This is a genomic window from Agrobacterium sp. CCNWLW155 (genome assembly GCF_036888815.1).
In the GTDB taxonomy this organism is placed as follows: Bacteria; Pseudomonadota; Alphaproteobacteria; order Rhizobiales; family Rhizobiaceae; genus Agrobacterium; species Agrobacterium radiobacter.
Map to the genome: position 1 here is coordinate 402208 of NZ_JBAKFW010000003.1, position 46543 is coordinate 448750.

Here is a 46543-nt window from a genome sequence, read left to right on the forward strand (position 1 = left end):
CTTCCGGCTGGAGACCGCATCATGACCAAATCCGACAATCTGCCCGCAACCCAAGGCAAGCTTCGTTCGCGCGCGTGGTTCGACAACCCCGCCAATGCGGATATGACGGCGCTTTATCTCGAGCGTTACATGAATTTCGGCCTGAGCCAGGCTGAACTTCAGTCTGACCGCCCGATCATCGGCATTGCGCAGACCGGTTCGGACCTTTCGCCCTGCAACCGCCACCATCTTGAACTCGCTAACCGTCTGCGCGAAGGCATTCGTGAAGCGGGTGGCATCGCCATCGAGTTTCCGGTGCATCCGATCCAGGAAACCGGCAAGCGTCCGACCGCCGGTCTCGACCGTAACCTCGCATATCTCGGCCTCGTGGAAGTGCTTTATGGCTATCCGCTCGACGGCGTCGTTCTGACCATCGGCTGCGACAAGACCACGCCTGCCTGTCTTATGGCGGCGGCCACCGTCAACATTCCCGCCATTGCCCTTTCCGTTGGCCCCATGCTGAACGGCTGGTTCCGTGGCGAACGCACCGGTTCCGGCACCATCGTCTGGAAGGCGCGCGAACTTCTGGCCAAGGGCGAGATCGACTATCAGGGCTTCGTCAAGCTCGTCGCCTCGTCGGCTCCGTCCACCGGTTATTGCAACACCATGGGCACGGCAACGACCATGAACTCGCTTGCCGAAGCGCTCGGCATGCAGCTTCCGGGTTCGGCCGCCATTCCGGCGCCTTACCGCGACCGTCAGGAAGTCTCCTACCTGACCGGCCTGCGTATCGTCGAAATGGTCAAGGAAGACCTGAAACCATCAGACATCATGACCAAGGATGCCTTCATCAACGCCATCCGCGTCAACTCGGCCATTGGCGGCTCCACCAACGCACCGATCCATCTGAACGGCCTTGCACGCCATGTCGGTGTCGAACTGACCGTCGATGACTGGCAGACCTATGGCGAAGACGTGCCGTTGCTTGTCAACCTGCAGCCAGCAGGTGAATATCTCGGTGAGGACTATTACCATGCCGGCGGCGTTCCGGCAGTCGTCAACCAGCTGATGACCCAGGGGCTCATCAAGGAAGACGCGATGACCGTCAACGGCAAGACCATTGGCGACAACTGCCGTGGCGCCATCATCGAAGACGAAAAGGTCATCCGTCCTTACGACCAGCCGCTCAAGGAGCGTGCAGGCTTCCGCGTTCTGCGCGGCAACCTGTTCTCCTCCGCCATCATGAAGACGAGCGTGATTTCGGAAGAATTCCGCAACCGTTACCTCTCCAACCCGAACGATCCGGAGGCCTTCGAAGGCCGCGCCGTAGTGTTCGATGGTCCGGAAGATTACCACCACCGCATCGACGATCCGTCGCTCGGCATCGACGCCAACACCGTCCTCTTCATGCGCGGTGCAGGCCCGATCGGTTATCCGGGTGCAGCGGAAGTGGTGAACATGCGCGCGCCGGATTATCTCTTGAAGGAAGGCGTCAATTCGCTGCCCTGCATCGGCGATGGCCGCCAGTCCGGCACATCGGGCAGCCCGTCCATCCTCAACGCTTCCCCGGAAGCTGCGGCCGGTGGCGGTCTCGCCATCCTGCAGACGGGTGACCGCGTTCGCATCGATGTGGGTCGCGGCAAGGCCGATATCCTGATATCAGGTGAGGAACTGGCCAAGCGTTACGAAGCGCTTTCCGCCGAGGGTGGTTACAAGTTCCCTGACCATCAGACGCCATGGCAGGAAATCCAGCGTGGCATCGTCAGCCAGATGGAAACCGGCGCGGTTCTGGAACCGGCCGTGAAGTATCAGCGCATCGCCCAGACCAAGGGCCTGCCGCGCGACAACCACTAAGGCAAGGCCGTTTCGGCCGACCGCTTTTTAATCAGCCCCGGGGTAAAACCCGGGGCTGAAGCATTTTAAAATACCGTGCTCCGCAACCGCGTAAACTTTGCGGGCGGCCGAAGAGCATGATAGTTTCGTTGCTTATCTGCCTACTTCCCCGATGGGGCTGGCGGCTTTCCCAGATATGGCAGGAAGAACATGTACAGCCCGCTGAAAATAAGCAAAGTCAGCGGCAACAGCGGAGCATAGACGATCACCGATGGCGTCGGACCGAAAGCCATCGAGATGAAGTTCGCCAGAATGGTGATGGTCAGCAGAATGCCCAGCCACCGATGGCTCTGCCTTATCCAGTTTCGCAAGATCAAAGTCGCCCCCAAGAAAAAGCATCCATGATGGAATGTGACACATGGGCGCTTCAGCGGGCCTGAACGAGCTTCCAGCCATTGCCGGAAGGATCGCGGAAGCTCGCATCCACCGAGCCGTAGCGGGCGATCGGTTCCTGGGTGAATTCGACGCCGCGTTTGTGCATCACGTCAAAGGCTTTCTGGCAATCCTCGACCACCAGAACCAGCGGCGGCATCGCGCCTTTGGCCACGGCTTCGTTCAGATTTTGCGCCGTCGCCTCGTCAACGGTCGGAGCCTGTGGCCGAAACAGGCCCAGCTGGAAATCCTGTTGGTCCGGGTGCTGCACGGTCAACCAGCGATAATCGCCGTTGCGCGCGTCGGTGTGCACACGAAATCCAAGTTTTTCGACGTAGAATTGCAGCGCTTCGTCCTGATCATGAACGTAAAGCCCGACAACTTGAACACCATTTTTCATGAGATATCTCCCTTTCGCTCGTCGTGCCTAGCGCTTTTCGTTCGTCGGCGCTTCTCCGAAACTGCGATTGTAAGATGAGGGCGATTTGCGGCGCTGACGAAGCAATGGGGAACCTGCTCGAGATCGGCAGGCGAAAGCCGCATCCGTCGCCGCAATTCACTCGGGTTTTCCCCGGTCACATCGCGGAAAACACGGCCAAATGTGCCGATGCTGTTCCAGCCGGTCTGCAACGCGATTTCGATGATAGGAAGATCGGTGTCACGCAAAAGCGCCACGGCGCGCTCCACCCGGCGGGTCAGTAGATAGCGGTGAGGGGGTATGCCAAAGGCATCGCGAAACGATCTTGCGAAATGGGCCTGCGAGGCGCCGCTGACACTGGCAAGGCGTGAAACAGGCCACGCCTCATGGGCGGCGGCATCCATATGATCCCTGGCGCGCAGAAGACGGCGCAGCAGTTTCAAGTCTCTGTTTGCAGAGTTTTTATCATTTCCGGACCGGCGCATGCGCCAATCATTGAATGAACCGGCGGCCCTTGGCAAGTTTCATGCCCGGCAGGCTACCGAAACCTCCTAGATCACCGGATAAAGCGACCAGAAGAACAGTTCATATTCCTGATCGCGGTCGTCGTCATGCGACTCGTCGTCCGGTCTGCGCGGCGTTTTGTCCTGAAACTCGGTCTCCACCCGCTCATTGACGACGGGCATCCTTCGGCCGATGCCAAAGAGGTCAAAGGAGAGCATGTTGAACCCTGCTACCATGGCCAGTTCCCTTCTTCACGCGAGTTAACGGTGTGTTAAGTTTCGCGCGTTGCCATGATTTCGTCAAGATTGACCGAGGAATTTGTCTACCATTTTTAACAACAATGTCGTGACTGACGTTTCACTGCTGCCGGATTTTGCGCAATGAATGTTTATCGCCACCTTCAAACGCGGTTCGGATCGGCGTCAGAATAGGCTTTTTCGCTCGCTTCCAGCGCGGAATCGGTATCTGCGGCATGGCCGAGGCTTTTCAAGGCACTGGAGAAGGCCACGATATTGGCTTTCACCGCCTCCGGATGCGCCCGTCGACCGGTGTGGTTGAGCCTTATCAGCCGTTCCGCGCCGGGGCCGACCCCGGCGGAAATATCCGCGCCATGCTTTTGGGATGCAGCGGCGAGGAATGCCTTGGCTTCGACGGTATCCGGCAGGATTGCTGTGGAAACGAGGGCGGAGGCGTGCGCCTCCTTCACCCAGGTTGGAATACCGAGCGCCCTGATGCCGTTCCGGGTGGCCGCGGCCGCCCTTTCGTGGCGTTCATTGGCAGATGCCAGACCTTCCGCCTCTATCCGGTCAAGTGCGGCCTCCAGGGCATAGAATTCCAGCGGAGCGGGCGTTCCGGGCAGCGCTCCGCGGCCGGCATCGAGCCAGAGTTTCTTCTGGTCCATAAGCGAGAGCATGGAGTTGTCGGACGCATTCTCGTGCGAAAGAAGCTCCCACGCTTTTTCGCTGACGGAAATCGCGGAAACCCCGGCCGGCCCGGCCAGCGCCTTTTGCGGGCCGATGACGGCGATATCGATGCCCAGCCGGTCAACCTCGAAGGCATGTCCGCCGATGGACGCGACGGCATCGACGAGGGTCACGATGCCCCTTTGCCGAGCGAGCGTGGCGATGGCGGGCAGAGGGTTGAGAATGCCGCTTGCCGATTCCGCGTGGACGATGGCGAGAAGATCGAAATCCGGCCCTTCGTCCAGCGCCTGCTCCACCTCCTCCAGTGTGACCGGCTTTGCCGGGCTGGCCGTCAGGTTGCGCACCGTCGCGCCACCCCTTTCCAGCCAACCGCCGAACCACGCGCCATAGGGGCTGGTAACGATGTTGAGCGCCCGCAGGCCTGGTCGTGCAAGGCTTGTCGCTGCTGCCTCGAGCGCCAGCACGGCTTCCGCCTGTATGAGAAGGACGTCGTTCCTCGTGCCCATCAAGGCTGCCAGCCGGTCGGCAAGAACGGCATAACGCTCCGCAGGAAAAGCGGGTGGGTCGAGCAGCAATGCATAATCGGGAACGGGCATGTCTTTTCCTTACGTGGTAATGGTCAGTCGCGGTGCGGCGTCGATCAGTGTTCTTGCGGTCGAGGATTGCGGCGCCGAGACGATATTTCCCGTCCTGCCGATTTCAACGATCCGTCCCGCTTCCATGATGGCGACGCGGTGGCAGACGGCGCGGATGACTGCGAGGTCGTGGGAGACGAAAATACAGGAAACGGCCGTCTCCCGCTGTATTTCCACCAGTAGTTCGAGGATTTGCCTGCGAACCGAAACATCCAGCGCGGAGACGGCTTCATCCAGAATGAGAAGTGACGGCTTGAGCGCAATGGCCCGCGCGATCGCGACGCGCTGCCTTTGGCCGCCGGAAAGCTCGAAGACCGATCGGCTGGCATAGCTGGCGGGCAGGCCCACGCGGTCGAGGAGACGGTGTATTTCTGCTGCACGCTCGCGTCTTGCGGCCATGCGATGAACGCGCAACGGTTCGCCGATGGCGTCTTCGACGCTCGCGCGCGGATTGAATGCGCCATGCGTATCCTGAAACACCATCTGCATGTGCTGGCGGGCGGCACGAAGCTTCCCGCCGTCAAGCGCCAGCCAGTCGCGGCCTTTGAAATGGATCGTGCCTTCGTCAGCCGGGATCAGCCGCATCAGAATGCGCGCCAGCGTCGATTTTCCGCAGCCGGAGGGACCGGCAAGTCCCAGCGTCTCGCCGGGCTGAAGCGAAAAGGAGATGTCGGAAAGCGCCGCCACCGTTCTTGCGCCGGTGCGATAGGTTTTCGACAGTCCGTCGACGCTCAGAAGGGCTTCGTTCATGACGCGGCCTCGCTGATCAGCGGCGGGGTCGAGAGATCGAGATAATCGGCAAGCAGCGCACGCGTATAGTCATGGGTGGGTGCGGAAAGCACCCGCCGTGTCGAACCGTGTTCCACTAACCGGCCCGCACGTAGGACCGCGATCTCGTCGGCAAGGCTGGAAGCAAGGCCGATATCATGGGTGATGAAGACCAGCGTTTTGTTTTCCTGCCGCACCAGATCGTCCAGCAGCGTGGCGATGGCGGCCTGACTGACCGTATCGAGCGCGCTCGTGGCCTCGTCGGCAATCAGGATCGAAGGACTGGCGGCAATCGCGGCAGCAATCGCCACGCGTTGCCTCTGGCCGCCGGAAAGCTGGTGCGGATAGGTGGCGAGCAGATGGGAGGGATGCGGCAGCCGCACCCGCTCCAGAAGGCCACGGGCAAGATCGCGCGCTTGCCTCCATGACAGGCCGAGATGCCGCACGGCGCCTTCCGCCACCTGTTCGCCGATGGTGAGAACCGGGTTTAGCGTCGCGCCGGTATCCTGAAAGATCGTGCCGATATCGCGCCCCGGCAGCGGCCTGCCGTGAAACAGGCCGCTATCGCGGCTCCAGGAAATATCACCGGAAACGCGCGCATTGCCGGGGAGAAGCCCGGCAATGGCTCTGCCGAGCGTGGATTTTCCCGACCCGCTTTCGCCGATGATCGCCAGCCTCTGCCCCTGCCGGATGGTCAGCGAAACATTCTGCAAGGCAGGCGCATCGCCTGTCGCATAACAAACGCTGAGATCGTCGATCCGGCACAGCGCATTGCCGCTCATGGCGCTTGCCTCCTTGTCGCCATCGCCCTGTTGATGCCTTCTGCGAGAAGATAAACGCCGAGAACCGTGACCAGAAGGCCGATGCCGGGGATGACGGACAAAAACGCAGCTGAGCGCAGGACGTTACGTCCTTCGGCAATCATAGAACCCCAGGTGACGATATTGGGATCGCCGAGCCCGAGGAAGGACAGTGCCGCCTCGGTCAGGATGGCTGCCGCGACGATGATGGCGGCGAGCGCCAGAACCGGCGGCAGGGCATTGGGCAGGATCTGCCTGAACGCAATCTCCAGCGGATGCATGCCGACTGCGCGCGCGGATTGCACATAATCGCGCTCGCGGATGCTCAAGACCTGTGCCCGCATCAGCCGCGCCGGATCAGCCCATGCACCGAGCGCAATGGCGAGAATGACAATGGGCATGGAGGGACCGATGGTGCTGACAAAGGCGAGTGCGAGCAGGAAATTCGGCACGATCTGAAAGGCGTCGGTGACGCGCATCAAAGCTTCATCCACGAGGCCGCCGGCAAATCCGGCAATGGTGCCGATGACGGTGCCGATAACCAATGCGGCGGCGGCGGCACCGATGCCGACGAGCAGGGAGGCCTGCGCGCCATGGGCAAGTTCTGCCAGCACGTTGCGGCCCAGCCGGTCGGTGCCGAGAGGCAGGGCGGCATCGGTAAAGGGTGCGATCAGGGGCTCGCCGACGATGGCCAGCGGGTCGCCCGGAAAAACGACGGGTGCGGCGAGCGCCGTCATGGCAAGCAGCACCAGAATGATGGCGCCCGTGGCGCCTTCGAAACTGCGCAGCAGCCGGAGAGCGAAACTCATGCCTGTCGCTCCCCGCTGCCGATGCGCGGATCGAGAACGGCATAGAGAATATCGACGGCGAGATTGACGAGGATGACGAAGACGGCGCTGGTCAGAATAATGCCCATCAAAAGCGGCGTGTCGCGGCCGCTAACGGCTTCCTGCGCCAGCCGGCCAAAACCGGGAATGGCAAAGACGCTTTCGGTCACCACGCTGCCGCCCAGCATGGTTGCGGCCTGCAGGCCGAGCACGGTGACGAGCGGAAGAGCGGCATTGCGCGCGACATGGCGCAGCACGATCCGCCGTTTGGAAAGCCCTTTTGATCTGGCGAACAGCACGAAATCCAGCGGCCAGACCGCCGCCATGGCGGTGCGCGTGACGCGCAGGAAAAGAGCCAGGTAGATGAGGCCGAGACTGGCCACCGGCAACACGAGATGACGGCCGATGTCGAGAGCCCTTGCAAATCCCTGCTTGCCCGAGGCGATGGTTTCTATGCCTGAGGTGGGTAGCCATTTGAGTTGAACGGCGAAGACGATGGCCAGCACGAGGCCAAGCCAGAAGCCGGGGGTGGCGTAAAGCGCCAGCGAAAGCGTTGAAAGCACGCGGTCCGTCAGCCCGCCGGGACGCGCCCCCGCCACGATGCCAAGCGCGGTGCCGAGGATGAAGGCGAGTGTGGTGGCGCTACCCATCAGGAGAAGCGTGTTCGGCAGCCGCTCGAGGATCAGCCCCAGCACAGGCCGGTCGAAGGCAAGCGACCAGCCGAAATCGAGCCGCAGCACCGAGCTGGCATAGAGCCAGAAACGGGCCAGCACGGAACCGTTCAACCCATATTGTTCGCGAAGCACATCCCGCAGCCCGGCATCGCCGCCGCCGATGGAGACGAGATAGGCATCCACAGCGTCTCCGGACGCATTTTCAAGCAGCACGAAGGTGAAGACGAGAACAATCAGCAACACCGGAATGGCGCTGACTGCCCTTCGCTTCAGCAATGTCGTTGCACGCTTCACGGCGAGACCTCAGGTGTCGACGGTCGTATCCGCCCAGTTGGAAACGGCCCAGCGGGGATTGCTGGCGACATGTTTGACCGTATCGCGTGCCACCGTGATGAAACCCCATTCGGCGACGTTGATCAGCGGCAGATCGGCGGTGACCTGCTTCTGGAAATCCTTGTAAAGCGCCGTGCGTGCCGCCGTGTCCACCGTTACCGCCGCCTTGTCGATTAGTTCGTCCAGCGTCTTGTTCTCGTAACCGCCCTGGTTGGAGAAACCGACGCCCGCCGGAATGCCGGAACGCACGAGAATGGTGGTGGAAATCGCCGGATCACCGCGGAAGACCGGCGGCGCGATGGCGAGATCGAAGGCATGATCGGTGTAGACGGCCTTCTGGTGGGCGGCTGAATCATTATTGACCAGCTCGGCATCAATGCCGACTTCCTGTAGCGCCTGACGAAGATAGGAACCGAACTGTCTGGTTTCATTGAAATAGGGTGCCGGAAGAAGTTTCAGTGAGAAACGTGTTCCGCTCGCGCCGCGCGCATAACCCGCTTCGTCCAGCAGGGCATTGGCCTTGGCCACATCGAAATCATAGGTCTCGACATCGTCGGTATAAAATTCCGGCGCGTTTTTCGGCACCGGGCCTGTGGACGCCGTGGCGTAACCGAGGAAGACCTTGTCGATGACGAATTTTTTGTCGATGGCGTGGGCGATGGCCTGTCTGACCTTGAGATCGGCGAGTTCCTTGCGGCGATGGTTGATTTCGACCACCAGCTGATAGGTCAGCGCCTCGTAACCATCGGCTATGACCTTGATGCCTGCCACCTTCGAGATACGGTCGAGATCTGCCAGCGGCACGGCGGAAAAGGCGGCAAGCTGGATTTCCTCTGCTTCGAGCGCGGAAGCCGCACCCGCCCGGTCCGGCAGGACGCGATAGATGATCTCATCAAGCTGCGGCTGGTTCTTGCCCCAATAATTCGGATTGCGGATCAGGCGATAATATTCGCCGGGCTTGTATTCCGCAAAAACGAAAGGCCCGGTGCCGACCGGCTTGGTATTGGCCGGGTTGGTGGCGATATCGGTGCCTTCATAAAGATGTTTCGGCACGACGCTGGTGACGACCGGCAGCGCGTTGCGGATGAGCTGGAACGGCGTTGGCTTGGAGAAGCGGAAGATCGCCGTGTGGTCATCCGGCGTGTCCACCTTCTCGAGATTGGCAAAGACCAGCCGTCCGAGATTCTGCAACGGTTTCCAGACGGAGAGCGCCGAAAAGGCCACGTCTGCGGAGGTAAAGGGTTTGCCATCGTGCCAGGTCACGCCCTCGCGCAGCTTGAAGGTGGCGCTTAACCCGTCATCCGATCCCGCCCATTCGGTTGCGAGGCGCGGTTCCAGGCCGTCCTGGCCGTTGAAGGAGGCCTCGGCCAATGGCTCGATGATCTTGCTGGCAATATAAAACACCCCGTTTGAGGCGACGATCGCCGGATTGAGGTTTTTCGGCTCCGAATCGGCCGCGACGATCAGCCTTCCGCCGGGCGTCGCCTGCTGTGCAGCGGCGATGCCCGCAAGCCCCGTGGTTGCGGCAAGAAGAAGCGAGGTCTTGAGAAGCGAGCGGCGGGACAGGTGGACAGGCGACATGATTCACTCCGGAAATGAGGGCTGGGCGGGCCTTTCCGCTTGGTCCGCGGCCGGCCGATCTTAAGACTGCAACCTCGGCAGTGTCCACGTTAATTCGCGGGCTTTACAGCAATGATTTTACGTTGCGCGGGCCTTTGCGGAAACAATATGCTTTCCGGCGATAATGCGCTTTTCTCACCTTACCTTCTTGCCTTCGGTGACGCCCTGAAAATTTGATATAGCGCAATAAAATTAGATGGTTGGAATGCCGCGCCCTCAGTCACGTGTGCGGTGCACCGCCTGTGCACGGAGTGAAAATCTGCCTCGGTGACCTCGTTTGGAAAGGGGTAATTAACCTTTATTTTTTATTTCAGGGAGACCGAAATATGTACGTTTATGATGAGTGTGCACGCTGCCATGAGCTTCTCCCGATCCAGATTCCAGAATTCGTCCAATAGCGTAGGGGAGGGGAGCGAGAAGGCTCGTCATGCCGGCGGCCAGTCGGTTGCTGGTCAGCAGACGGCGGCGATGAAGGGGGCGGCACCCCGGCCGAATGCCGATGTCAGCGCAGCCGACGCCATAGAAGGCCGTGCCGAAATGCCGGGCTGGCAGAATGCTTTTGTTCTCGGTCCGAATGTGCGTTTCACCCGCACGCCGGAGAGCGCCTTTAACCGGCGTATGCCGGTCGAGACACCCAATATTCCGGAAGAGGAAGTCCCGGTTGTGGCTCCGCCTGAAGTAGTGGAGCCGGAAGCGGTGGAGCAGCAACAGGTTGTGCAGCAGGAGGTTGCTCCTGTCTCCCAACCGGACGTAAAGCCGGCGGAGCAGCGCATGATGCCGCCGCGCATGCCATTTCTGCCGCAGCCGCCGGATGCCCGGGGTGCCAGGGCGCTGACCTATAAATTGCGGCTGGAGCTTGCCCGCAAGCAGGCGGAAGAGGCGGCTGCCGCTGCCCGGATGCCGGTTCAGACGGAGATCTCCGTAGCCGCAGAAGCGCCTGCGCAGCAGATATTCTCGCCGGTTCAGCCGCAATCCGTCGAGCCCGCTGTCGGTGCAGTTCAGGCCACCGCGCCGCAGGCCGTCATTCCGGCTTTCGCCGCCCATCTGCCGGATGAGCTGTTCTGGGAAGTGATGACGCTTGATCTGCCGGGCAGTGTCGGCGAGGGCGTCTCTGCGTCCGCGCGTGCCGTTCTTGCAAATTCGGTCACGGCATCTGCTGTCGTCGCGCCGGTCGCCTTTGCATCGCCCGCCGCCGCTGCGATCGTACTTTCGTCCGAGCCTCCTGTTGTCACCGTGCCCGGCGGTTCCGCGATCAGGCTTTACCGCGAAATCGGTGTGCATCATTCCGCCATCCCGGCCCCCATCCAGGTCGTTGAACCGGAAATCGCGCCGCCGCCGGTGGCGGAGGCGCCGATGGTTGTCGAGACACAGAGACCTGTGGAGCAGGTTCAGCCGGTGGAGAAAATTGCGGCCGAGCCGCGTTTCACCGTCCGCGCGCCCATCCAGGCCTCGCAGCCGATGTTTCGCGAAGCGCCGGTCTTTGCCGAAGGCGAATATGAATACCCCTCCATCGATCTTCTGCAGGAAGCCCGCGTCCAGCAGACCACGACCATGACGCCGGAAGCGCTGGAGCAGAGCGCCGGACTTCTCGAAAGCGTGCTGGAGGATTTCGGCATCAAGGGCGAGATCATCGATGTCCGCCCGGGCCCGGTCGTCACGCTGTATGAGTTCGAGCCCGCCCCCGGCGTCAAGTCCTCGCGCGTCATCGGCCTCTCGGACGATATCGCCCGCTCCATGTCGGCGCTTTCGGCACGTGTCGCCGTTGTGCCCGGCCGCAATGTCATCGGCATCGAACTGCCGAACCCCGTGCGTGAGACGGTTTATCTGCGCGAGTTGATCGAAGCGACCGACTACGCTGAAACCCGCCAGAAGCTTGCGCTTTGCCTCGGCAAGACCATCGGCGGCGAACCTGTCATCGCCGAGCTGGCGAAGATGCCGCACCTTCTTGTCGCCGGCACCACCGGCTCCGGCAAGTCGGTTGCCATCAACACCATGATCCTGTCGCTGCTCTATCGCCTGAAACCGGAAGAGTGCCGCCTGATCATGGTCGATCCCAAGATGCTCGAGCTTTCGGTTTATGACGGCATTCCGCATCTGCTGACGCCTGTGGTCACCGATCCGAAAAAGGCGGTCATGGCGCTGAAATGGGCCGTGCGCGAAATGGAAGACCGTTATCGCAAGATGTCGCGTCTCGGCGTGCGCAATATCGATGGTTATAATGCAAGAGCCGCTGCCGCCCGGGCCAAGGGCGAGACGGTGTTCTGCAACGTGCAGACCGGCTTTGACCGCGCCACCGGCGAAGCGGTTTACGAGCAGGAGGAAATGGACCTCACGGCCATGCCTTACATCGTCGTCATCGTCGATGAAATGGCCGACCTGATGATGGTCGCGGGCAAGGAAATCGAAGGTGCGATCCAGCGTCTGGCGCAGATGGCGCGCGCCGCCGGCATCCATCTCATCATGGCAACCCAGCGCCCGTCGGTCGATGTCATCACCGGCACGATCAAGGCCAACTTCCCGACCCGCATCTCCTTCCAGGTGACGTCGAAGATCGACAGCCGCACCATCCTTGGCGAACAGGGCGCGGAGCATCTGCTCGGTCAGGGCGACATGCTGCACATGATGGGCGGCGGCCGCATCGCGCGTGTCCACGGCCCCTTCGTTTCCGACGAGGAAGTGGAAAAGGTGGTCGCGCATCTGAAGACGCAGGGACGTCCGGAATATCTCGGCACCGTTACCGAAGACGCCGACGAGACCGACGAAGAGGTGGAAGAGGAAACCGCTGTTTTCGACAAGTCCGCCATGGGTGAGGACGATAGCGATGATCTCTACGAGAAGGCTGTCAAGGTGGTGATGCGCGACAAGAAGTGCTCCACATCCTATATCCAGCGCCGCCTGTCCGTGGGCTATAACCGCGCCGCTTCGCTCGTCGAGCGCATGGAGCAGGAAGGCATTGTCGGGCCTGCCAACCATGTCGGCAAACGCGCGATCATCGCCGGCGAACGCTCTTCCTATGACGCCGTGGGGGCGGAAGACTGATTGAGCCTTCGGGCTGCGATATTCGATTGCAAAAACGCGCCCCGTGAATAGCTTGTGCGGCATGGATTCTGGAATTGGGAGGATTCCCTCATGGCGCACAGCAATGAAAAAACCAACGTCCTGGCGAGGCTGGATGAGCTGGAGCGGTTTTGCCGCGCCGTTTTCCTGGCCGCCGGCACTGATGACGAAACGGCCGATGCGGCGACACGCGCCATGATGCATGGCACAAGGCTCGGTGTGGACAGCCATGGAGTTCGCCTGCTTGCCCATTATATTACCGCGCTCGAAGGCGGGCGTCTCAATCGGCGACCGCAGATAGCCCGTGTTTCCGGCTTCGGCGCAGTGGAAACGATCGATGCCGACCACGCCCATGGCGCCCGCGCCACCTATGCGGCCATGGACAGCGCCATGTCGCTTGCGGAAAAATTCGGCATCGGCGCGGTGGCGATCCGTAACTCCTCACATTTCGGCCCGGCCGGCGCCTATGCGCTGGAAGCCGCGCGACAGGGTTATATCGGCCTCGCCTTCTGCAATTCGGACAGTTTCGTGCGCCTGCATGATGGCGCCATGCGTTTCCACGGCACCAACCCCATCGCCATTGGCGTGCCGGCAGCGGATGACATGCCCTGGCTGCTGGACATGGCCACCAGCGCGGTGCCCTATAATCGCGTTCTGCTTTACCGGAGCCTCGGCCAGCAGCTGCCGCAAGGCGTTGCCTCTGACGGAGACGGCGTCGATACGCGCGATCCGCATGCCGTTGAAATGCTTGCCCCGGTCGGCGGCGAGTTCGGGTTCAAGGGTGCGGCACTTGCGGGAATGGTGGAGATTTTCAGCGCTGTGCTGACAGGCATGAAACTCAGCTTTGATATCGCTCCCATGGGCGGGCCGGATTTTGCCACGCCGCGCGGGCTTGGGGCCTTCGTTCTGGCGCTGAAGCCGGAAGCCTTCCTGGAGCGGGAAGTCTTCGATGAGGGCATGAAACGTTATCTCGAGGTCCTGCGGGAATCACCGGCGCGGGAAGACTGCAAGGTCATGGCGCCGGGTGACCGGGAGTGGGCGGTGGCCGCAAAACGGGAGAGGGAAGGGGCTCCTGTCGATCCCGTCACGCGGGAGGCGTTCTCGGAGCTCGCGGCAAGATTCTCGGTTAGCCCGCCCGCCTATCATTAAATCTGCCTGCGGCTTTCCGCCTTCAGCCCAGAGTCAGGCGGGGCGCAGCAGCATGTTCGGGTGCGGATAGGCGGTGGCGGCCGGGCCCAGCCTTTCGGCGACGACGGGGCGACCGATATAGTAACCCTGCGCGTAATCGATCTCCATCTGCCGCACCAGCCTTAGCTGTTCCTCGGTCTCCACGCCTTCGATCAGGATTCTGTGGCCGCGGTTGCGGATGAGGCGGATCATGTCCTGCAGCATTGCCCGGCCACGCGGGGTCTTGCTGTCATGCAGGAAGGAGCGGTCGATCTTGACGGTATCGAAATCCGTCATGCGCAGCCACGAAAGGCCTGCGAAACCGGTTCCGAAATCATCCAGCCAGATATTGATGCCGAGCGTCTTCAGGTCGTTCAGACACCGCAGCACGTCCGAATGCATTTCCATGTCGACGCCTTCAGTGATTTCGAAGGCGAGCCTGTTGCCGGCAATGCCGGCCTCCACGAGAATGGCCGCGACCGAGGTGGCAAAACCCGGATTTTTCAATTGCATCGGCGAGACGTTGACGCTGACGACAGCCACCTTGTCATCGGCCAGTATCTGTTTGCAGACGGTCTTGATGGTCCACAGGCCCAGTTCCATGATCGTGCCGGTGCGCTCGGCAATCGGAATGAAAATACCGGGTGCAACAGGGTTCCCGTCCAGCAGGCGAAGCCGCATCAGCGCTTCGACCCCCGCGGTCTCGTTGGTCGAGATGTTGAGAATCGGCTGGTAGACGAGGGAAACGAGATTTTCCGCGATGGCGATTTTCAGCAGGGCGGCAATGTTCTCCGTCTCGTCGCTGGTCTGCGGATCATCGGGATCGAACAGCTTCATGCAGTTGCGACCGTTGCCCTTGGCAATATAGAGCGCGCGGTCGGCTTCATTGATGATCTTTTCCAGCTTGCCGTCCGGATTGGGGCGGGTGAAGGACGCACCGATGCTGACAGTGACGATGAAGGTACCGTCCCGGCGCTGGTCATGGGCGAGCGACAGGTTTTCAACGGTGTGGCGGATCGTCTCGGCAAGTTCGCCAACCTGCTGCTTGGACTTGAACGGCGCCAGCACGATGAATTCCTCACCGCCATAGCGGCCGATTGAGGCGCCGTGTTCGGTGATGGCATCCTGCAGGGCGGTGCCAACAGTCATCAGGCATTTGTCGCCCTCCTGATGGCCGTAACGGTCGTTGTATTTCTTGAAGAAGTCGACGTCGATCAGAAAAACGGCAAAGCCCTCTTCCTTCCTGATCCAATTGTCCCACAGAAGGCGCAGATGATGATCAATGGCGCGGCGGTTCTGCAGGCCCGTCAGGGAGTCGGTATTGGACAGCCGCAGCAGCGCCTGGCCACGTTCGTCCGCGGCCTTCTGTTGGGCTTTTGCCTCCAGCCCGTTCACAAAGACGTGGTAGCGTTCCCGGTTCAGGTTCCAGTTCACGTAAGAGGTGAAGACGAAGCAGGATATGTAGAAGGTGCCGAAGGCGAACTTGTAGAAGCTGTCTTCGGGAAACTGCGTCGCCGCCAGAAAATAGGTAACGAGAATAATGCCTGAAGACACCAGCGACAGGTGGAAGCGGAAGGTGAAAAACAGATTGGCGCCCATCATGAAGATCGCCCCGAAAACCATGTAGTAGGACATGTTTTCGGTATTGTCGGTCAGTAGCGAAGGTAACAGCCAGCCGATATAGCCCATGACGAGAGCGGTAGCGCAGGTAAGATCAAGCGCCGCAGTGCTGGCGCCATTGCGCAGCTGAATTTCCAGCGTCAGCAGCGATGAGATGACGACGGCGAAGCGTGCGAGAATGGTGTAAGATGCGACATCGGGTATCAGAATGATGTCGGTTGCGGCAAACAGCAGATAGATGAAAACAGCGGTCCACAGGCCCCGTCGGATTGAACCACGGCGGCTGCGCTCACCTTCCTGCTGGTAAAGGGCAAGAAGTTCATCAGAAAACCGGGAGTCCGGCCGCCGATAGTCTTGCTGTCCACTCACCTCTCCCAATGTGTGCTTCATGCACTTTCCCATAGTGTTGCGTATACTTTATTAAGTAACTGCTTATTCCACTTTTCCGTGTGCTGTCGCACCCAGTGCGGGTTCCCGTCGATCTCCGCCGATGTGGGCGGAGACCATGGAAAGGAAGAACGCATCATACGTTCGCAACATTAAGTTTCACTAAATCGCGTATCTGCTTTCTCCCGTACTCACGAGTGTGACCAAAAAAATACGCTAATCTACTAATGTATCCCTACACCGCGCAAAAATCGAAAGCGAGTGGCCTTCCGTCTCCCAGAAACGTATAGTTAACAATGTGTTAATACTGGAGGCTGAAGTGGTGCGGGTAAAGAAGAAAAATCTTGACGGGGCAAGTCTGATTACCCCGGATACTGTCGCAAAAGAGATTTTTGCACGCAGGACGGAAACATTCGATGAGCAGTTCGCAGTTGCGAAAGCAGAGGTGGCGCTCATTCTCGAATTGGCACAACAGCAATTCGACAATCGTGTTTCGGCGCGTGAGATAATACATAGAACGGCGGGCGCACTTCATGGCCTGCGGGAAAATCTCCACTCCAGCGTGTGGGCTGAACTGATTCCGCTGGTACAGAATCACCCCGTTTCGAGCCATTTTCTGGAGGACCCGTTCACGCGGTGGTCTTTCGAAAAGCCGCGGGGTTATTCGGGCGATGCGCAGCTGCTCGATTTCATTTATGGTCACGACAGTGTTGCCGAACTGGTGAAGAAGGCTACGCCGCTAGGTGCCGCCCTTTACGATTATACGAAGGATGCCAGTTCCTCGGTCGCCGTGCGCGAGCGGCGCGATTTGCTGACACGCTTCGTTGACGAGGCTGCAGCCCGGCACGGCAATGAGACGGAAATCCTCACCATCGCGTCCGGCCATCTGCGCGAGGCGGATGCGTCCATGGCGTTGAAAGAGGGCGGGATCAAGCGCTGGGTGGCGCTCGATCAGGATCCCTTGAGCGTCGGTTCCGTCGCCCGGGATTTTAACGGTAGCTGCATCGAGGCGATCGACGGTTCCGTGCGCGATATCGTGCTGCGCACGCAGGAACTCGGCACTTTCGACCTAGTCTATGCGGCCGGTCTTTACGATTATCTGAACGACCGTGTGGCGATCAAGCTCACGCGGCGCTGCATGGAGATGCTGAAACCCGGCGGCATGTTCCTCTTCGCCAATTTCTCGGAAGACATCGTCGTCGACGGTTACATGGAGACCTTCATGAACTGGGCGCTGCTGTTGCGCTCCAAGGCGGATATGTGGCGGATCGTCAATGCCAGCGCTGATCCTTCCAGCATCGAGGCGGAGGTGTTCTTCGGGGAGAACCACAATATCGTTTACGCAACGATGCGTAAGAAGGCGTGACATCCTTCGGCCAGTCTCTGCTTGCCAATAACTATTTGCTTAAACCTCGTCGCGGGCCTAAGAATCCGCGCCGAATGCGTTGCAGGATGGAATGGCTGAAATGAAGAGATATTATTCGGATATGGGCGGTTTGCCGGGACAGACGGAACTTCTGTCGAGCAAGGCGGTGTTCAAGACCGCTTATGCGGTCATCCCCAAAACCGTCATGTCCGATATCGTGACAAGTGTGCTGCCGCACTGGACCGGCACCCGGGCCTGGATCATCGCCCGGCCGATGACGGGTTTTTCCGAAACTTTCGCGCAATATATCGTTGAGGTGCAGCCCGGCGGCGGCAGCGACCGGCCGGAACCGGACGCACGGGCCGAGGCGGCGATCTTCGTCGTTGACGGCGAAATGACCGTGGAGTTCGAAGGCGTGCAGCATGGCCTGCGAGAGGGTTCCTTTGCCTTCCTGCCTGCCGGCTCCCGCTGGCAGCTTCGCAATTCGGGCAAGGCGCCTGTCAAGTTCCACTGGGTCCGCAAGGCGTTTCAGGCGGTCGAGGGTCTGGAGCCGCCGCCGGTGATCTTCACGCATGAAGATGAAAACACTCTCTCGCCCATGCCCGACACGGACGGCAAATGGGCAACGACCCGTTTCATCGATCCGGAGGATGTACGTTACGACATGCACCTCAACATCGTCACCTTCGAGCCGGGCGCGACCATTCCCTTCATGGAAACCCATGTGATGGAACACGGCCTTTATGTGCTGGAAGGCAAGGCCGTCTACCGGCTGAACGAGGATTGGGTGGAAGTGCAGGCGGGTGACTTCATGTGGCTGCGCGCCTATTGCCCGCAGGCCTGTTATGCGGGTGGACCGGGCCGCTTTCGTTACCTGCTCTACAAGGATGTGAACCGGCACGTGAAGCTCTGGTAACGGGCATCATAGTCACAGAACCCGGGAATTATCGCGCAATCCGAAGGTTTGCGCGATAAATGCTTGCGTTAAATCGAATATCTCTAATAAATCCGGTGATGCGGGCGGCCATTGCCGCCCCGCACCCTTTCGGCCTTCATCCGCATTTACCTCAAGAAGAATGCCCGCATGAGTGAGACGATCGATACCAACATCTTCAACCTCGCGCCCGTGGCGATGTGGATAGAAGATTTCAGCGACGTGAAAAGCCAGTTCGATATCTGGCGGTCGCAGGGCGTCGAGGATATCAGGACGTTTCTTCTCGAAGATTTATCAAGGGTTGCGGCCTGCTCCCAGAAAATCCGTGTGATCAAGGTCAACGCCAGGACGCTGGAGCTGTTCGAGGCGCGTGATCAGGCTCATCTCGTTGACAATCTGCACCGGATTTTTCGTGACGACATGCTGGAAAGCCATGTGAACGAGCTTTCCGAACTCTGGGCGGGCAAGACGGAATTCACCAGCAACGCGGTCAATTATTCAATCGGCGGCAAGCGGCTGGATATTCAGTTGCGCGGCGCGGTCATCCCCGGCCACGAAGAAACACTCGGACGGCTGCTTTTGACCACCGAGGATGTGACGGAGCGGGAGGAGGCCCGCCGCAAGGAGCGTCTCAACCGCCGTTACGCCGAAGGCATGTTCAAACATTCGCCCGTTTCCCTGTGGGTGGAAGATTTCAGCCGGGTGCGGCGATTGATCGAGGAGGTCAGGGAGCGCGGCATCATCGATTTCCGCGTGTTCATGGATGTTCATCCCGAATTCGTGCGGCAATGCATGAGCGAAATTCGCGTCATCGACGTCAACCGCGCGACGCTCGACCTGTTCTGCGCGCCGGACCGGCAGGTTCTGTTGCAGCGGCTTGGCGATATTTTCCGCGGCGAGATGGAAAAGCCGTTCCGCGAACAGCTGATGGAGCTTTGGAACGGCAATCTCAACCACCATCGCGAGGTGGTGAATTATGCGCTTGACGGTTCGGAGCGGCACGTTCTCCTGCATTTTTCCGTTTTTCCGGGCCATGAGCACGACTGGTCGCTGGTGCAGGTGGCGCTGACGGACATTACCGCGCGCAAGAAGGCTGAAGCCTATCTCGAATATCTCGGCAAGCACGATGTGCTGACCAAGCTGCACAACCGCGCCTTCTATTCGGATGAGTTGAACAGGCTGGAGCGCAGCGCGCTCAGGCCGGTTTCTGCGATCGTCATCGATCTCAATGGCCTGAAGGACGCCAATGACAAGCTGGGGCACGATGCCGGTGACGCTTTGTTGCGGCGCATGGGAGAGGTGCTGAACGGCGTCGTGACCGCGCCGAACCATGCCGCGCGCATCGGCGGTGACGAATTCGCCATCCTTCTTCCCGGCGCCGACAAGCAGGTTGCCGCCGCCATGGTCGAAACCGTTTATGAGTTAATGAAGATCAACAACCAGTTCTATTCCAGCGCGCCGCTCAGCCTGTCGCTGGGTGTGGCGACCAGCGAGGCCGGCGAGACGATGGAATCGCTGGTGCGCCGCGCCGATATGAATATGTACGAGCAGAAGAACGCCTATTATGCGGCCCTGCGCAACAGATCCGCCGATAATAGCGACACGACGAAGAACGGTCCGCCGGAAGCCACCTCGCTGAAGCGTCTGTTCTAAGCGGGCGGGAAACGGCACATTGCCGTCCCGTTTGCGCCATTTCCGTTTGATGCTCTGGCGATATGGCCACGCGCAGGTTCACTGCCGCCACAGGCGCTTCCCGCAAGGGCGGTCCTCCTTCCCGATTTCTGCAATAGCCATTCCCGTTTCCAAGCCGTCTCACGCCTTCACAAGCGCGTGAGACAGCTTTTGCACTGCAACAATTTCATTGCCAAATTTTACATACGTCTTAGTATGTATGTAAATGTGACCTTTTTTATGGATTCGGAGCGCAGTATGGCGAAGAGATTGAGGCAGATCGCGGCGGTGTTGTTGACAGGCATCGTTTTGGTCGGATGTAGCGATGAGCAGGCCTCAGCGCCCGGCGCGCCGCCGCCCGGTGCCGTGAAGATCGTGACGGTGAAGCAGGAAGAGCTTCCCATTACCAACGAATTGCCCGGGCGCATTGCGCCGACGCGGCTTGCCGAAGTGCGTCCGCGTGTCTCCGGCATCATCGTGGAGCGGGTGTTCGAACAGGGCTCGCTGGTGCAGGAAGGCGATGTTCTCTACCGGATCGATCCCGCGCCGTTTCAGGTGCGTGTCGACAGCGCCGAAGGCACGTTGCGCCGGGCGCAGGCCGCGCAGCTTCAGGCGCGGCAGACCGCCGACAGGCAGCAGCAGCTGCGCCGGTCCAATGTTGGTTCCCAGCAGGAATTCGACAATGCCATCGCCCAGCTGGCGCAGGCCGATGCCGAGGTAGCCGTGGCCGAAGCCGGCGTCGCGGAAGCGAAGCTCAATCTGCAATATGCCGATGTCAAAGCCCCGATCGGCGGCCGGATTGGTCGCGCACGTATTACCGAAGGCGCACTCGTCAGCGCCACCGGCTCGGAAAATCTGGCGACGATCCAGCAGCTTGATCCGATCTATGCCGACTTCACCCAGCCGGCCGCCGATCTCATCCGGCTGCGCAAGGCCCTGCAGGATGGCAAGCTGATGACCGGCCCGAACGAAGCCGAAGTCAACCTGCTGTTCGATGACGGCAGCCGCTACCCCGTTCCGGGCCGCCTGCTGTTTTCTGAAGCCGCGGTGGATGAAACAACTGGTCAGGTGACGCTGCGCGGTGAATTCCCGAACCCGAACGGCGATCTGCTGCCGGGCATGTATGTCCGCGTGCAGATTCAGCAGGGTATCCAGAAAGCGGCCTTCGCCGTGCCGCAGCAGGCGGTTCAGCGCGATGCCGGCGGTCAGGCCAGCGTGCTTGTCGTTAACGCCGAAGACACGGTCGAGCAGCGTCGCGTCAGCGTCGGCCGCTCCGTCGGCGATCGCTGGGTGATTTCCGAGGGCCTGAAGGATGGCGACCGCGTCGTGGCCGAAGGTTTCCAGAAGACCGCTCCGGGCGCGAAGGTGAAGCCGGAACCGTGGTCTGATGAGGCCGATGTCGCCACTGCCGCCGGCAGTGAGAGCGCGGCTCCCGCTGCGAAGCAATAAGGACCGATTTCATGGCACGTTTTTTCATCGATCGGCCCATTTTTGCCTGGGTCGTCGCCATCTTCATCATGCTCGCGGGCCTGCTTGCCATTCCCATGCTGCCGATTGCGCAATATCCGAATGTCGCCCCGCCGCAGATCTCCGTCTCGACCACCTATCCTGGCGCGTCGCCGGAGGATATTTACCAGAGCGTCACGCGTCCCATCGAAGAAGAGCTGAACGGTGTTCCCGGGCTGATCTACTTCGAATCGACGTCGGAATCCTCAGGTCGCATTTCCATCAACGTCACCTTTGCGCCGGGCTCCAACATCGGTGAAGCCCAGGTGGAGGTTCAAAACCGCATTGCGCGCGTTGAACCCCGCCTTCCGCAGGCAGTCACGCAGCAGGGCCTGCGTGTCGAGCAGGCGGGCACGTCGTTCCTGATGATGGTGGCGCTCACCTCCGTCGACGGCAACACGGATGCCATCGGTCTAGGTGATTATCTCAGCCGCAACGTTCTGGGGGAGTTGCGCCGCGTTCCCGGCGTCGGCAGCGCGCAATTGTTCGCTACCCAGCGCTCCATGCGCATCTGGATGGACCCGGACAAGATGCTGGGCCTCAGCCTGACATCGAACGACGTCATCAGCGCCATCCAGGCACAGAACTCGCAGGTTGCCGCCGGCCGCATCGGTGCATCGCCAAATCCCATCGGCCAGCAGATTTCCGCAACCGTCAACGTGCAGGGTCAGCTCACCTCGCCGGAAGAATTCGGTTCCATCGTGCTGCGCGCTAATCCGGACGGCTCATCCGTCCGGCTGCGCGACGTCGCGCGCGTGGAAGTGGGCGGCGAAAGCTATAACTTCTCGAGCCGCCTGAACGGCAAGCCGAGCGCTGCTATCGGCGTACAGCTTTCGCCCACCGGCAATGCGCTGCAGACCTCCGAGGGCGTTCGCGCCACGATGGAGGAGCTGTCGCGGTATTTCCCGCCGGGTCTGGAATACGAAATTCCCTATGACACCAGCCCCTTCGTCAAGATTTCGATCGAGAAGGTCATTCACACGCTGCTCGAGGCCATCATCCTCGTCTTCGTGGTGATGTTCGTTTTCCTGCAGAATATCCGCTACACGATCATTCCGACACTGGTGGTGCCCGTGGCGCTGCTCGGCACCTGCGCCATCATGTATGTCTCGGGTTTCTCGATCAACGTTCTGACCATGTTCGCCATGGTTCTCGCCATCGGCATTCTGGTGGATGACGCGATTGTCGTCGTTGAGAATGTCGAGCGCATCATGGCGGAAGAGCATCTGTCGCCCAAGGAGGCCACCCGCAAGGCGATGGGCCAGATTTCCGGCGCGATCATCGGCATCACGCTGGTGCTGACAGCCGTGTTCGTGCCCATGGCCTTCTTCCCGGGCGCCGTCGGCATCATCTACCAGCAGTTCAGCCTGACCATGGTGGTGTCGATCCTGTTCTCCGGCTTCCTCGCCCTGTCGCTCACGCCGGCGCTCTGCGCGTCGTTCCTGAAGCCCATCAAGGCCGGGCACCATGAGAAGAAAGGCTTCTTCGGCTGGTTCAACCGCGGCTTCGACAAGGCCTCGCACAAATATTCCTCGTCCGTCGGCAGCATCATCAAGCGTTCCGGACGCTTCATGGTCATCTATGCGGCGTTGCTGGTCGGCCTCGGCTGGGCGTATATGCAACTGCCGAGCTCGTTCCTTCCGAACGAAGATCAGGGCTACCTGATTGTTGACATTCAGGCACCGGCGGAAGCCAGCAGTGATCGTACGCTGCAATCCATCCAGCAGATCGAAAAGATCTTCATGGAAGAGCCGGCGGTGGATCGTGTGATTGCGGTTTCGGGTTTCTCCTTCTCCGGCTCCGGCCAGAATGCCGGTCTGGCCTTCGCCACCTTGAAGGACTGGAGCGAACGCGGACCGAGTGATTCCGCCGCCGCCATATCGGCGCGCGTCAATGCCAAGCTGTGGGGTCTTCCGGACGCCATGTCGTTTGCGCTGTCGCCGCCGCCAATCCAGGGCCTCGGCAATTCCAGCGGCTTCACCTTCCGCCTGCAGGATCGCGCGGGCGCGGGACAGGCAGCTCTCAGCGCCGCCGGTGCGCAACTGATGGCCGCTGCCCGTCAGAGCCCCATCCTTGCCGGCCTTCGCATTGAAGGCATGCCGGATGCGGCGCAGGTCAATCTCATTATCGACCGTGAGAAGGCCAATACGTTCGGCGTCACCTTCAGCGATATCAACGCCACCATCTCGGCCAATATGGGCTCGTCCTACGTCAACGACTTCCCCAATGCCGGCCGCATGCAGCGCGTGACGGTGCAGGCGGAGCAGGGCCAGCGCATGAAGACGGAGGATCTCCTGAACCTCAACGTCCGTAATGCCAATGGCGGCATGGTGCCGGTGAGCTCGTTTGCCACGGTGGAATGGGTGCGCGGTCCCTCGCAGGTGGTCGGTTATAACGGCTATCCGGCTGTGCGTATCGGCGGCCAGTCCGCACCGGGCTATTCTTCCGGTGACGCCATTGCCGAAATGGAGCGTCTGGCGAGCGAATTGCCTGCTGGTTTCGGTTTCGAATGGACCGGGCAGTCGCTGCAGGAAATCCAGTCCGGTTCGCAGGCGCCGGCGTTGATTGGGCTCAGCGTTCTCTTCGTCTTTCTTCTGCTGGCAGCGCTTTACGAAAGCTGGTCCATTCCGCTCTCCGTCATGCTGGTGGTGCCGCTTGGCGTCATCGGCTCGGTGGCGGCTGTCATGCTGCGCGGCATGCCGAACGACGTCTACTTCCTGGTGGGCCTCGTCGCCATCATCGGCCTGTCCGCAAAGAACGCGATCCTGATCATCGAATTCGCGAAGGATTTGCGGGCGGAAGGAAAATCCACCTATGATGCGACGGTGGAGGCGGCGCACTTGCGCTTCCGGCCGATCCTGATGACGTCGCTTGCCTTCTCGCTCGGCGTGCTGCCAATGGCGATCGCCTCCGGTGCGAGTGCGGCGAGCCAGAATGCCATCGGCACCGGCGTTCTGGGTGGCATGATCTCGGCGACGATCCTCGCGATCTTCTTCGTCCCCGTCTTCTTCGTCTTTGTCATGAAGATTTTCGGGGATCGGAAGAAGGAGAAAGAGATTGCTGCTGACGCCGTATCGCCGGCGGAATAAAACGTGTGTGAAGGCCGGGCCAAAAGTCATGTGAATGCGTTCATCTGATTGACAGCCCGGCACTGCAAAGAAGGCACGGTGCGAAAGCGCCGTGCCGCGATTGGAAGGAGACATGAGCATGCGCCGAACCAAGGCCGAGGCAGAAGAGACGCGTCAGGCGATCCTTGCCGCTGCCGAGCGGGTGTTCTTCAAAAAGGGTGTTGCCAACAGCTCTCTCGATGAGGTGGCGGCTGCCGCCGGCGTCACGCGCGGAGCGATCTACTGGCATTTTTCCAGCAAGAGCGATCTCTTTATCGGCCTCTATCAATCGGTGTCCCTGCCGGAATCGGATCTGCTCGATTTCGGCGACCCCGACCTCAAGGGGCTGGCTCTGCTGGCCAAGATCGAGGAAGCGGCCTGCAAGTGGCTGACGCTTCTTTCAAAAGATGAGCAACGCCAGCGCATCATGACCATCAGCCTGCGCACCAATTACTCGGATGAGTTCGCCCCGGTGCTGCACGCGCAGGAGGAACTAGACCGGTATCACAAGGATCGGCTCGAGGGCGCTTTCGCGCGGGCGCAGGCGGAAGGTGCATTCAACGACAACTGGACGGCGGACTCTGCGCTCGACGCGCTCTACTGGCTGCTGAAAGGCATGTGCTCCGACTGGCTGCTGTTCGGCAAGCGTTTCGATCTGGCCAAGGAGGGCGCCGAAGCCGTGCACCGTCTGATGAAGGGTTTCCAGCGCTCCTCCGCATCCTGACAGGACTTTCACGACCTTCTGGCTTGCGGTTCATACGGTCAAATTTGAGTGTATTCTAAAACACCAGCGAAAATTGCTTTACGTACCTCAAAACGGACGCTAGCTTCTTCTTCGAGCTTTGGGAGGAGTTCGTAGATGGTCATTTCAAAGAAAATTAAGGGGCAAGCGCCGTCCGTTCCTGCGGGACACCGGTGACGGCACATGGCTTTTGCTGACGAATCTCCAGACCATGCCCTTATCCGGACGGTTGGGCTGTCGAAGTCTTTCGGGCCGGTACAGGTTCTGAAGGATATCGAGATCGCGGTGCGTGCCGGTGAGGTCCACGCGATCATAGGCGAGAACGGTGCCGGCAAGTCGACGCTGATGAAGCTTCTGGCCGGCAATGAAAAGCCGTCGGGCGGGGAAATCCGCATCGATGGCGAAGCCGTGGCGCTGAGCGGCCCCGTGGATGCTGAACATCGCGGCATTGTTCTCGTGCATCAGGAAATATTGCTGGCGCCCGATTTGACGGTGGCGCAGAACATTTATCTCGGCCGCGAAGTACGCAGGGGCGCCATGGTGGACGACCGCGCCATGCGCGCCGGCGCCCGCAAGGCGATCGCCGATCTTGGCGGTACGATCGATCCGGACGCCATTGTCGGCAGCCTGTCGATTGCCCAGCGGCAGCTGGTGCAGATCGCCCGCGTTCTGCTCGTGCCGCATCGCGTGGTCATTTTCGATGAGCCGACGGCGAGCCTTACGCCCATCGAAACGGATGCACTGCTGAATGTCATCAGGGACATCCGGGCAAAGGGCGTGGCCGTGCTTTACATTTCGCATCGTCTGCCGGAAGTGAAGGAGATTGCCGACCGGGTGACGGTTCTGCGTGACGGCAAGCTGATCGCCTCCCATCCGGCATCGGCGCTGGAGCCTGCCGATATGGCGCGGCTCATGGTGGGGCGCGACGTAGCCAAGCTTTATCCGGACCGCGCCGCCGGCGGCGAACACGAGCCGGTTCTGCAGGTGGAGCATTTTACCGTTCCGGGGTATGCTCAGGATGCCGGTTTCAGCCTGCGCAGGGGCGAAATTCTCGGTTTTGCCGGTCTCGTTGGCGCCGGCAGAACGGAACTCATGGAAGGAATACTCGGCCTGCGCGCCGGGCGGGGAACCGTGCGGCATCACGGCAGGCCGGTGCATTTCGCAAAGGCGGAAGACAGCCTGAAGGCCGGCATCGTTTATCTGAGCGAGGACCGCAAGGGCAAGGGGCTGCTGCTTGGCAAGGATCTGCGGATCAACCTGACACTGGCCTCGCTCAAGAAATTCAGCCGGATGTTCCAGATCGACACGTGGCGCGAAACGGCGGCGCTCGATGATGCGGTGCGCGACTTCGATATTCGCACTGGCCGCAAGGATTTGCTTGCGGGCCAGCTCTCCGGCGGCAACCAGCAGAAGCTGCTGCTTGCCAAGATGATGCTCCTCGATCCCTCCATCGTCATCATCGACGAACCGACACGGGGCATCGACATCGGCACCAAGGAGCAAATCTACCGCTTTATCGCCAAGCTCGCGGATGAGGGGCGCTCGATCATCGTCGTTTCCTCGGAAATGCCGGAGCTGATCGGCATCTGCGATCGTATTCTTGTGATGCGTTCGGGCCGGATCGTCGGTGAGGTGACCGGTGAGCGCATGACTGAAAACGACATCGTGGCGCTGGCGACGGGCGTTCATACGCAGGAACCTGCCTGAGCGCCCGTGTCGCGGGAAATATGGCCTGATAAAGAAACTGAGGGAAAACATGACTGAGGCCGCATTTGATAACGGCAAAACGCCGAAGACCTCGAAGGACTGGGACCTGCGAGCGGTTGCGCCTTTCGTGGCGCTGGCCCTGCTGCTGGTTCTCGGCACCATCGCCAATCCCAATTTCATCGGCATCGACAATCTGTTGAATGTCGTCACCCGCAGCGCCTTCATCGCCATCATCGCGCTCGGGGCCACCTATGTCATCACGTCAGGCGGGCTTGATCTATCGGTCGGCGCCATGGTCGCATTTGTCGCCAGCCTGATGATCCTGTTCATGAATAGCGGTGTCATCGCCAGTCCGCTTTTGATGCTGCTTACCGCCATGGCGCTGGCGCTCGCCATCGGCGCTGCCTGCGGGCTGACAAACGGCCTCATCACTACCATCGGCCGCATCGAACCTTTCATCGCCACGCTCGGCACCATGGGCATTTATCGCGGCTTGACCACGTGGCTGTCGCAGGGCGGCGCGATCACGCTGCGCAACCCGGAAATCCAGACGCTTTATCGCCCGGTCTATTTCGGTAATATCTTTGGTGTGCCGGTGCCTGTCATCGTCATCTTCGTCACCGCCGCAATAGCCGCCTTCGTGCTCTATCGCACCCGCTATGGCCGGCATCTCACGGCCGTCGGCTCCAGTGAGGATGTGGCGCGTTACTCCGGCATTTCGGTCGCACGGGTCCGCACCATCGCTTATGTGGTGCAGGGGCTCTGCGTCGCCGTTGCGGTGCTGCTTTATGTGCCGCGTCTTGCCTCCACCTCGGCCACGACAGGCATGTTGTGGGAGCTGCAGGCGATCACCGCCGTCGTCGTCGGCGGCACGGCGCTGAGAGGCGGGGTAGGGCGCATCTGGGGTACCATCTGCGGCGCCTTCATTCTGGAGATCGTCGGCAATATCATGATCCTGTCGAACTTCGTCAGCGAATATCTGATCGGCGCCATTCAGGGCGCGATCATCATCATCGCCATGCTGGTGCAGCGTTCGCTCAGCCGCAGGTGACGTATCACGCCGCGCGATGTGGGGCACGCGCGGTTGAAGGAGGAACGCCCCGGTCTTGGGAGGAAAGAGACTATGCGTAGTAAATTCATCGGCGTGGCCTTTGCCGCGCTGGCCACGGTGCTTGCGGGTTCAGTACACGCACAGGACAAGAAGGTCACCATCGGCGTGTCCATTCCGGCGGCCGACCATGGCTGGACGGCAGGCGTCGTCTATCATGCCGAGCGTGTGGCGAAGCTGCTGATGCAGGAGCATCCGGGGCTCAACGTCATTGTCAAGACGTCGCCGGATGCCGCCAATCAGGCGAACGCGCTTCAGGATCTTGCCGTGCAGGGGCTTGACGCGCTTGTCGTGCTGCCATCCGATCCAGATCCGCTGGTCAACGCCATCAAGGAGATCAAGGACAAGGGCACCTTCGTCGCGCTCGTTGACCGTGCGCCGAGCGTCAACGACAATTCGATCCGCGATCTCTACGTTGCCGGCAACAACCCCGCGCTTGGCCAGGTGGCGGGCGAATACATCAAGAAGACGACGCCGGATGCCGAAGTCGTGGTCATTCGCGGCCTGCCGATCCCGATCGACCAGCAGCGCCAGGATGGTTTCGACAAGGGTATTGCCGGTTCCAGCGTCAAGGTTCTCGACCGGCAATATGGCAACTGGAACCGCGACGACGCCTTCCGTGTGATGCAGGACTATCTGACCAAGTACAAGAAGATCGACGTGGTCTGGTGTCAGGATGACGACATGGCAATCGGCGTGCTGGAGGCTATCCAGCAGGCGAAACGTACCGACATCAAGTATATCGTTGCGGGCGCCGGTTCCAAGGACATGATCAAGAAGGTCATGGACGGCGACAAGCTGGTGCCGGTCGACGTGCTCTATCCGCCGGCAATGGTGGCGACAGCCATGCAGCTGACGGCCGGGCATTTCTACGATCAGGTGCCGGTCGCGGGTGAGTATATCCTCGATGCGACCCTGATCACCAAGGACAATGCCGAGCAGTTCTACTTCCCGGATTCGCCGTTCTGATCTGACTTTCAGCCAACACCGACGCCCGCCGCAAGGCGGGCGTTTCATTTGATGGGTTACCCGTTCTTCCTGAACCACGCCGAGAGATAATCGACAAAGCTCCGCACCTTGGCGGGCAGGTAGCGGCGATGCGGATAGACCGCATAAATGCCCCTGTCCTTGGAAATATAATCGTCGAACAGCGTCACCAGCTCACCGGACTGGATGTAGGGTCTGGCGATGAAATCCGGCACCAAGGCGATGCCGAGACCGGCGCGCGCCGCGCGCAACGTCGCCTGCGGGCTGTTGACCTCGATCGGCCCGCTGATGGTGACCGAATTCGAGCCGCCATCCGGCTCCAGATACCGCACTGTATTATGAAAACGCGTATTGGTGTCGATGATGAAAGGCACGCGGGAGAAATCCTGCGGGCCGTCTAGCGGCCCGTGTTGCGCCACGAAATCCGCCGTCGCCACCGCATAGACCCGGAAATCGGAAAGCTTGCGGGCGATGAGGCCCGAATCTTCGAGCCGGGTGATTCGAACCGCGAGATCGAAACCTTCCTCGATCAGGTCGACGAATCGGTCTTCCGCGACGATTTCCAGCGACAGTTCCGGATTTTCCTTGGCAAAATCGATCAGGCTCTGGCCGACATCGGCATCGATGAAGGTGCGGGGAACGGAAATTTTGAGCTTGCCCTTCAGATCGGCATTCTTTTCACGCACCAGATCGGCGAGGTTATCGATCTCCTTCAGAATATCGGAAGCGGTGCGGTAATAGGTATGTCCGGCTTCCGTCAGCGAAAACTGCCGGGTGGTGCGGTTGAGGAGCAGTGCGCCGAGATCATCTTCCAGCTCCCGCACATATTTGGACAGAAGCGCCTTGGAGCGCCCGGTCTTGCGCGCCGCGGCGGAAAACCCCTCAGCTTCGACAACATCGATAAAGGCGCGGATGCGGGTCAGCGTGTCCATGAAAATCCTCCGGTTCGTTCCATATAATTGAACGTGCGCAAGTCACTGTTCAACCCTTAATTCACTGCTGAAAAAATCCGCTCTTTGGTGAAAAATTCCTCTTGATTATGACTGCGAATATTCTTATCTCCCGTGCTGCCCAAAGTCGCACGTGCCCATGTGTGTCCGCCGAGTCCTCGATGTGGTGAGGATTTAGGTAAGGTACCTGGAACTAACCCCTCCAGTCGCTATTCCGGCCAACCGGGAAATGCGAGGACATATGAAGCAACGACGGTGCGGGCCTTTCTGGTTCTCTGCCGGCTTTCCATCAGCCGGGGTACTGAAGAGGCACACCATCATTGCCTGAAGTGCGGTCGGGTCATTCCCTCCAATCGATGGCAGACAAAGCCGAATGATGCTCTGGCAGGGCGTCGTTCACATTCGCGCCTTGAGCGTATGCTATCGAGTCTGCGCCTCCACCGGCTGATTCGTATGCATATCTCGAGCGTCCTTTGTCCTTCGGATTTTTCCGAAGTCGGTTTAACAGGGAATATATCGATGACGACTGCACGCATTCTCGACTTCATCAAGACCCGACGTCCCGAAGGCCCTTGCCTCGTGGTTGATCTCGACGTCGTGCGCGACAATTTCAACGCTTTCCGGCACTCCCTGCCGAACAGCGCCATCTATTACGCCGTCAAGGCAAACCCGGCTCCCGAAATCCTGAAGCTGCTCGCTTCGCTCGGCTCCAACTTCGATTGCGCCTCCGTGGCTGAAATCCAGATGGCGCTTGATGCGGGTGCGACTTCCGACCGTATCTCCTTCGGCAACACCATCAAGAAGGAACGCGATGTTGCACGCGCTCATGCGCTCGGCATCGATCTCTTCGCCGTTGATAGCCACGAGGAAGTCGAGAAGGTTGCCCGTGCCGCTCCCGGCGCACGCGTGTTCTGCCGCGTGCTGACGGATGGCGAAGGCGCCGAATGGCCGCTGTCGCGCAAGTTCGGCTGCGTGCCGCAGATGGCTGTCGACGTTCTGGTCTATGCACATCAGCTCGGCCTCGAATCCTACGGAGTATCCTTCCACGTCGGTTCGCAGATGATGAATCTCGACGCATGGGATGCGGCGCTGGCCGATGCCAAGCGCGTCTTCGCTTCGCTTGCCAAGCAGGGCATCCACCTGCAGATGGTCAACATGGGCGGTGGTTTCCCGACCAAGTACCTGCGCGACGTTCCGGCTGCCGAAGAATACGGCCAGGCGATCGACACGGCGCTGCGCAAGCACTTCGGCAACCAGATTCCGAAGACGATCATCGAGCCGGGCCGCGGCATGGTCGGCAATGCCGGCGTCATCAAGGCGGAAGTTGTTCTCGTGTCGCGCAAGTCCGACAACGACAACCACCGCTGGGTGTTCCTCGACATCGGCAAGTTCGGCGGTCTCGCCGAGACGATGGATGAGGCTATCCGTTACCCGATCCGCACCGAGCGCGATCAGGACGAGATGGAGCCCTGCGTTCTGGCCGGTCCGACCTGCGACAGCGCCGATGTGCTGTATGAAAAGAACATGTACCCGCTGCCGGTCTCGCTGACCATCGGCGACGAAGTTCTGATCGAAGGCACAGGCGCCTATACGACGACCTATTCGGCCGTTGCCTTTAATGGCTTCGAGCCGCTGAAGGCTTACATCATCTGATCCGAACGCCGTCCGCTGAGCAGGGCGGCGTCTCGACCAAGCTTCCGTTCCGGCTTTGCCGATTGTGCTGATGCGCAAATCCCTGCTTGCTGCACCTCTTCCAGCCGAGGAAAGCGTGTCGGCGGGCCGGAACGGCTCCACCATTTTTTTATCAAGGGCCGCGTGTGGGCGGTAGTGTGACGGGAGGCCAAGGATGGCCGCTCTTTTGAATTCGGTACGGGCATTTTTCACACCGCAGACATTTCATGTCGATCAGGAAAATCCGGGCGATGTCGTCGCCCGTGAGAACCTGCTGGACCGCGCCATGGGCGCCGGCCGCCGCCGCAAGTCTTCCGAGAAGCTGCGCGCCGGTCGCGTTCCGGCCGAAGGTCTGGCACTCGTCGCCCGCGATGAGGATGGCCATGTCATCGGGACGGTGCGCCTGTGGAATGTCGAGGCCGGTATCTCCCGCGAAGGTCGCGCCGTCGAAGCGCTGCTGCTCGGCCCGCTGGCTGTCGATGCCGCCCATGAGGGCAAGGGCATCGGCTCGGCGCTGATGCGTGCCGCCATTGGCGAAGCCACCAAGCGCGGCCACGGCGCCGTTCTTCTGGTTGGCGACGCCCCTTATTACGAACGTTTCGGCTTCTTCGCCGACAAGGCCCAGCATCTTATCATGCCCGGCCCGTTCGAGCGCAGCCGTTTCCTGGCGCTGGAACTGAAAGCCGGCTGGCTGGAAGGCGCTGCCGGTCTGCTGGTGGCAAGCGGCCGCAGGCTCTCTGCCTGAACGAACCTCGCTGCTGATATCAAACCCCGGCCCAAAGCCGGGGTTTATTGTTTCTGCTATATGGCCAAGGGAGGCGGCCCTTGCCCGCCGATAATGTACGGAGTCACGTATTCTGACCGGAGGAATACTTAAATCCGGGCTTTTTTTGCGCGTCATTTTGACCGGGGAGTCAGCTTGAAATGGCTAATATCTGTATCTCATTGAATCTAAGATAAAAAAACTACAGAATTTTGCAGACTTTTAAACACAGCTCGAGATCGAGCGTGCCTCTTCTATTCGTCGCGGCAGATCAATTTGAGCGACTTTGGCAGCCTTTCAGTTTGTCCCTTGCGATACTGAGCCTCATCGGTTCTAAATCGAACTCTGGGAGCAAAATCGATGAACAACCCACGACCTAGCGAAGCAGCGACGGCCAATAGACCATCGCTTGATCATTTCGACGACGAAGCGGCACGTTCTCGATTACTGGCTGAAGTAATCCGGAAATGGGGTGCTGCTGGCGCAGTTGCCTACGAACTTAGCGATCTTTCCGATACAAGCCACGATGCCCGCGACGTCTCGTATGCAGACCTCGGAATTGAATGTGACGCGTTTGTAGTTCGCTTCGGCGAAGACGTCGGTCTCTATCTCGATGAAAAGCAGGATGTGTTCGTTGATCGAGTCTTCGTTGTTGAGCAGATGTACGAGGGGAGGGATGGAGTGTTTCTTACTATCGTGGCCAGTCGCGCGGGTCGCGTACCTGAACTGTCAGAGGAGACCCCACTGATAGCGAGCGGCTGGGTCGATGCTGACCGATCTGTAGATGACGGATTGGTGCACTTCGGCTTGGTTGGCGATCCCACGATTTTGAAAGCCAAAAATCTGTTCGACATCGAGATGGCTCTCGGTCAGGCTCTCGCAAGGGTGGGCGCGGGCGCGAAATCAAAGCCTCATACGTCAACAAGTTACAGCGCTTAACCGCTTCCTCGCTATCTGGCGTGGGACGGCATCGAAGTAGTGAGTTCACTATTGAAGAAGCTGAGGGAGTGCGGAAGCAATCCAGATCGCTTGCTTTTCATTTTATCGTCGACGAAAGAGAAACACCGCAGCGGCGCTTTCAGATATCTGCCAACGGAGTTGGTAGTCAACGCCAGAATTCCGTTCGATCACGCATTGGGTCTGGGTGCGGTTTATGCAGTTCAACAAGAAGTGAGAGATATGTTTTGGCGAAAAGAGATGCGACACGCAGGCTTAGAATATGCGCTTCGGTTGCCGCATCTTCGGCCCCTACGATCTGTGCTGTAGGGACAGGCGCACGTGCCGGGATAACTGGCCACGGATTCAGCAATGATCCTCTGTATAATGATTGTCGGTGATAGTGTTGGGGGAGGTTTACTCTTTGGTTCAGACGGTTTTGAGATTTCCTCTCTCTTGGGGGTGTCATCCTGCAAGAATCTGGTTGCAACCCATCCTTCTTTTTGAGTCAGAACATCTTTGACCCGGGACCATTGTGCCTCCGACTGAAGGAAGTCCACTTTTCGTCCTCGATCCAGTCTATCAATGATTTGAGATTTTGGGTTTGGCGCACCGCGCAGTGCGACACCGTTTCCGTTGACAAACTTGGTTCGTATTTCTGTGAAATTCGGCGAAGTGGGCGTCCCATCTCGCGGCGAAGAGGTTGTTGCGGAAGGGGAGGCTGGTTGTCGGTGGCTCATCGCTGGCGGACGACCAGTTGAGAAACTTGGCGACGGTGTCGTTACGCCGGACTTCGACGGCGTCTCCCCCAATTTCGAAATCCCGAACAGGATAAGTCCACAAAGCAGCCAGTATCGTTTTTTCATAGAAGAGCCCCCGCGTCATATTGGCGAGGGCTAAAACGCTCTGCAAGTAGCAACGATGGTCGCTCTCAACTTAATGGTTAATTTCGATGATCCATGGCCGGCAGGCGGTCGCTTTCTTCGGGGACGTGCGCGTAGGCGGGTCAGTGGCAGCCGTTGTTTTTTGCTCGGAGAGAACTCTTCGATAAATCAAACTCAGCGAAGATTTTCGGCGACCGCCCGATAGCACGCGTCGTCTCTACCTACTTCGGTTTTGGTGATTGGTTCCCAGGTGTCTCTGTCGAAATCGAAGAACTCGACCACACACGTGTTGGTGTCGTAGTCCAGCCATAGAGTTTTCGCCTCTTGCAGACGCTGCTGGCAGACGGATCGCGAAATTGTGATGCATCCCGTAGTTGAAAAAATTATAAAAAGAAGCACTCTAAACGAGACCTTTCCAGATACGCATACCATTAATTGAAAGCATTGCACTGCGAAAGTCCTCAGGACGAAGGATGCACAAGGTGAATGAATTTTCTGGTGTCTCGTCATATTTGAAGCGTCTGGATATTGGATTTGAGGCGATAAACGTGTGCGAGATTTCGGACTGTGAAGCCGATCGCTGCATCAAGACGATAGCTTTTGAGGTTCGAGGAGGTCAGAAACGTTTCATTCTTGCGTGTTTACAACGAGATCAGCGTATAAATCTATCGAAGCTCGCTCACGTTGCTGGGTTACCTCGAAGCAGGCTTTTTTGGGCGTCTCCGGAAAGTTTGAAAAATAATGTGGGTATTGAACCCGGAGCGATCTCACCATTTGTAGAGACGCTTGATGCGGATGTTTTCGTTCATGCTGACATTTTGCAGCACCCTTGGGTGTATGTCGGGTCAGGCGACAAAGAATTTATTCTTAGGATCGAAACATCAACTCTAAGACGAATCCCTAACCTACATATCGCCGAGTACTGAACGCTATTCCAAACAATTTGGGAGAATGGCATGCAGCAGAAAGTGATTTATCTGGTGAACTCTCCTAGCGATGGTGGGATGGCGTCAACGGCCAATGACCACAGTTTTCCAGCATTGGGGCCCATTGCGTTGGGAACATGGATGCAGACGCATTTCCCTGATTTTGAAATCATTTGCCGTGATGGGGGAGTAATGTCGATCGATGATATCTGCGGAGAGATTGAGCGTTTGCAGCCTTGGTTGGTGGGGGCGTCCGTCCTCTGTACGACCTATCAAAACAGCTTGCGTATAGCTGAGACCGCAAAAGGGGTTGGTGCCTACACGGTGTTTGGTAATGACCAAGCTTCACAATTGGGACAGAAGATTCTCCGCAATCGCCCATATGTGGATTTCGTTATTTGCTCGGAGTACGGGGAGGCTGCACTTGAGCTATTAGCGCGAGTTTTGCTCGGTCAAGAAGGGCGCTTCGAAGACATTTCGGATTTGTGCTACCGTGAAGACGGAGAAATCAAGGGCTTCGAATATCTCCGGGATAAGAAACGTCTCTCGATCCTGAAATCCCCGTTGTATAAAGCCACGAAGCGAGAGGGTGCGCTCGACATTTTTCCGACTGTTAATAGGAAGCTATATCCGCAGTCGCATTGGAATGCATATCTTCAAAATTATAAATCTAAATTCGAACGATTTCATGAAAGCAGCGTGAACGGTGTCACAACCATGAACCGCGCGAGAGGTTGCTCTCGATCAAAAGAAACAATCAAGTGTCGTCATTGTGACATGTTGCTGGATGTATCTTTTTCCTCGCCTGCCCGATTTTGGGACGAGGTCATTTCCGCGCATCATGATACCGGAGCAAATGTTTTTTGGGAGGTGTGCGATAGCTTTTCAAGTTTTCCCAAATTTATCAAAGGTGTTGCGAATGCTCGGCCGGCGGATTTGTCCTTCGATCCAAGCTTTTTTGTTTATTGCCAAGCTATCGATATCGTACAAAATCCGGACCTCGTGAAATGGCTTCGCGATATGGGTGTCTTCCGTATTAACATCGGCTTGGAATCAGGCTGCAATATCACGCTTCATCACATGAAGGGACCGCATGATTCTGTAGCGATTAATCGACGTGCCTTGGAACTTGTCCGATCTGTCGGTATTTTTGCGTATGGCTCTTTTGTCTTTGGAACCGACGCCGAAACTACAGAAACTCTTAACGAGACAGTAGGTTGGATTAAAACTATTATTAGCGATGGGTTGCTTGGAGACGTCGAAACGCAACCAATAGTTCCCTTGCCCAACAATTTTTATGGCAGAAAAATGTTCGCCTCCGACATGTTAAGCGAAGTGGAACTTGATCATGACTGGCCGTGGGATACGGATAGTACTTCGCAGAGATATATTGATCGATTCTCCGGCATTTCATACGACGAAGCACTGGATGCAGTTGCTGCGGTGAATGCTGCGGCATCTGAGTTGCAGTTGGGCTACGGTAGTGGTGGGTCCAGGTGGCGTCGGCGGGATGAGCTGCAGCCGTTAGCTTGAAAAGGCGGCTGCCCAAGCGGCGGACGAGGCTTGCAATTCGATGAATGTTCTTCTGCCGAACCAATCACCGTTTCTCACTAATGCAGAGGTAACGGTCGACAAAGACGTCGCTTTCCGCGAGCTGTTTCCGATAAACTTCCTTTCTGTCGTGCACTCGTTGCGCGACTTTTTGGGACGGTATGTTTTCCGGGCTGGTGATGCTGACCACTCTCGGCAAACCGAGGCTTTGAAATGCATAGTCACGGCAGGCGATTGCCGCCTCGGTTGCGAAACCATTTCCCCAGAAATCACGCCATAAATGATAGCCTATTTCTGACTCGGGACCTGCAGGGGTTTCTTGCAGTGTAATACCGCAATCGCCAATGACTTCTCCTGAGGATGCATCGATGACGCACCAAAGGCCGAAGCCATGCCGATCGTAGCTATCGAACGCGAGTTTTTGAAACCATGTGCGGATTTCTGAGGGTGACTTGGTACCCGGATAAAACCGCATACATTCGGGGTCGGCGTAAATCCTGCCAAGCGAAACCAGATCGGTTTCCTCGATTCTGCGCAGGCACAGTCGTTCCGTCTTTACAAGGATTGACAAGTTCCCCTCCATCTCTTCTGCGGCATTTTACCCTCGTGAACAGACAGCGGTACCAGACAGAGTTTCGAATCGGAACGACCGCAAACTTTCATTTACCACAAGGCGGATTGTCGAATTCCGCGCCGCGTATATGTCGTCTTTGCCATTATGTATCCGGGGATAACAACAACCGATGAGGTGACATGATGTCAATCAACTCGGGTCATGCTCGATATTTCCCGCGACCCACACCCACTACCGTCAGCCCATTGGAACGGGCTATCATGCAGCTAGAGAAGATGATCGACGCGCAAAGACTGAGTGCGCTACCGGCACCGTTTGCCCTTCACAAAGCCAGACGCATTCTCGAACGATGCCACCAAGGGAGGCCGTCGCCGAGTGGCGCGCATGAATGCATGCCAAGCTTAGAATAAGCGGTCGGACATCGTTTGCGCGACGCCGTAAGTTATGCACGTCAACGGTGCAGTCAAGGTCTGCTCAGTTTGACCATGACGACCTTGGCGTGATCGCCGATTCGTTCTACATCCAGTATGCCAGAAGCTTCGGCCAGATCGCTCAGCGTCGCATATCCGTAGTTCCTAGCGTCAAAGTCAGGTGACTGCTTGGCTAGAGGCAAGTCCCCTGCGGAGCGAGAAACTGCATTCGTAGACGGCGTCTGGCATGACGACTTGATGATGGGGATACTTTCCAGAGAATTGTAATATCAGGGTAGATGAAGATAGTCCGCTTCGGGCCAACTGTGGACATTGCATCCGATGAGCTACCGACATACGGTCGACCATCCTGCGCAGTCGGTAAGGAGGATGCCATGAAAACAGACTGGAATGTGATCAGAGGCATGATGAATGCAGCAATCGATGCCTGCGAGCGTATCGAGGCATCAGGGTATGTTGAGACCGATCGCGATGCCACGATCAATATCGGAGGCCAACAGGTTAGCGTCCAAGACATGCTCGTGAGCGCGTGGACTTATCCGGAGAACCTTCGTTATCAGATTATACGCGAACGCCACGAAACGGGCCCCGATCTACCATACGTGCCAGAAACCGCGCGCATTCTGCTGGCGATGTCTCAAGCTGCGGCTGAACTGGTGAATGCGGGTGAGGTCACGCCTGCCCAAGGAAAACTTCAGGAAATGATCGCCTGGTTCGACAGCCGCTTAGTTCCAGGCATTGAAGCTGCGACGGCTACTCGCCGAAAGGCGTGACGTGCATCCGGCCGAGAAGAGGCGAGAGGCAGCGTCTATTTGTAAATACGACGTCGTTCCATGAGATGGCCGAAACTTCCGTGTTATCCAGAGGAACGCCGTGACAATTGCACGATGTGGGGTTGGCTATGACCTCGCAGGTCACTTTGCCTTCTGAAAAAAGACCGTCACAAAGGGATGGTCGATCTTGGATTCGACGTCAAATTGCGTATGGTGGCGCACCGTTTTTTACGACCTCAAGAGGCCCATATGCAGGTTTTAGTACGCGATAACAACGTCGATCAGGCACTGCGCATTCTCAAGAAAAAACTTCAGCGCGAGGGCGTTTTCCGCGAAATGCGCCTGCGTGAAGCTTTCGAGAAGCCATCCATCAAAAAAGCGCGGGAAAAGGCTGAAGCAGTCGGCCGTCAGAGGAAGCTCGTCCGCAAACAGATGCAGCGTGAAGGCGTCCTTCCAACAAATCCTAGAAAGGGCAAGTGACCACGATTGCCGTGGCGGTCATTTCGTTCTGGGTTATCACTTTTATTGACGAAACAACGTCAGTGTTGCCCTCGCATTCGCGATCTGCAAAACACTGATGGCGGGTTGCTCCTGCGTCTGACGACGCGAACGCAGGAGCCGTGGCTGTCGCCCCGACGGCTGAACTATCATAAACCTGCTGGCTCTGCCGAAATATGGGACCATCGCCACCCGATGAACAGAGTTCCCCGGCTCAACCTCCTCCGAGGCCAGGCCGCAATCTCCCTCACAACATGCTCCAGTGACGCCGCATAAACGGTGATCAGGCTCATCCTGTTCAAAAGACTTCTCGCGCTCATGCCCTGCAATCAAACTGCATCTCAGAACTGCTTCATGCCGCCAACCGCATTCATCGACTTTCCCAAGACGAACTCCGTCACAAGCTAAACGTCGCCGTTACCCTTATCGGGCGCGCGCTTGAGAAATCGGAGGTTCGCCATCTTTGCCGCGTGGTTGAGGCGGAAAGCTATCTGCGCTCGGTTTGTGCCTCTGCCCAGGAACTCCACGCTGAAGATGCGAAGGCCGCCTTCCTCTATGCTGTCGATATCATTCACATGCTGAGGAAACATGCTTCTGAGGAGGATTGATTTGTGTATCCCGACTGTTGAAGGAAAAGTTCTTTTATCCATCAAGCAGCAAACTCACGTCGTGTTCTCGCTTTGGGCGGCGACTTTGCCCGTGGCTACAGCAATGGCGAAAAGTGGCGACCGGGATCAGAGCTGCTGGGTTATGTCCCACCTTCCGCGCAGGACCTATTCGTCCTCAAATACGCTGCTCTGTTCCGACGCTTTGTTCAAAGTCTCGATCAACTACCCTGTATTCTTCCTTTGGCATTGTCGGATCGGTTTTTGCCTGATCCGCAATCCATCCCAGGCAACGCGTGATGTCATCGCTTTCAAAAACAGGATTTTCACCGTCCGTCGTTTTCAAAATTACGGCGTAACGCACTGGCGTCTCCAATATTTTACCAAAAATACAATAATTACAAATCAATATTCGGACATCAAATGATTACTTTATAATATAGTGATCTCAAGCGCCAGGCAATATTTTTACACGCGAAAAGCACGATCCCCGGCGTAATCAACCATGATCGGTCGCTGCTCCATCCGGAGTGTTTGAATGCTGCGTAGGTCTGCATCAAGCGCAAAAGCTCGCTTTTCTCAGCCTGCGTTATCGCTCTAATGGTAAGTAGGGAAGACCGAGTAGTAATGCCTATTCTTTATCCGGGGTAAGGGCCTGCAAGACATGGTCGCGGCTGATCGTGGGGGCATGGTCATCGGCAAGATGAATCCACCCCACATCCCATGCAATGATACCTCCCATCACGACAATCAGCGCGATGATCGTCAAAAAGATCAGGGACAATAGGGCAGGTCGAAGCACTTTTTGCATCTGAAAACAGACTTGGCTGGCGAGTCGCTCTATGCAAAACCGGCCAGCCCGAAGACTGGCCGGCTCCGCAAAAACGTGACTTCTGGACACGTCGTGATCGCAATGCAGGATTCGCTGGTGTCTGCAATCCATTTATCTAAGTGTGCGTCAGGTTACGTGACAACGCACAGACAATGCCTGCCGATATCCATGATTTGGTTCCCACCCGAACTGCCCGTTCGGCTCCCGACGCCATTATGGACGCCAATGCGACGGAGCGGCAATTCTGATAGGGCTCATAACAGGGGGGCGGATGGTTTCCCGCCTCTGGTCAATAATGCTGCCAGCCATTTGAGTGACAGGCCAACAACTCGATCCGTGCCTGTTTCAGTTTGCCTCTATGGAGACGGTGTAGCTTGACGGCGAGTCCGCATAGGTTCGCAACAGGTACGTTCCCGAATCCACTTCGTACACGATGCTGGCCTCATGTGAGAAGGCGGTACTGGTCAGAATGCCATCGACGCCTCGACTGCCAGGCAGGCGAAGATCGAATGTGACGTCTGGTTGGTCTACCGCGATCCTGACGCGGCCGGCGCTCGGAAGCGTGAATGAGAACCATGCGTCTCTCATCGGCCCTTCGCCGGTTCGTCCCTCAAAGGTCAACACGCCTTTCACCTTGCCCAAATCGGCTGGCTGTTCCGTTGTCCCTGCGGTGACGTAACGAGATTCTGCAGAAGCGGGCGTGCCTGCTGCACCAAGGAGCGCGATGACAACCGACAACAGGCGCAAAACTGGTAGAAGTCTTTCCAGCATCATTCCCTCTCCGAACAGTCCACTTCTACAAAAGTACTCCGGGAAGCCGATTGTACCAAACCGACCCTGCTGGACATGTTTATATCAGCCTTCTAAGGTCCGCTTCCGGTGGCAGGCAGACGTTACTTACGTTGGACGAAAGAGGAGAGAGCTGGTGCACTTGAGCAGTGTAACATCAGCGGAGTGGCATGAATTTGTAGTCCGGAGATCGCAAGAGCTGCCTAATCCTGCCGTGGCCGAGGCCCTTCTGAGGTTTCAGCTGGTCCCTGGAGGTCCCCAAAATGAAACTGCGGACGCATGCATTCATCGCGGCGATCTGGAGATTGACGGGGATTTCGTCCCGTCTTCATGGATCACTGTGATCGACGGAAACCTGCATGTCAGCGGCAAGGTCTCAACATGCATCGAAGGGGGCGATGGCCATGTTACCCTCGTTGTCTTTGGCGATCTGAAGTGCGGCAGCATCGACAATGACTGGGCCAGCATTATCTTCGTCACCGGAGATGCCATCGTCAGGGACTGGGTTTTCGCGTCCAGGGAAGACTCGTCGATGGTAGTCGGTGGCGATTTCAGGACGCCGATTTTTATCGGTGCCGATATCTGGGTTTCTGTCGGCGGCTCGGTCGAGATGGAATACGGATACGGCTACGCAGTCGCGCTCGCGTGGTTTGCTGACGCCTACGGCGCACCCCAGATACAGCCGACATTTGGTTGGCGTGAGTTGGCCATGAAGCTCGGTTTGGGGCAGGGTCGTATTCGCGAGGAGCAGCTTGTGGAATTGCTGGAAGAGCGTTTGCGAACGACAGGAAGCCTGTTGCGCCCGGTGTGAACGCCGGGGCATGATCCTCAACTGGCTGCATCCATCCCGCAACGTTTACTTTCGGATGCGGCGGTCTGATCCCATGGACGATACGAACCGGAGAAGAAAATGAGGAGCGCAGAGCGAGCAAGTCCGCTTCGGTATCTTGAGATATTGACCATTGGCAGCTTCTGCGCTGCATTTTTGAGTTTCGGGATGGCCACGGCGATGCCGGCGGACATGACGGCGGAGCGTCTTCTCAATATCTGTGAAGCGCCCACCGTGCAGACCGCGATGGTCAAGGGTAACGAACTTGGCTGGCAGCGGCTGACCGATGCGGAAACAGAGGAATGGCGTCGTAGTTTCGTTGCCGATGATGGCGGTTCGGTGGACGTTGTGGGCTGGCGGCGAGAAGAGGTTGGCAGAGTCGAGTCGTTGTCTTTTTGGCTTGCTACTGGTCCAAATGGACACAAAGCGTGCGCATATTCCACGTCAAGACCCGCCGGATTTCTGGATGCGTTGTCGGAGAGGCTTGGTGCACCGGATAATCTTGACAAGAATGACGCGATCGAAAGTACGACAGCCTGGTGGAGGCGAGGGGCGGTCGAGTATTCTTTCGTTCAGGTAGGCTCCTCCGCTGTCGTCAATATCGGCTCAGTTCGTTGACGTCGTGGCGTGTACATCAGGTGATGCCGGCACCAATCAAATCTCGTGATGCCCATATGACAGGGATTTTGAACTTGCTATTTATTATTATGAATCATAACTAATGTATTGCGGAGGGTGGGGACGTTCCCCTCGGCGGTGATGATCCCAACTGACCGGTCGCCACTTTCCGCTGTTGCCCTTATAGCAAAGGGACTCATCTCCCCGGAAAGGACTTGGGCGTCCGTGCCTTTCTGAAAAAAGCGGCACACCCAACTGGGCGGGCCGCTGTATGGCCTTAGCTGTTGTCTTCAGTAGGCGCGTCTGGGCCGTACTTCTTGATCGAGGCGATTGCGTTCTGCGCACTTGCCTTGGAGGAGTAGCCTTCGGTCGCAAAGATCACTTCGCTATTGTATTTGAAGCGAACTCGGAATTCGCCAGCCTTATCTTTATAGATTTCAAATTTATGCGCCATCTTGCCTCCTGCCTGTTGGAAATGATTCGACCAATTCAAGCGTGCCATTCGTAAAATGCAGGCGCAAGTGCATTGCCCGCAATCCTTTCTGATGCGGGCGGGAGTTGGGTGGATAATTTACGGATATCGGTCCGGCCTGCGTGCTACGCGAGAACTCGAGTCCTCGGGCACAATAACAAGCACGTTGAAACCCTCATCAATGTTGAATGTCTGCGGATTGAGCAGTTTGTTGCCATAGGTGGAACTGAACCAGCACGCGGTCTTCTCATCATGAATTGCCGTTACGGTTTCCCGGACGCTTCTGTTGATCGCGTCTATGATTTCGGTCCCTGTCTTGCCCCGCCTGTTGAGATGCATGAGTTTTTTCCGCGCGGGGCTTTCTGCATCGGAAACCGCGATGGATACCCTGTCCGTTGAATAGCTTTTTACCCGAACCCGCAGTCGCTTCGGCCGCGCTGCATCAAACCGGTCGTTAATTTCCTTGATACGCGCCTTGATGTTAGCATCGGCCCGGCGCTCCCCGGGCAAAACATCATCCACCGGCGCAAGCTCGTCGGCGAACTGCGCGCGCGCCACTTCCGCAGCGTGATGCGCATAGGCAAGATGTGTCACCGGCAGGGCCCTCAGCCATTTGCGCCGTTGCGTGATCGCCATCGACTTTGCCGCCTCTTCGCCCAGTTTGGCGACGGAGAAGTTCTCGCGTTTCTGCCCCTCACTGGTCATTAAGGTTGCCTGCCACACATCGCCTTCGGCTGTCTCAACACGCCTGACGCCGGAGATGCCGCTTCGGTTGTTCTTGCGCAGAAGCACGGCCTGCTCGATGTTGGTGGCGGGCGGAATGGCAAGGATGATGGCGTCGCGGTAAGCGCGTGCCTGACGGTAGGCGGCATCGCCGGAACCGTAGATGCTGTCCTTGAACAGCCTGACGATCCGGTGGCCGCGCCGCCTGATACTGACCCACCAGCCGGAGCCGTGGCGAGCCCCGGCTGCTTCTTCGCGGCTAAGGCCGTAGGTACCGGCATCGTGTTTTGTATGTCTCGGATTTCTTTCGATGGTCACTCCGTGCCCCGGCCTGTCAGATTTCATAGATGGATATTTGGCGTATCCAGGTTGTAGAATTCATGTTGAATCCTTGGTTTCGCCACAATGTTTGATTGCATTCTGTCGAGATTTTGACAGCTGATTGATTTTTTGAGCTCTGCTATCGAGGTTCGCAATGAATGACCAGCCCTCATCCTCTGACTTCATTCAGGCGAGTCGTGTGCTCAAGGTCAAGTCGCCTTTGGGCGAAGATCAGCTTCTGCCAGAGCGCCTGACGGTCGAGGAGGGCGTATCGCAGCTCTTCGACATTCGCCTGACGGTGCGGGCCAAGAAGGAAGCGGTCAAGCCCGAAGAGCTGATCGGGCGGCTGGTCGATGTTTCGGTCGAGGTGCAACAGGGCGATGGCGAAGAGGGCAGCGGCATCCGTCGCCCGTTCAACGGCCTGGTGACGGAGCTGCATGAGGGCCCGCCGATCACACGCGGTTTGCGCTCTTACGCCATGACCCTCCGCCCGCAAATGTGGCTTCTGTCGCGCCGCTCCGATTGCCGTATCTGGATGGACAAGACGGCGGTCGAGATCGTTGAGACGCTGTTTTCCGAACATGGCATTCCTGCTCCCGACACGTCGGGCATCATCTCGCCGCCGCCTGCACAGCACTACAGCGTACAGTTTAACGAGACCGATCTCGACTATCTCACCCGTCGTTTCGAGGAGGATGGTCTTTTCTACTGGTTCAGCCATGAGGATGGTTCCCACAAGCTGCATGTGGCCGATAGCGCCAGCGGCTGGCTTGGGCCATCACCGGCCGCCCAGGGGGAGGGGACGGTGCGTCTGGCGCAGGGTTCGTCGGATCGCAACCACATCAACGACTGGGCACGGCGTTTCTCCTATGTCCCGGGCCAGCGCGCGGGTGCGGACTGGAATTTCGAGACGCCGGGCATGGTGCCGGGCACAATGACGCCCTCACTGGTGCAGATGCCGGATGCGACGAAGCGCGAGCTCTACGAATACCCGGCCCGCATCAGGACAGTCGAAGAAGCGGAGCGGGCGCAGAAACTGCGCACCCAGGCGATCGAGGCCGACCACGACCGGGTATTCGGTTCGTCGACCTCGCGCATTCTGGAGGCCGGCCGCCGCTTCACGCCTTACGAGGTCGCCCACCCTGAACACGCCTATGAAGAGCATGTGATCATCAGGGCAAGCCACAATATCGTCGATCTCTCCTATGAGACCAATGGCAACGAGCCGGAATATCGCAATCACTTCGAAGCGATCCCGGCTCGTGTGCCGCTGACGCCACACCGGACGACGAAGCGCCCGCGCATCGAAGGCACGCAGGTGGCGATCGTCGCCGGCCCTGAAGGCGAAGAAATCCATCCTGACCAGTATGGCCGTATCAAGCTGTGGTTCCCGTGGGATCGCAAGGCGAAGAAGGATGGCACGGATACGTGCTGGGTGCGGGTCAGTCAGGCATGGGGCGGCGGTACATGGGGTGCGCAGGTTATCCCGCGCATCGGCATGGAAGTGATGGTGGCCTTTGTCGATGGCGACCCGGACAAACCGCTGGTCATAGGCGTGGTCAACAATCCCGCCAATTCCGTGCCCTACGATCTGCCCGCCAACAAGACGCGCATGGTGCTTCGCTCCAACAGTCACAAGGGCGACGGTTTCAACGAAATCACCTTCGAGGATGAGGCCGGCAAGGAGAACCAGTTCTTCCACGCCCAGAAGGACCAGACGACGCGGGTGTTGAATGACCGGACCAAACGTATCGACCGCCACGAGGTCGCCTCAGTCGGCGGCAACCGCGCCGTTGAAGTTTCCGGCAACCAGAAACACGAAATCGGTGGTTCGGTGAACACCGTCGTCGGCGGCACGGGACCGATGGCGATGATGGCCATGGCCGGCGTACAGGCGCTCTCCGGGCAGACGGCCGGGTTGCTTTCGCAAGCCGCCCAGATCGCCGGCGGCGGCGGCCCGGGTCTCGCGGCCTTCGCTACCACGCTTGCCTCATCGGCGCTAGGTTTCCTCGGTGCGGGCGGTCTTTCCGCACGCGAAGGTGTTGTCTCCGGTCCAAGCCCGCGTGCGGACGCCGGTACGGCGCTTGCCGGCTCCGGCTCGGGCGTCGGTTCCGATGCTTCGGGATTGTTTCCGCTGCCGGGCATCATGAACACGATCGTCAGCACGTTCAAATCCGATAGCGTCGGTGTAGCGCGGGCTGAACAGATCGGGGTGAGCAAGGTTACGAATGTCGGCCAGACGTCGCTGGAAAGCGTCGGAAAGTTCAAGAAGATTGCAGTCGGTGAAGAGTT

General features: G+C 58.5%; 41 protein-coding genes. 22 read left to right on the plus strand and 19 right to left on the minus strand.

The window, feature by feature from the left end; all coding sequences use genetic code 11:
- Nucleotides 1-21 precede the first annotated feature (21 nt).
- Nucleotides 22-1833, plus strand: coding sequence for an IlvD/Edd family dehydratase (locus V6S97_RS14340; RefSeq protein ID WP_003506552.1), 1812 nt, complete (start codon nt 22-24; stop codon nt 1831-1833).
- 140 nt (nt 1834-1973) lie between these two features.
- Here V6S97_RS14340 and V6S97_RS14345 read toward each other — a convergent pair whose 3' ends face one another.
- The 10 genes from V6S97_RS14345 to V6S97_RS14390 all read right to left on the minus strand — a co-directional run bounded on the left by V6S97_RS14345 (nt 1974) and on the right by V6S97_RS14390 (nt 9707).
- The gene (locus V6S97_RS14345; RefSeq protein ID WP_003506553.1) at nt 1974-2201 is read right to left on the minus strand and encodes a hypothetical protein; all 228 of its coding nucleotides are present in this window, start codon (nt 2199-2201) and stop codon (nt 1974-1976) included.
- Between the two features lie 38 nt (nt 2202-2239).
- Nucleotides 2240-2644: a VOC family protein gene (locus V6S97_RS14350; RefSeq protein ID WP_003506554.1), complete on the minus strand. Its 405-nt coding sequence runs from the start codon at nt 2642-2644 to the stop codon at nt 2240-2242.
- Complete coding sequence (locus V6S97_RS14355; RefSeq protein ID WP_060724972.1) at nt 2641-3147, minus strand: helix-turn-helix domain-containing protein; 507 nt, start codon at nt 3145-3147, stop codon at nt 2641-2643. Before V6S97_RS14355 ends, V6S97_RS14350 begins: the two co-directional genes overlap by 4 nt.
- Before the next feature lie 66 nt (nt 3148-3213).
- Nucleotides 3214-3402, minus strand: a complete 189-nt coding sequence (locus V6S97_RS14360) for a hypothetical protein (protein ID WP_003506556.1) — start codon at nt 3400-3402, stop codon at nt 3214-3216.
- Nucleotides 3403-3566: 164 nt separating this feature from the next.
- The gene (locus tag V6S97_RS14365) at nt 3567-4685 is read right to left on the minus strand and encodes a pyridoxal-phosphate-dependent aminotransferase family protein (RefSeq protein ID WP_065695019.1); all 1119 of its coding nucleotides are present in this window, start codon (nt 4683-4685) and stop codon (nt 3567-3569) included.
- A gap of 9 nt (nt 4686-4694) precedes the next feature.
- Nucleotides 4695-5474 (minus strand): ABC transporter ATP-binding protein, encoded by a 780-nt coding sequence (locus V6S97_RS14370; RefSeq protein ID WP_003506558.1) that lies wholly within the window; start codon nt 5472-5474, stop codon nt 4695-4697.
- Entirely contained in the window at nt 5471-6274 is an 804-nt protein-coding gene (locus V6S97_RS14375) for an ABC transporter ATP-binding protein (protein ID WP_060724703.1), read from the minus strand. The genes V6S97_RS14370 and V6S97_RS14375 overlap by 4 nt, the downstream gene beginning before the upstream one ends.
- Nucleotides 6271-7101, minus strand: coding sequence for an ABC transporter permease (locus tag V6S97_RS14380; RefSeq protein WP_112278629.1), 831 nt, complete (start codon nt 7099-7101; stop codon nt 6271-6273). The genes V6S97_RS14375 and V6S97_RS14380 overlap by 4 nt, the downstream gene beginning before the upstream one ends.
- On the minus strand, nt 7098-8087 hold the full coding sequence (locus tag V6S97_RS14385) for an ABC transporter permease (RefSeq protein ID WP_112278628.1): 990 nt from the start codon (nt 8085-8087) through the stop codon (nt 7098-7100). Before V6S97_RS14385 ends, V6S97_RS14380 begins: the two co-directional genes overlap by 4 nt.
- Before the next feature lie 9 nt (nt 8088-8096).
- Nucleotides 8097-9707, minus strand: a complete 1611-nt coding sequence (locus V6S97_RS14390) for an ABC transporter substrate-binding protein (protein WP_112278627.1) — start codon at nt 9705-9707, stop codon at nt 8097-8099.
- Nucleotides 9708-10082: 375 nt separating this feature from the next.
- Between V6S97_RS14390 and V6S97_RS14395 the strand changes: the two genes are divergently transcribed.
- Both V6S97_RS14395 and V6S97_RS14400 read left to right on the plus strand, forming a co-directional pair.
- The gene (locus tag V6S97_RS14395) at nt 10083-12785 is read left to right on the plus strand and encodes a DNA translocase FtsK (protein WP_111834115.1); all 2703 of its coding nucleotides are present in this window, start codon (nt 10083-10085) and stop codon (nt 12783-12785) included.
- A 90-nt stretch (nt 12786-12875) separates the two neighbouring features.
- Nucleotides 12876-13952, plus strand: coding sequence for an Ldh family oxidoreductase (locus V6S97_RS14400; RefSeq protein ID WP_162691901.1), 1077 nt, complete (start codon nt 12876-12878; stop codon nt 13950-13952).
- A gap of 33 nt (nt 13953-13985) precedes the next feature.
- Here V6S97_RS14400 and V6S97_RS14405 read toward each other — a convergent pair whose 3' ends face one another.
- Complete coding sequence (locus V6S97_RS14405) at nt 13986-15980, minus strand: putative bifunctional diguanylate cyclase/phosphodiesterase (protein WP_060726853.1); 1995 nt, start codon at nt 15978-15980, stop codon at nt 13986-13988.
- 316 nt (nt 15981-16296) lie between these two features.
- On the opposite strand from V6S97_RS14405, the gene V6S97_RS14410 reads away from it, so the two are divergent.
- The 9 genes from V6S97_RS14410 to V6S97_RS14450 all read left to right on the plus strand — a co-directional run bounded on the left by V6S97_RS14410 (nt 16297) and on the right by V6S97_RS14450 (nt 29087).
- Nucleotides 16297-17343 (plus strand): class I SAM-dependent methyltransferase, encoded by a 1047-nt coding sequence (locus V6S97_RS14410; RefSeq protein ID WP_003506575.1) that lies wholly within the window; start codon nt 16297-16299, stop codon nt 17341-17343.
- 91 nt (nt 17344-17434) lie between these two features.
- A complete protein-coding gene (locus tag V6S97_RS14415) occupies nt 17435-18259 on the plus strand; it encodes a bifunctional allantoicase/(S)-ureidoglycine aminohydrolase (RefSeq protein ID WP_035213010.1) in 825 nt (274 codons plus the stop codon).
- Nucleotides 18260-18427: 168 nt separating this feature from the next.
- Nucleotides 18428-19930, plus strand: a complete 1503-nt coding sequence (locus tag V6S97_RS14420; protein WP_112278631.1) for a sensor domain-containing diguanylate cyclase — start codon at nt 18428-18430, stop codon at nt 19928-19930.
- A 276-nt stretch (nt 19931-20206) separates the two neighbouring features.
- Nucleotides 20207-21397, plus strand: a complete 1191-nt coding sequence (locus V6S97_RS14425) for an efflux RND transporter periplasmic adaptor subunit (RefSeq protein ID WP_003506580.1) — start codon at nt 20207-20209, stop codon at nt 21395-21397.
- Nucleotides 21398-21408: 11 nt separating this feature from the next.
- Nucleotides 21409-24543, plus strand: a complete 3135-nt coding sequence (locus V6S97_RS14430; protein ID WP_111797184.1) for an efflux RND transporter permease subunit — start codon at nt 21409-21411, stop codon at nt 24541-24543.
- 118 nt (nt 24544-24661) lie between these two features.
- Entirely contained in the window at nt 24662-25285 is a 624-nt protein-coding gene (locus V6S97_RS14435; RefSeq protein ID WP_031234023.1) for a TetR family transcriptional regulator, read from the plus strand.
- A 201-nt stretch (nt 25286-25486) separates the two neighbouring features.
- A complete protein-coding gene (locus V6S97_RS14440) occupies nt 25487-27010 on the plus strand; it encodes a sugar ABC transporter ATP-binding protein (protein ID WP_334427164.1) in 1524 nt (507 codons plus the stop codon).
- A 49-nt stretch (nt 27011-27059) separates the two neighbouring features.
- The gene (locus V6S97_RS14445; protein WP_020810941.1) at nt 27060-28061 is read left to right on the plus strand and encodes an ABC transporter permease; all 1002 of its coding nucleotides are present in this window, start codon (nt 27060-27062) and stop codon (nt 28059-28061) included.
- A gap of 72 nt (nt 28062-28133) precedes the next feature.
- Nucleotides 28134-29087, plus strand: a complete 954-nt coding sequence (locus tag V6S97_RS14450) for a substrate-binding domain-containing protein (protein ID WP_020810942.1) — start codon at nt 28134-28136, stop codon at nt 29085-29087.
- A 56-nt stretch (nt 29088-29143) separates the two neighbouring features.
- Here V6S97_RS14450 and V6S97_RS14455 read toward each other — a convergent pair whose 3' ends face one another.
- A complete protein-coding gene (locus tag V6S97_RS14455) occupies nt 29144-30037 on the minus strand; it encodes a LysR family transcriptional regulator (protein ID WP_003506591.1) in 894 nt (297 codons plus the stop codon).
- Between the two features lie 537 nt (nt 30038-30574).
- Here V6S97_RS14455 and odc2 point away from each other — a divergent pair.
- From odc2 to V6S97_RS14470, 3 genes are all read left to right on the plus strand, one after another.
- Nucleotides 30575-31708, plus strand: a complete 1134-nt coding sequence (gene odc2, locus V6S97_RS14460) for an ornithine/lysine decarboxylase (protein WP_003506594.1) — start codon at nt 30575-30577, stop codon at nt 31706-31708.
- A 193-nt stretch (nt 31709-31901) separates the two neighbouring features.
- A complete protein-coding gene (locus V6S97_RS14465) occupies nt 31902-32471 on the plus strand; it encodes a GNAT family N-acetyltransferase (RefSeq protein WP_003506595.1) in 570 nt (189 codons plus the stop codon).
- A gap of 378 nt (nt 32472-32849) precedes the next feature.
- Nucleotides 32850-33428 carry a hypothetical protein gene (locus V6S97_RS14470; protein ID WP_112356386.1) on the plus strand — a complete coding sequence of 193 codons (579 nt, stop codon included), beginning with the start codon at nt 32850-32852 and terminating at the stop codon, nt 33426-33428.
- A 221-nt stretch (nt 33429-33649) separates the two neighbouring features.
- Here V6S97_RS14470 and V6S97_RS14475 read toward each other — a convergent pair whose 3' ends face one another.
- The gene (locus V6S97_RS14475; RefSeq protein WP_112356387.1) at nt 33650-34291 is read right to left on the minus strand and encodes an SH3 domain-containing protein; all 642 of its coding nucleotides are present in this window, start codon (nt 34289-34291) and stop codon (nt 33650-33652) included.
- A 500-nt stretch (nt 34292-34791) separates the two neighbouring features.
- On the opposite strand from V6S97_RS14475, the gene V6S97_RS14480 reads away from it, so the two are divergent.
- On the plus strand, nt 34792-35235 hold the full coding sequence (locus tag V6S97_RS14480) for a YbaK/EbsC family protein (RefSeq protein ID WP_162691902.1): 444 nt from the start codon (nt 34792-34794) through the stop codon (nt 35233-35235).
- Between the two features lie 30 nt (nt 35236-35265).
- Entirely contained in the window at nt 35266-36768 is a 1503-nt protein-coding gene (locus tag V6S97_RS14485; RefSeq protein ID WP_112356390.1) for a B12-binding domain-containing radical SAM protein, read from the plus strand.
- Between the two features lie 64 nt (nt 36769-36832).
- Here the strand turns inward: V6S97_RS14485 and V6S97_RS14490 are convergent, their stop codons facing one another.
- Nucleotides 36833-37357, minus strand: a complete 525-nt coding sequence (locus tag V6S97_RS14490) for a GNAT family N-acetyltransferase (RefSeq protein WP_112356398.1) — start codon at nt 37355-37357, stop codon at nt 36833-36835.
- A 466-nt stretch (nt 37358-37823) separates the two neighbouring features.
- Nucleotides 37824-37973, minus strand: coding sequence for an OST-HTH/LOTUS domain-containing protein (locus V6S97_RS14495; RefSeq protein ID WP_112356391.1), 150 nt, complete (start codon nt 37971-37973; stop codon nt 37824-37826).
- 192 nt (nt 37974-38165) lie between these two features.
- On the opposite strand from V6S97_RS14495, the gene V6S97_RS14500 reads away from it, so the two are divergent.
- Nucleotides 38166-38564 carry a hypothetical protein gene (locus V6S97_RS14500; RefSeq protein ID WP_107676549.1) on the plus strand — a complete coding sequence of 133 codons (399 nt, stop codon included), beginning with the start codon at nt 38166-38168 and terminating at the stop codon, nt 38562-38564.
- Between the two features lie 249 nt (nt 38565-38813).
- Nucleotides 38814-39044 (plus strand): 30S ribosomal protein S21, encoded by a 231-nt coding sequence (gene rpsU, locus V6S97_RS14505; protein WP_112356399.1) that lies wholly within the window; start codon nt 38814-38816, stop codon nt 39042-39044.
- 801 nt (nt 39045-39845) lie between these two features.
- Here rpsU and V6S97_RS14510 read toward each other — a convergent pair.
- Both V6S97_RS14510 and V6S97_RS14515 read right to left on the minus strand, forming a co-directional pair.
- Entirely contained in the window at nt 39846-40031 is a 186-nt protein-coding gene (locus V6S97_RS14510) for a hypothetical protein (protein ID WP_131860999.1), read from the minus strand.
- 813 nt (nt 40032-40844) lie between these two features.
- On the minus strand, nt 40845-41273 hold the full coding sequence (locus V6S97_RS14515; RefSeq protein WP_334427175.1) for a PPC domain-containing protein: 429 nt from the start codon (nt 41271-41273) through the stop codon (nt 40845-40847).
- Between the two features lie 157 nt (nt 41274-41430).
- Between V6S97_RS14515 and V6S97_RS14520 the strand changes: the two genes are divergently transcribed.
- Nucleotides 41431-42099 (plus strand): hypothetical protein, encoded by a 669-nt coding sequence (locus V6S97_RS14520; protein WP_131861001.1) that lies wholly within the window; start codon nt 41431-41433, stop codon nt 42097-42099.
- Nucleotides 42100-42198: 99 nt separating this feature from the next.
- Entirely contained in the window at nt 42199-42735 is a 537-nt protein-coding gene (locus V6S97_RS14525; protein WP_112593262.1) for a hypothetical protein, read from the plus strand.
- Between the two features lie 277 nt (nt 42736-43012).
- On the opposite strand, the gene V6S97_RS14530 is transcribed toward V6S97_RS14525, so the two are convergent.
- Both V6S97_RS14530 and V6S97_RS14535 read right to left on the minus strand, forming a co-directional pair.
- On the minus strand, nt 43013-43189 hold the full coding sequence (locus V6S97_RS14530; protein WP_080707349.1) for a YegP family protein: 177 nt from the start codon (nt 43187-43189) through the stop codon (nt 43013-43015).
- Nucleotides 43190-43306: 117 nt separating this feature from the next.
- Nucleotides 43307-44248: a hypothetical protein gene (locus tag V6S97_RS14535; RefSeq protein ID WP_334427182.1), complete on the minus strand. Its 942-nt coding sequence runs from the start codon at nt 44246-44248 to the stop codon at nt 43307-43309.
- 157 nt (nt 44249-44405) lie between these two features.
- Between V6S97_RS14535 and tssI the strand changes: the two genes are divergently transcribed.
- Nucleotides 44406-46543, plus strand: a 2138-nt coding sequence (tssI, locus tag V6S97_RS14540) for a type VI secretion system tip protein TssI/VgrG (RefSeq protein WP_334427185.1), incomplete at its 3' end; no start/stop codon positions are given.

Coding starts and splice junctions, on each gene's coding strand:
- V6S97_RS14405 (WP_060726853.1), bottom strand. CDS start 15,980: ATGAAGCACACATTGGGAGAGGTGAGTGGACAGCAAGACTATCGGCGG.
- V6S97_RS14525 (WP_112593262.1), top strand. CDS start 42,199: ATGAGGAGCGCAGAGCGAGCAAGTCCGCTTCGGTATCTTGAGATATTG.
- V6S97_RS14400 (WP_162691901.1), top strand. CDS start 12,876: ATGGCGCACAGCAATGAAAAAACCAACGTCCTGGCGAGGCTGGATGAG.
- V6S97_RS14420 (WP_112278631.1), top strand. CDS start 18,428: ATGAGTGAGACGATCGATACCAACATCTTCAACCTCGCGCCCGTGGCG.
- V6S97_RS14455 (WP_003506591.1), bottom strand. CDS start 30,037: ATGGACACGCTGACCCGCATCCGCGCCTTTATCGATGTTGTCGAAGCT.
- V6S97_RS14485 (WP_112356390.1), top strand. CDS start 35,266: ATGCAGCAGAAAGTGATTTATCTGGTGAACTCTCCTAGCGATGGTGGG.
- V6S97_RS14470 (WP_112356386.1), top strand. CDS start 32,850: ATGAACAACCCACGACCTAGCGAAGCAGCGACGGCCAATAGACCATCG.
- V6S97_RS14430 (WP_111797184.1), top strand. CDS start 21,409: ATGGCACGTTTTTTCATCGATCGGCCCATTTTTGCCTGGGTCGTCGCC.
- V6S97_RS14465 (WP_003506595.1), top strand. CDS start 31,902: ATGGCCGCTCTTTTGAATTCGGTACGGGCATTTTTCACACCGCAGACA.
- V6S97_RS14500 (WP_107676549.1), top strand. CDS start 38,166: ATGAAAACAGACTGGAATGTGATCAGAGGCATGATGAATGCAGCAATC.
- V6S97_RS14355 (WP_060724972.1), bottom strand. CDS start 3,147: ATGCGCCGGTCCGGAAATGATAAAAACTCTGCAAACAGAGACTTGAAA.
- V6S97_RS14340 (WP_003506552.1), top strand. CDS start 22: ATGACCAAATCCGACAATCTGCCCGCAACCCAAGGCAAGCTTCGTTCG.
- V6S97_RS14390 (WP_112278627.1), bottom strand. CDS start 9,707: ATGTCGCCTGTCCACCTGTCCCGCCGCTCGCTTCTCAAGACCTCGCTT.
- V6S97_RS14445 (WP_020810941.1), top strand. CDS start 27,060: ATGACTGAGGCCGCATTTGATAACGGCAAAACGCCGAAGACCTCGAAG.
- V6S97_RS14425 (WP_003506580.1), top strand. CDS start 20,207: ATGGCGAAGAGATTGAGGCAGATCGCGGCGGTGTTGTTGACAGGCATC.
- V6S97_RS14360 (WP_003506556.1), bottom strand. CDS start 3,402: ATGGTAGCAGGGTTCAACATGCTCTCCTTTGACCTCTTTGGCATCGGC.
- V6S97_RS14475 (WP_112356387.1), bottom strand. CDS start 34,291: ATGAAAAAACGATACTGGCTGCTTTGTGGACTTATCCTGTTCGGGATT.
- V6S97_RS14515 (WP_334427175.1), bottom strand. CDS start 41,273: ATGATGCTGGAAAGACTTCTACCAGTTTTGCGCCTGTTGTCGGTTGTC.
- V6S97_RS14380 (WP_112278629.1), bottom strand. CDS start 7,101: ATGAGTTTCGCTCTCCGGCTGCTGCGCAGTTTCGAAGGCGCCACGGGC.
- V6S97_RS14370 (WP_003506558.1), bottom strand. CDS start 5,474: ATGAACGAAGCCCTTCTGAGCGTCGACGGACTGTCGAAAACCTATCGC.
- odc2 (WP_003506594.1), top strand. CDS start 30,575: ATGACGACTGCACGCATTCTCGACTTCATCAAGACCCGACGTCCCGAA.
- V6S97_RS14435 (WP_031234023.1), top strand. CDS start 24,662: ATGCGCCGAACCAAGGCCGAGGCAGAAGAGACGCGTCAGGCGATCCTT.
- V6S97_RS14440 (WP_334427164.1), top strand. CDS start 25,487: ATGGCTTTTGCTGACGAATCTCCAGACCATGCCCTTATCCGGACGGTT.
- V6S97_RS14530 (WP_080707349.1), bottom strand. CDS start 43,189: ATGGCGCATAAATTTGAAATCTATAAAGATAAGGCTGGCGAATTCCGA.
- V6S97_RS14450 (WP_020810942.1), top strand. CDS start 28,134: ATGCGTAGTAAATTCATCGGCGTGGCCTTTGCCGCGCTGGCCACGGTG.
- V6S97_RS14415 (WP_035213010.1), top strand. CDS start 17,435: ATGGCTGAAATGAAGAGATATTATTCGGATATGGGCGGTTTGCCGGGA.
- V6S97_RS14365 (WP_065695019.1), bottom strand. CDS start 4,685: ATGCCCGTTCCCGATTATGCATTGCTGCTCGACCCACCCGCTTTTCCT.
- rpsU (WP_112356399.1), top strand. CDS start 38,814: ATGCAGGTTTTAGTACGCGATAACAACGTCGATCAGGCACTGCGCATT.
- V6S97_RS14375 (WP_060724703.1), bottom strand. CDS start 6,274: ATGAGCGGCAATGCGCTGTGCCGGATCGACGATCTCAGCGTTTGTTAT.
- V6S97_RS14350 (WP_003506554.1), bottom strand. CDS start 2,644: ATGAAAAATGGTGTTCAAGTTGTCGGGCTTTACGTTCATGATCAGGAC.
- V6S97_RS14395 (WP_111834115.1), top strand. CDS start 10,083: ATGATGAGTGTGCACGCTGCCATGAGCTTCTCCCGATCCAGATTCCAG.